Source organism: Streptomyces sp. NPDC088387, assembly GCF_044753385.1.
GTDB lineage: Bacteria > Actinomycetota > Actinomycetes > Streptomycetales > Streptomycetaceae > Streptomyces.
The window spans coordinates 913000-970670 of sequence record NZ_JBIVNC010000001.1 but is presented as its reverse complement, the minus strand read 5'-3'; the positions used below and the strand labels follow the sequence as shown (position 1 = coordinate 970670).

48 protein-coding genes, 2 tRNA genes and 2 pseudogenes (2 of these 52 only partly in view) are annotated in these 57671 nt (G+C 71.5%); 42 read left to right on the top strand and 10 right to left on the bottom strand.

Annotated elements, in window-relative coordinates; all coding sequences use genetic code 11:
- From proB to ACIQAC_RS04395, 5 genes and pseudogenes are all read left to right on the top strand, one after another.
- Positions 1-517, top strand: the final stretch of a protein-coding gene (proB, locus tag ACIQAC_RS04415; RefSeq protein ID WP_402186973.1) for a glutamate 5-kinase. It extends 590 nt beyond the left edge of the window; the window shows 517 of its 1107 coding nt (coding positions 591-1107); its start codon lies beyond the left edge, outside the window; its stop codon occupies positions 515-517.
- Between the two features lie 166 nt (positions 518-683).
- Entirely contained in the window at positions 684-1154 is a 471-nt protein-coding gene (locus tag ACIQAC_RS04410; protein WP_402186841.1) for a hypothetical protein, read from the top strand.
- 73 nt (positions 1155-1227) lie between these two features.
- A complete protein-coding gene (locus ACIQAC_RS04405) occupies positions 1228-2514 on the top strand; it encodes a glutamate-5-semialdehyde dehydrogenase (RefSeq protein WP_402186840.1) in 1287 nt (428 codons plus the stop codon).
- A 57-nt stretch (positions 2515-2571) separates the two neighbouring features.
- Positions 2572-3172, top strand: a pseudogene (locus tag ACIQAC_RS04400) (hypothetical protein).
- A gap of 156 nt (positions 3173-3328) precedes the next feature.
- On the top strand, positions 3329-4393 hold the full coding sequence (locus ACIQAC_RS04395) for a hypothetical protein (RefSeq protein WP_402186838.1): 1065 nt from the start codon (positions 3329-3331) through the stop codon (positions 4391-4393).
- Between the two features lie 406 nt (positions 4394-4799).
- On the opposite strand, the gene ACIQAC_RS04390 is transcribed toward ACIQAC_RS04395, so the two are convergent.
- The gene (locus ACIQAC_RS04390; RefSeq protein ID WP_402186837.1) at positions 4800-5930 is read right to left on the bottom strand and encodes a M48 family metallopeptidase; all 1131 of its coding nucleotides are present in this window, start codon (positions 5928-5930) and stop codon (positions 4800-4802) included.
- A 103-nt stretch (positions 5931-6033) separates the two neighbouring features.
- On the opposite strand from ACIQAC_RS04390, the gene ACIQAC_RS04385 reads away from it, so the two are divergent.
- The 10 genes from ACIQAC_RS04385 (at position 6034) to ACIQAC_RS04340 (ending at position 11416) form a co-directional block, all read left to right on the top strand.
- Positions 6034-6195, top strand: a complete 162-nt coding sequence (locus ACIQAC_RS04385; protein WP_402186835.1) for a hypothetical protein — start codon at positions 6034-6036, stop codon at positions 6193-6195.
- A 144-nt stretch (positions 6196-6339) separates the two neighbouring features.
- Positions 6340-6504, top strand: coding sequence for a hypothetical protein (locus ACIQAC_RS04380; RefSeq protein WP_402186834.1), 165 nt, complete (start codon positions 6340-6342; stop codon positions 6502-6504).
- Between the two features lie 106 nt (positions 6505-6610).
- The gene (gene nadD / locus ACIQAC_RS04375; protein ID WP_402186832.1) at positions 6611-7363 is read left to right on the top strand and encodes a nicotinate-nucleotide adenylyltransferase; all 753 of its coding nucleotides are present in this window, start codon (positions 6611-6613) and stop codon (positions 7361-7363) included.
- Positions 7364-7379: 16 nt separating this feature from the next.
- Positions 7380-9107, top strand: a complete 1728-nt coding sequence (locus tag ACIQAC_RS04370) for a LytR C-terminal domain-containing protein (protein WP_402186831.1) — start codon at positions 7380-7382, stop codon at positions 9105-9107.
- An 85-nt stretch (positions 9108-9192) separates the two neighbouring features.
- Positions 9193-9639, top strand: a complete 447-nt coding sequence (gene rsfS, locus ACIQAC_RS04365; protein ID WP_402186829.1) for a ribosome silencing factor — start codon at positions 9193-9195, stop codon at positions 9637-9639.
- A complete protein-coding gene (locus tag ACIQAC_RS04360; protein WP_402186971.1) occupies positions 9636-10307 on the top strand; it encodes a histidine phosphatase family protein in 672 nt (223 codons plus the stop codon). Before rsfS ends, ACIQAC_RS04360 begins: the two co-directional genes overlap by 4 nt.
- 92 nt (positions 10308-10399) lie before the next feature.
- Positions 10400-10472: transfer RNA gene (locus tag ACIQAC_RS04355), tRNA-Ala, on the top strand.
- Between the two features lie 338 nt (positions 10473-10810).
- Positions 10811-10984: a hypothetical protein gene (locus ACIQAC_RS04350; protein WP_402186828.1), complete on the top strand. Its 174-nt coding sequence runs from the start codon at positions 10811-10813 to the stop codon at positions 10982-10984.
- 3 nt (positions 10985-10987) lie between these two features.
- The gene (locus tag ACIQAC_RS04345; RefSeq protein ID WP_402186827.1) at positions 10988-11221 is read left to right on the top strand and encodes a hypothetical protein; all 234 of its coding nucleotides are present in this window, start codon (positions 10988-10990) and stop codon (positions 11219-11221) included.
- Between the two features lie 122 nt (positions 11222-11343).
- Positions 11344-11416, top strand: a tRNA-Ala gene (locus ACIQAC_RS04340).
- A 130-nt stretch (positions 11417-11546) separates the two neighbouring features.
- Here ACIQAC_RS04340 and ACIQAC_RS04335 read toward each other — a convergent pair.
- Positions 11547-13157 (bottom strand): NADH-ubiquinone oxidoreductase-F iron-sulfur binding region domain-containing protein, encoded by a 1611-nt coding sequence (locus ACIQAC_RS04335; protein ID WP_402186825.1) that lies wholly within the window; start codon positions 13155-13157, stop codon positions 11547-11549.
- Complete coding sequence (locus ACIQAC_RS04330) at positions 13154-14425, bottom strand: cytochrome b/b6 domain-containing protein (protein ID WP_402186824.1); 1272 nt, start codon at positions 14423-14425, stop codon at positions 13154-13156. Before ACIQAC_RS04330 ends, ACIQAC_RS04335 begins: the two co-directional genes overlap by 4 nt.
- Before the next feature lie 447 nt (positions 14426-14872).
- Between ACIQAC_RS04330 and leuS the strand changes: the two genes are divergently transcribed.
- The 3 genes from leuS (at position 14873) to ACIQAC_RS04315 (ending at position 19608) form a co-directional block, all read left to right on the top strand.
- Positions 14873-17755, top strand: a complete 2883-nt coding sequence (gene leuS, locus ACIQAC_RS04325) for a leucine--tRNA ligase (protein ID WP_402186823.1) — start codon at positions 14873-14875, stop codon at positions 17753-17755.
- A gap of 188 nt (positions 17756-17943) precedes the next feature.
- Entirely contained in the window at positions 17944-18690 is a 747-nt protein-coding gene (locus ACIQAC_RS04320; RefSeq protein ID WP_402186821.1) for a hypothetical protein, read from the top strand.
- 72 nt (positions 18691-18762) lie between these two features.
- Positions 18763-19608: a DegV family protein gene (locus ACIQAC_RS04315; RefSeq protein WP_402186819.1), complete on the top strand. Its 846-nt coding sequence runs from the start codon at positions 18763-18765 to the stop codon at positions 19606-19608.
- Between the two features lie 457 nt (positions 19609-20065).
- Here ACIQAC_RS04315 and ACIQAC_RS04310 read toward each other — a convergent pair whose 3' ends face one another.
- Positions 20066-20248, bottom strand: coding sequence for a hypothetical protein (locus tag ACIQAC_RS04310; RefSeq protein WP_402186817.1), 183 nt, complete (start codon positions 20246-20248; stop codon positions 20066-20068).
- On the opposite strand from ACIQAC_RS04310, the gene ACIQAC_RS04305 reads away from it, so the two are divergent.
- The 4 genes from ACIQAC_RS04305 to holA all read left to right on the top strand — a co-directional run bounded on the left by ACIQAC_RS04305 (position 20238) and on the right by holA (position 25094).
- Complete coding sequence (locus tag ACIQAC_RS04305; RefSeq protein WP_402186816.1) at positions 20238-20894, top strand: helix-hairpin-helix domain-containing protein; 657 nt, start codon at positions 20238-20240, stop codon at positions 20892-20894. The genes ACIQAC_RS04310 and ACIQAC_RS04305 overlap by 11 nt on opposite strands.
- Positions 20895-20962: 68 nt before the next feature.
- Positions 20963-23593, top strand: a complete 2631-nt coding sequence (locus tag ACIQAC_RS04300; protein ID WP_402186970.1) for a ComEC/Rec2 family competence protein — start codon at positions 20963-20965, stop codon at positions 23591-23593.
- A 192-nt stretch (positions 23594-23785) separates the two neighbouring features.
- Positions 23786-24031 (top strand): hypothetical protein, encoded by a 246-nt coding sequence (locus ACIQAC_RS04295; protein ID WP_402186814.1) that lies wholly within the window; start codon positions 23786-23788, stop codon positions 24029-24031.
- Between the two features lie 76 nt (positions 24032-24107).
- Complete coding sequence (gene holA / locus ACIQAC_RS04290; RefSeq protein WP_402186812.1) at positions 24108-25094, top strand: DNA polymerase III subunit delta; 987 nt, start codon at positions 24108-24110, stop codon at positions 25092-25094.
- A 239-nt stretch (positions 25095-25333) separates the two neighbouring features.
- Here the strand turns inward: holA and rpsT are convergent, their stop codons facing one another.
- Positions 25334-25600 carry a 30S ribosomal protein S20 gene (gene rpsT / locus ACIQAC_RS04285; protein ID WP_351927562.1) on the bottom strand — a complete coding sequence of 89 codons (267 nt, stop codon included), beginning with the start codon at positions 25598-25600 and terminating at the stop codon, positions 25334-25336.
- A 225-nt stretch (positions 25601-25825) separates the two neighbouring features.
- Between rpsT and lepA the strand changes: the two genes are divergently transcribed.
- Both lepA and ACIQAC_RS04275 read left to right on the top strand, forming a co-directional pair.
- Positions 25826-27694, top strand: coding sequence for a translation elongation factor 4 (lepA, locus tag ACIQAC_RS04280; protein WP_402186810.1), 1869 nt, complete (start codon positions 25826-25828; stop codon positions 27692-27694).
- Positions 27695-28025: 331 nt separating this feature from the next.
- Complete coding sequence (locus ACIQAC_RS04275) at positions 28026-29900, top strand: AMP-dependent synthetase/ligase (RefSeq protein WP_402186808.1); 1875 nt, start codon at positions 28026-28028, stop codon at positions 29898-29900.
- A 190-nt stretch (positions 29901-30090) separates the two neighbouring features.
- Here the strand turns inward: ACIQAC_RS04275 and ACIQAC_RS04270 are convergent, their stop codons facing one another.
- Together ACIQAC_RS04270 and ACIQAC_RS04265 are read right to left on the bottom strand one after the other, a co-directional pair.
- Entirely contained in the window at positions 30091-30603 is a 513-nt protein-coding gene (locus ACIQAC_RS04270) for a two-component system response regulator (RefSeq protein ID WP_402186806.1), read from the bottom strand.
- Positions 30600-34634 carry a HAMP domain-containing protein gene (locus ACIQAC_RS04265; protein ID WP_402186804.1) on the bottom strand — a complete coding sequence of 1345 codons (4035 nt, stop codon included), beginning with the start codon at positions 34632-34634 and terminating at the stop codon, positions 30600-30602. The genes ACIQAC_RS04270 and ACIQAC_RS04265 overlap by 4 nt, the downstream gene beginning before the upstream one ends.
- Before the next feature lie 180 nt (positions 34635-34814).
- Between ACIQAC_RS04265 and ACIQAC_RS04260 the strand changes: the two genes are divergently transcribed.
- Positions 34815-36764 (top strand): SpoIIE family protein phosphatase, encoded by a 1950-nt coding sequence (locus tag ACIQAC_RS04260; protein ID WP_402186802.1) that lies wholly within the window; start codon positions 34815-34817, stop codon positions 36762-36764.
- A gap of 31 nt (positions 36765-36795) precedes the next feature.
- Positions 36796-38028 carry a radical SAM family heme chaperone HemW gene (gene hemW, locus ACIQAC_RS04255; RefSeq protein WP_402186801.1) on the top strand — a complete coding sequence of 411 codons (1233 nt, stop codon included), beginning with the start codon at positions 36796-36798 and terminating at the stop codon, positions 38026-38028.
- A gap of 498 nt (positions 38029-38526) precedes the next feature.
- On the opposite strand, the gene ACIQAC_RS04250 is transcribed toward hemW, so the two are convergent.
- Both ACIQAC_RS04250 and ACIQAC_RS04245 read right to left on the bottom strand, forming a co-directional pair.
- Entirely contained in the window at positions 38527-39327 is an 801-nt protein-coding gene (locus tag ACIQAC_RS04250; protein WP_402186799.1) for a DUF3097 domain-containing protein, read from the bottom strand.
- A gap of 31 nt (positions 39328-39358) precedes the next feature.
- A complete protein-coding gene (locus ACIQAC_RS04245; protein ID WP_402186797.1) occupies positions 39359-40090 on the bottom strand; it encodes an MBL fold metallo-hydrolase in 732 nt (243 codons plus the stop codon).
- Between the two features lie 170 nt (positions 40091-40260).
- Here ACIQAC_RS04245 and hrcA point away from each other — a divergent pair, with 170 nt between their 5' ends.
- From hrcA to ACIQAC_RS04195, 10 genes are all read left to right on the top strand, one after another.
- Positions 40261-41277, top strand: coding sequence for a heat-inducible transcriptional repressor HrcA (gene hrcA, locus ACIQAC_RS04240; RefSeq protein WP_402186795.1), 1017 nt, complete (start codon positions 40261-40263; stop codon positions 41275-41277).
- Complete coding sequence (dnaJ, locus tag ACIQAC_RS04235; protein ID WP_402186793.1) at positions 41278-42414, top strand: molecular chaperone DnaJ; 1137 nt, start codon at positions 41278-41280, stop codon at positions 42412-42414.
- A gap of 217 nt (positions 42415-42631) precedes the next feature.
- The gene (locus tag ACIQAC_RS04230; RefSeq protein WP_402186791.1) at positions 42632-43708 is read left to right on the top strand and encodes a nitronate monooxygenase; all 1077 of its coding nucleotides are present in this window, start codon (positions 42632-42634) and stop codon (positions 43706-43708) included.
- Positions 43705-44445, top strand: coding sequence for a 16S rRNA (uracil(1498)-N(3))-methyltransferase (locus ACIQAC_RS04225; protein ID WP_402186789.1), 741 nt, complete (start codon positions 43705-43707; stop codon positions 44443-44445). Before ACIQAC_RS04230 ends, ACIQAC_RS04225 begins: the two co-directional genes overlap by 4 nt.
- A gap of 20 nt (positions 44446-44465) precedes the next feature.
- Positions 44466-44858 carry a VOC family protein gene (locus ACIQAC_RS04220; protein ID WP_402186787.1) on the top strand — a complete coding sequence of 131 codons (393 nt, stop codon included), beginning with the start codon at positions 44466-44468 and terminating at the stop codon, positions 44856-44858.
- A gap of 65 nt (positions 44859-44923) precedes the next feature.
- The gene (locus ACIQAC_RS04215) at positions 44924-45454 is read left to right on the top strand and encodes a hypothetical protein (protein ID WP_402186969.1); all 531 of its coding nucleotides are present in this window, start codon (positions 44924-44926) and stop codon (positions 45452-45454) included.
- Positions 45455-45553: 99 nt separating this feature from the next.
- A complete protein-coding gene (locus ACIQAC_RS04210) occupies positions 45554-48766 on the top strand; it encodes a S41 family peptidase (RefSeq protein WP_402186785.1) in 3213 nt (1070 codons plus the stop codon).
- Positions 48767-49075: 309 nt separating this feature from the next.
- Positions 49076-49429, top strand: a complete 354-nt coding sequence (locus ACIQAC_RS04205; RefSeq protein WP_402186783.1) for a histidine triad nucleotide-binding protein — start codon at positions 49076-49078, stop codon at positions 49427-49429.
- Positions 49430-49435: 6 nt separating this feature from the next.
- Positions 49436-50341, top strand: a complete 906-nt coding sequence (locus tag ACIQAC_RS04200; RefSeq protein ID WP_402186781.1) for a ribonuclease Z — start codon at positions 49436-49438, stop codon at positions 50339-50341.
- Between the two features lie 20 nt (positions 50342-50361).
- Entirely contained in the window at positions 50362-51354 is a 993-nt protein-coding gene (locus ACIQAC_RS04195; RefSeq protein ID WP_402186779.1) for an adenosine deaminase, read from the top strand.
- A gap of 81 nt (positions 51355-51435) precedes the next feature.
- Here the strand turns inward: ACIQAC_RS04195 and ACIQAC_RS04190 are convergent, their stop codons facing one another.
- Positions 51436-52755 carry an MFS transporter gene (locus ACIQAC_RS04190; protein WP_402186777.1) on the bottom strand — a complete coding sequence of 440 codons (1320 nt, stop codon included), beginning with the start codon at positions 52753-52755 and terminating at the stop codon, positions 51436-51438.
- Between the two features lie 320 nt (positions 52756-53075).
- Between ACIQAC_RS04190 and ACIQAC_RS04185 the strand changes: the two genes are divergently transcribed.
- The 6 genes and pseudogenes from ACIQAC_RS04185 to ACIQAC_RS04160 form a co-directional block, all read left to right on the top strand.
- Entirely contained in the window at positions 53076-54194 is a 1119-nt protein-coding gene (locus ACIQAC_RS04185; RefSeq protein WP_402186775.1) for a carbohydrate kinase family protein, read from the top strand.
- Between the two features lie 193 nt (positions 54195-54387).
- Positions 54388-55446, top strand: a complete 1059-nt coding sequence (locus ACIQAC_RS04180; RefSeq protein WP_402186773.1) for a PhoH family protein — start codon at positions 54388-54390, stop codon at positions 55444-55446.
- Between the two features lie 13 nt (positions 55447-55459).
- The gene (gene ybeY, locus ACIQAC_RS04175; RefSeq protein WP_402186771.1) at positions 55460-55957 is read left to right on the top strand and encodes an rRNA maturation RNase YbeY; all 498 of its coding nucleotides are present in this window, start codon (positions 55460-55462) and stop codon (positions 55955-55957) included.
- Entirely contained in the window at positions 55954-57255 is a 1302-nt protein-coding gene (locus tag ACIQAC_RS04170) for a hemolysin family protein (protein ID WP_402186769.1), read from the top strand. The genes ybeY and ACIQAC_RS04170 overlap by 4 nt, the downstream gene beginning before the upstream one ends.
- Positions 57252-57611 (top strand): annotated as a pseudogene (locus ACIQAC_RS04165) (MmcQ/YjbR family DNA-binding protein). Before ACIQAC_RS04170 ends, ACIQAC_RS04165 begins: the two are co-directional and overlap by 4 nt.
- 43 nt (positions 57612-57654) lie before the next feature.
- Positions 57655-57671, top strand: partial view of a cytidine deaminase gene (locus tag ACIQAC_RS04160; RefSeq protein WP_402186767.1) — the 5' portion only. Its footprint extends 337 nt past the window's final position; 17 of the gene's 354 nt are visible here — the first part of the coding sequence; it begins with the start codon at positions 57655-57657; its stop codon lies beyond the right edge, outside the window.

Below are 57671 nucleotides of genomic sequence, written 5' to 3'. Positions count from 1 at the left end.
GGCGCACGTCGACATCGGCAGCGCGGGCAAGGCCGGGGTCGGCACCGGCGGGATGGTCACCAAGATCGAGGCGGCCGGGATCGCCGCCGCCGCCGGTGTCCCCGTGGTGCTGACCAGCACGGTCCGCGCCGCCGACGGCCTCTCCGGCGCGGACACCGGCACGTACTTCCACCCCACCGGCAAGCGCTCCGCCGACCGGCTGCTCTGGCTTCAGCACGCCTCCACCCCGCAGGGCGCGCTGATCCTGGACGACGGTGCCGTACGGGCCGTGGTCGAGCGTCGTACCTCGCTGCTGCCCGCCGGGATCGCGGGCGTCGAGGGCGACTTCAGCGCCGGCGACCCGGTCGAGCTGCGGGACACCACGGGGCGGGCCGTGGCCCGGGGTCTGGTCAATTTCGACGCCAAGGAAATCCCGCAGCTGATCGGCCGCTCCACCCGTGAACTGGCCCGCGACCTGGGGCCCGCGTACGAACGTGAGGTCGTACACAGGGACGACCTGGTGATCCTGCATCCGTAAAACAGTTGATTCGTCCGCCCCCGGTGGGGGACGTTCCGTAAAACGGCCACGCGGAGCCTTGCGGCCTGCTCAACTTTGTCTCAGGGACATATTCCGCACGGGCACTGCGTGAGCCGCGCAGCCGCACTGCCGGGACGACAGGAACCGAGGGACTGAGGAGGCCGCCGTGAGACGAGTGCGCCCTGGGGCGGCGACGTCCCGCGGCGGCCCCGCCGGGGCCCCCTCGCGCCCGGCCGGTGAGGAGCGGGCCCTGACCAGCGTCGCCGCCGGCGACCGGTACGAGCAGCCGGGCGACCTGCCCCGCCTGTGGCACGTCACCCTCAGCGTCTCCGGCGAGGCCGCCCCGCTGAAGGAGGTCAGGCGGGCCCTGGAACAGCTGGCCCACGACCACCCCTTCCTGCTGACCAGCCGCTACGCCGACGACCACGCCGAGATCCGGTACTGGGAGGAGGCCCGCGACCTCCACGACGCCGCCGCCGTGGCGCTGCGGCTGTGGGGCGAGCACCGGCAGACGGCCGGGCTGCCGCCCTGGGAGATCGTCGGCCTGGAGGTCATCGACCGCGGGACCTATCACCAACGCCTCGCGGAGGGTTACGGCCCGGCGCCGGCCTCACCGGTCGGTGTACATCCCTTTTGAGCCCTGTTCACGCGGAGTCTCGCGGTTCGGGACAACCGCGGGCACGGTTCGGCGGGCGCACTACCCTTCCCTCATGACGACGCTCTCGCCGTACGACTCCATGTCCCCGGTCACCCAGGCCGCCTACCGCGCCAAGTCCGCCGCCGCCGACCTCGCCCCGCTGCCGCGGGCCGCGAAGGACGACGCGCTGGCGGCCATCGCGGACGCCCTGGAGGTCCGTACGGCCGAAATCGTCGAGGCCAACGCCAAGGACATCGCCAAGGCCCGCGAGGCCGGCACCAGCGAGGCCATCGTCGACCGGCTGACGCTCACCCCGGAGCGTGTACGGGCCATCGCCTCCGACGTGCGGGACGTCGTCGCGCTGCCCGACCCCGTCGGCGAGGTCGTCCGCGGCTCGACCCTGCCCAACGGCATCGACCTGCGCCAGGTCCGCGTCCCGCTCGGCGTCGTCGGCATCATCTACGAGGCCCGCCCGAACGTCACCGTGGACGCCGCCGCCCTCTGCCTGAAGTCCGGCAACGCGGTCCTGCTGCGCGGCTCGGCCTCCGCCTACGAGTCGAACACCGCCCTCGTCAGGGTGATCAGGGACGCCGTGGGCGGTGCCGGACTGCCCGCCGACGCCGTACAGCTGGTACCGGGCGAGAACCGGGAGAGCGTGCGCGAGCTGATGCGCGCCCGGGGCCTGGTCGACGTCCTCATCCCGCGCGGCGGCGCCTCCCTCATCCGGACGGTCGTCGCCGAGTCCACCGTCCCCGTCATCGAGACCGGCACCGGCAACTGCCACGTCTATGTCGACGCCCAGGCCGACCTCGACATGGCCGTCGAGATCCTGATCAACTCCAAGGCACAGCGGGTCAGCGTGTGCAACGCCGCCGAGACCCTGCTCGTCCACCAGGACATCGCCGCGGACTTCCTGCCGCGCGCGCTGGACGCCCTCGCGGAGGCCGGTGTGACCGTGCACGCCGACGAGCGGGTGATGGCCTACGCCAAGGACTCCCGGGCGACGGTCGTGGAGGCCACCGCCGAGGACTGGGAGACCGAGTACCTGTCGTACGACATCGCCGCCGCCGTCGTGGACTCCCTGGAGCGCGCGGTCGAGCACATCCGGCTGTGGACGTCCGGTCACACCGAGGCGATCGTCACCACCTCGCAGCAGGCCGCCCGCCGGTTCACCCAGTTGGTCGACTCCACCACGGTCGCCGTGAACGCCTCCACCCGCTTCACCGACGGCAGCCAGTTCGGTTTCGGCGCCGAGATCGGCATCTCCACGCAGAAGCTGCACGCCCGTGGCCCGATGGGCCTGCCGGAGCTGACCAGCACGAAGTACATCGTGACCGGGGACGGGCACGTACGGCGCTGAGCGGGCGCCCGCGGGCCGTCTCAGCAGGCGGATGAATTTCCATACCGTCTGCCCAAATTGACCCCCCAGGTCTACTCTGGATCCTGTGCCGGACGACGTGGGGGGCACGCCGTTCCCTGACGGCTGGATGCCCGACGACGACCACGACCGCGGAATGGCGGACGAAGAATTCGCCTCCGTGGTCTTCGACGAGGCCTTTGTGCGGGCGGCTGTGGTCCATGAGCCGACCGCCGTGGAGCGCCTCCTGTCCGCCGCCCAGGCGAGAGCCGAGGCCTCCGACGCGGAGGCCCGCCGCGCCCACGCCAGAGGCGAGCGCTACGACGACGGGTACGACCCCGACACGCGCCGCTTCGGCCATGATCCCGAGCTGGACGACCTGGACGACACCGACGTCCTCGACGACGGCTACGGCGCCCCGGGCACGTACGGCAAACAGGTCCGGTGGCATCGCGCCGTCGCCTGGATGCTGGCCATCGTGATGGGCATCGGCATGGTCGCGCTGGCCTTCGCGGCCGTCTACCGCGGCGCCTCCTCCAGCCGCCAGGACCCCGCCCCGCCACCGGCCACCACCGGTGTGGAGCAGGGTGACCGGGCGGCTCCCTCGGCCTCCGCCGACTACTCCCGGCCGGCGGTCTCGGCCGTCCCGCGTACCCCCTGAGCACGGCCCCCGGGCCGGTCGTGCACTGGCCATGGCGTCACTCCCGGGTGCCCTCGGTGGGCGTCGGGATGTCCTGGCGGTTTCTGGTGAGGACCTGTCAGAAGTTGTCGCGTAGCAGGGCGTTTACCAGAGCGTCAGGAGACCTACTCTGAAGATATGGGCGGACTTGGAGACCCACCTGAGGGGACACCCGGCGGCGCCCCCGGCGGTGCGGACGACGAATACCGATCGGTTGTCTTCGACGAGTCTTTCGTTCGCGCTGCCCGCCTCCAGGAGTTCTCCGCCCAGGAACGCATGGGTGACCACGCCCCCGCCGTCCGCCGCCGCCCACCCGTGCGCCGGGGACTGTCCCGGCAGGCCCTGATCCTGGTGGTGCTGATCGCCGTGGCCTTCGGCACCGCGATCTACATGGGGGTACGGAACCCCTACGCGACCTCGGCCTCGGGCAGCCGCCAGTCCCTCCAGCCGCTGCGCATGACGGTCGTCCCGCTCAGCCCGCAGTCCGAGGTCACCGGCGCCGTCGACACCGCGAAGCTGTACGCCGACAGTCCGGCGGCGCAGTTCCGGATCGGCGCCGAGGGCATACCGCTGCCGGCCTCGCGGAGCACCGCGAACTTCTCCGACAGCCAGGTCGTCACCGCGCTCACCACCGCCAAGGACTACATCGTCCGCTCCTCGCTCTACCCCGAGGTGCTGACCGGGGGTCAGGTCCGGCCCGTGCGCGTGATGCTCGACCCGGACCAACTCGACCAGTTCGACGAGAGTTTCGCGCACCCGGCGGCCGATGGGCGGCATGCGCCGACCGGTTGGCTGGTCCGGTTCGACCCCGAGGTCGCCGAACTCGCGGACCGTCAGATCCGCGTCCAGGGCACCCTTCAGGCCACCGAGACCAACTCCTCGACCCTTGAGGTCGTCGCGGACCATCTCTTCGTGTACGCGCTGCGGCCGGCGGGCGCCGCTGCCGGGGCCGAGGCGTCGCTGTTCACCGTCCGGCGCGAGCTGCACTTCAGCTTCGACCGCGACGATCTGCGGCTGCATCAGGCGCGGCTCCAGGTGTCCTACGTCCAGGCGGGGCCGCTGTCCTGCGCCGAGGACTCCGTCGACCAGCTGCGGCCGCTGCTCGCCGGCCAGACCGCCGCGGCGGGTGGCCCGGCCGGCACGGATCCGTATGCCACGGGGGATACGACGGCGCTGTGCGGAGCGCTGACCGCGAGCGGCTGACGCGCCTGTTCGGTCGGCCGCGGGCCGGTGGGGCTGACGCCCCCGGGTGGTCGGCCGCGGGCAGGTGGGGCTGGCGCCCCCGGGTGGTCGGCTGCGGGTCGGTGGGGGTTGGTCGCGCAGTTCCCCGCGCCCCTGGGGCGTTGCAGCGGGCGCGGACTCGTGCAGCCCCACTTGCGGTAGCCGCGGGCAGGCGTGCCGCTGGGCGGCACGGGTGGGCGCGGCGGCACCCCGTTGCGCCGGGTTGCGCGACGTCCCCCCACCCACGCCGGGGAGTGTTGTCGGGTGCGGGGCCGTGGGGGCTGGGCGCGCAGTTCCCCGCGCCCCTGGGAGGGAGGGGGTGGCCGTTGTCGGCCGCCTGCGGGCGGGGGGGGCACGGGGCCTCTTGGGGCCCCGCCCCCCCCGGGCGTCAGTTGTTGTTGGGGGTGTCGTCCTGGGGCGGGTCCTCCGTGCGGGTCGTGCCCGTGGACGGGTCGTCCTTCGGGGACGTGCTCGACGAGCCGGCGAAACCGCCGAAGCCGCGCCGCACCCGGCCCCCCAGATCCCCCGCCCCGCCGGCGATGTCGCTGACCAGCTTCATCAGCGGGTCCTTGGAGTCCTTCACCTGACTGGCGTAGCTCGCCGCGGACTCGCGGAAGGAGTCGGTGACCGAGGTGTCCTTGTCCTGGTCGCGGCGCGGGTAGTGACCGTCCATGATCCGCTGGTAGTCGCGGGACTCGGCCCACTTCTTCAGCTCGGCCGCGCGGACCGTGGTGAAGGGGTGGCTGCGCGGCAGCACGTTCAGGATCTTCAGGACCGAGTCGCGCAGGTCGCCACCCGCCTCGTACTCCTCGGCCTGCTCCAGGAACGCGTCCACGTTCATCTCGTGCAGGTGGTTGCCGCCCGCGATCTTCATCAGGCCGCGCATCGACGCCTGCACGTCCTGGCCGACGAGCAGCCCCGCGCGGTCGGCGGACAGCTCCGACTTGCGGAACCACTCGCGCAGCGCCGTCACGATCGCCATGATCGCGACATTGCCGAGCGGGATCCACGCCACCCGCAGCGCCAGGTTGGTGAGGAACAGCAGGATCGTGCGGTACACGGAGTGGCCGGACAGCGCGTGGCCGACCTCGTGGCCCACGACGGCCCGCATCTCCTCCTCGTCGAGCAGCTCGACGAGTCCGGTGGTGACCACGATGATCGGCTCGTCCAGACCGATGCACATCGCGTTGGGCTGCGGGTCCTGGTTGACGTACATCGGCGGGACCTTCTCCAGGTCCAGGATGTAACAGGCGTCCCGCAGCATGTCGTTGAGGTGGGCGAACTGCCGCTCGGAGACCCGCACCGAGTCGGAGAGGAACAGCAGCCGCAGGCTGCGCTCGGGCAGCAGGCCGCTGAGGGCCTTGAACACCGTGTCGAAACCGCTGAGCTTGCGCAGCGCGACCAGCGCCGAGCGGTCCGCCGGATGCTCGTACGCACGCGAGGAGATCCCCGGGAAGCGTGTGCGCTGCCTGCTCGGCACGCTCTCGTGCCCGTCCTGCTGGTGGCCGTCGTCGGACATGTCTTCCCCCATGCGTCTGAGTGCCGCTGGTGTGCCCCCGAAGCAGGGCCCAGCCTAGGCGGAGTTACCTTGGACGGGCACTACAGCGAAGGAGTCCCCCGTCATGGACCACGTCCCCGCGACCGTCTGGTACACCGAGGCCGCTCATGCCGCCGAGCAGCAGGGTGCGGGGAATCTGCTCCGGGTCGTACTGATCGTGATGGTGCTGGGCTGTGTGCTGACGGCGTGGTTCGTGCTGCGCGGCTACAAGCGGAAAGACGACTGAACCGACGCAAAGGTTCCCCGGTGCCGAGGAGCCGCCGGGCAACAGGTGTCTCCAACGGCGGAGTCGGCGTGATGGCCGCGGGGCCGCCCGCTTACCATGAGCCGACGTCTTTATCCCGCCCTCACCGGATAGGTTCTGCCGAAGATGAGCTTCCACAGCACCGCTGCCCAGTTGGTCACCCTCGCCGCGGAAGGCGAGGAGCACGGCGGCAACCACGAGAGCCTGGAGCCCCTGCTCACCGGTGGCGCCGCGCTGTTCATCCTGCTGCTCCTGCTGTGGATCACCACCCGCTTCAACCGCGACCGCTGAGCCCGGTCGGGCGCGGCGTCACCGCTCCGGCCCGGCACCGGGCCCGTACCGCGCGGAGGCGACTCCCGAACGGGCCCCACAGGCCGGGCCGGTAGGGTCTGCACGCATGGGAGAGCAGGACATGCCTACCGGTCCGGACGACACCGCCGGCGGCCGGGCGACCGGCGCCGCTCCGGCGCACGAGAGCGCGGCCCGCGAGGGATTCGGCGGCACACCGCGCGGGGCTCGGCCCGAAGGCGCCGAGGGCCCCTCGGTGGGCCCGGCGCACACCGGCAAACGCCGTCTCGGCGTCATGGGCGGCACGTTCGACCCGATCCACCACGGGCACCTCGTGGCGGCCAGTGAGGTCGCCGCCGCCTTCCACCTCGACCAGGTGGTGTTCGTCCCCACCGGTCAGCCGTGGCAGAAGACCCACCGCAAGGTCACCCCGGCCGAGGACCGCTATCTGATGACGGTCATCGCGACCGCCGAGAACCCGCAGTTCTCGGTCAGCCGTATCGACATGGACCGCGGGGGCCCCACCTACACTGCCGACACCCTGCGTGACCTGCGCTCACTCAACCCTGACACGGACCTGTTCTTCATCACGGGTGCAGACGCCCTCGGCCAGATCCTCACCTGGCGTGACACTGAGGAGCTCTTCTCCCTGGCACACTTCATCGGGGTCACCCGGCCCGGTCACCCCCTCGCCGACCCCGGCCTTCCTGAGGGTGGTGTCTCGCTGGTCGAGGTCCCCGCCCTTGCCATCTCGTCCACGGACTGCCGTGCGAGGGTCGCCAAGGGTGACCCGGTCTGGTACCTGGTGCCGGACGGGGTCGTGCGCTATATCGCGAAACGAGAGCTGTACCGCGGCGAGTGAGCCGAGAGGGGCACCGGTGAACGACCAGTACGACGCGGGGTACGAAGGCGGCCCGTACGAGCTCGTCGGCTACGACGAGTACGGCCGGCCCGTGTACCGGCAGGTCCCGCCGCCCCAGCCCCCGCAGCAGCAGACCTACGATCCCTACGGGCAGCAGGGCTACGGCTACGACCCGTACGCGACGGGAGCGCAGACCGACCAGCAGACCGGCCCCCAGCAGCCCGTGCCGCCGTACGACCCGTACGGGACCGGCCAGCAGCCGCCCGTCCCGCCGCAGGGCCAGTACGACACCGGCTCCTACCCGCAGCAGTACGACGGCTACGACCCCTACGGGCAGGCCGCGACCAGCGGCCAGCAGCCCCAGGTCGCCGAGCAGACCGCGTACATCCCGCAGCAGGCGGGCCCGGCGGAACCCGGCCCGGACCAGGAGCCCCAGGGTGGCGGGCCGGGCGCGCGCGAGGACCGGGACTACCGCACCGAGCAGTTCGCGTTCGTCGAGGACCCCGACGCCGAGTCCGAGGACGTCATCGACTGGCTGGCCTTCACGGAGAACCGCACCGAGCGCCGCGAGGAGGCCAAGCGCCGCGCGCGCGGGAGGCTGGTCGCCATCGTCGTCGCCCTGTCCCTGGTCGTCGCGGGAGGCGTGGGTTACCTCTGGTACGCGGGGAAGCTGCCCGGCGTGTCGTCCTCCGGCGACTCGGCCGGCGCCACCACGGCGTCGGGCGCCCAGAAGCGCAACGTGATCGTCGTCCACCTGCACGACACCAAGAAGACCGGCACGTCCACGGCGCTCCTGGTGGACAACACCACCACCAAGCAGGGCACCACCGTCCTGCTGCCCAACTCGCTCGCCCTGACCGGCGACGACGGCTCCACGACCACCCTCACCAAGTCCGTCGACGACGACGGGTCCTCCGGCACGCGCGAGGCCCTCGACACCGCCCTGGGCACCTCCATCCAGGGCACCTGGCGGCTGGACACGCCCTACCTCCAGAACCTCGTCGACCTCGTGGGCAACATCGAGGTCGACACCAACGCCGACGTGCCCGACCCGGACGCCAAGAAGGGCGAGACGCCCCTGGTGCGCAAGGGCGAGAACCAGACCCTCAGCGGCAAGGCAGCCGTCGCCTACGCCACGTACAAGGGATCCGGCGAGGAGCAGAACGCCCAGCTGGAGCGGTTCGGCCAGGTCATGCAGGGCGTGCTGCGCAAGATGTCGTCCGACGCGACGGCGGCCACCACCACCGTGCAGACGCTGGCGCAGATCCTCGACCCGCCGCTCACGGACAAGGACCTCGGCACCTTCCTGGCCGGTCTCTCCGACCTAGCCAAGAGCGGCGACTACAAGACGGCGATGCTGCCCGTGGAGGGCGACGGCACCCTGAACGCGCAGGCCACCGCCAGCGTCGTCAAGGACGTCCTCGGCGGCACCGCCAAGAGCCCCGACCAGGACGCCGCCGTCCGCGTGTCCGTGCAGAACGCCACCGGCGCGAAGGAACGCACCGAGGACGCGCGCGTGACACTGCTCAACGGCGGCTTCACCTTCCTGGAGGGCGGCACGGCGTCCGCGGCCGAGGCCACCTCGAAGGTCACGTACAAGGACGACACCGACAAGGAGAACGCCTCCGAGGTCGCCAAGACGCTCGGCCTGCCCGCCGGCGCGGTGGCCAAGGGCGACGTCTCGGCCAACGCGGACGTGACGGTGGTCCTGGGCCAGGACTACGAACCGGCCACGGCCGACTGACGCGGGCCGGGCCTTATTCCGTACGGGAGCGTCGGCGGACCGTGAGACCCTTGAGGTCAAGTGACCGCCGACGGAAAGCCTTGTAGTGACCGCTACTGACCGCTCCCTGGAGCTCATCAACACCGCCGCCCAGGCGGCCGCCGACAAGCTCGCGCACGACGTCATCGCGTACGACGTCAGCGACGTGCTGTCGATCACGGACGCCTTCCTGCTGGCCTCCGCGCCCAACGACCGCCAGGTCAAGTCGATCGTCGACGAGATCGAGGAACGGCTGTCGAAGGAGCTCGGCGCCAAGCCGGTGCGCCGCGAGGGCGACCGCGAGGCCCGCTGGATCCTGCTCGACTACGTCGACATCGTCGTGCACGTCCAGCACAGCGAGGAGCGCGTCTTCTACGCCCTGGAGCGGCTCTGGAAGGACTGCCCCGAGCTGGAGCTGCCCGCCGACGCCAAGGCGACCCGTGGCAAGAGCGCCGAGCACGCCAAGCTCCAGGCCGCCGAGGAGGCGGCCGAGACGGGCGGTGAGTGGCGTTGACCACCGGCGCCGAGGGGACCGCGGCCAGGCCGGGCCGCGGGCGCCGCGTCATCCTGTGGCGGCACGGCCAGACGTCCTGGAACGTGGAGCGCCGCTTCCAGGGCACCACGGACGTCGAGCTGACCGAGACGGGCGTCGCGCAGGCGCGCCGCGCGGCCCGGCTGCTCGCCTCCCTCAAGCCGGACGCGATCGTCGCCTCCGACCTCCGGCGGGCCTCGGACACGGCCGCCGAGCTTGCCGAGCTCACCGGCCTGGAGGTGAGCCGGGACGAGGGTCTGCGGGAGACCTACGCGGGCGTCTGGCAGGGCCTCACGCACACCGAGATCATCGCCCGGCACGGTGAGCAGTACGCCGCGTGGAAGCGCGGCGAGCCGGTGCGCAGGGGCGGCGGCGAGCTGGAGACCGAGGTCGCCGACCGGGCCGCCCCCGTGGTGCTCCGGCACGCCGAGAAGCTGCCCGACGACGGCACGCTCGTCGTGGTCAGCCACGGCGGCACGATCCGCACCACCATCGGCCGCCTGCTCGGCCTGGAGTCCCGGCACTGGGAGAGCCTCGGCGGCCTCTCCAACTGCTGCTGGTCCGTCCTGGGCGAGGGCGCGCGCGGCTGGCGCCTCCTTGAGCACAACGCCGGCACCCTCCCGGAGCCCGTCCTCGGCGACGACGACTGATCCTCCCGGGGGCCGCGACCCGGATTTCACTTTCCGGCAGGTCACAGGCTAAAGTTCTTCTTGTTCACCCCGCCGGGAGCGGAGTGGCGCAAGGGGCTATAGCTCAGTTGGTAGAGCGCCTGCATGGCATGCAGGAGGTCAGGAGTTCAATTCTCCTTAGCTCCACAGAGGATTCGTACGGGGAAGCCCTGCTACTCACACCGTGAGGGCGGGGCTTTTGCCGTTCGGTCCCGAAGACCACTGATGAGTAGTCACCTGACGGCGGCTCGTGAGCTTCCGACGAGTCGTCGCACAGAACTGATCCCCAACCGGCTTGAGTCACTTGGGGCCCTCGGGGCGTATACGTCTGTGGAGGCGCCGGGTCGCGCGCGTGCGTGCGGCTGCCGGGGCGGTCGCGGGTTGCCGTGGCCGGACTGGTACCCAGGCGTCGCTGACCGTATTGGCCCGGCCGTGGCAGAATCAGACGGCCGGAAGGGGGCGCGGCCCGACGGGAGGGAGTAGCGATGCCTTCGAGCATCCTCAGGGAGGTCGGCCACCTCCTCGACGCGGCGTTGATACGGGAGAAGGCCACCCGGCTCAGCTGCCCTTCCTGCGGTTCCGGGCATGTCGCCCAGGTTCTCGGCGACAACGGCGGGATCTCTTACGTGTGCACGGCCTGCGGCCACAGCTGGAGCTGATCGATGGGTGCACACAGGCGAAAGTGCGACTGGTGCGGGAACGGCACGCCGATCGTCCGGGACATGGAGCCGATCAACCCCGACTACCAGTACTGGTGCGAGGAATGCGCGCGGGCGCTGATCATAAAGGGCGACCCGATCGAGACGTATCGGGAGCTCGAGGGGGAGCCGATCTACGGCCGGCTCCTGGAGGAGCACTGCACGCTCAAACGGTTCTACTCGTTCGTCACGGCCTGACCGCCGCGCCGGTCAGGATCGGACACAGGTGCTGCTACCGGTGTGGAACGGAAACGATTTGGTGCTCCACCGGGTCGGCCGGTAATGTTGGCGTCGCCGCCGGGGACACCGGGTGGCCACGAGGGGCTATAGCTCAGTTGGTAGAGCGCCTGCATGGCATGCAGGAGGTCAGGAGTTCAATTCTCCTTAGCTCCACAGGACTTCGAGAGAAGTGAAGGCGGATCATCCCCACGGATGGTCCGCCTTTCGCATGGCGCGCACCAGGCGCACACCACACGTACGACGGCGGGGCACCCGGAAGCCGGGTGCCCCGCCGTTCGTCCGCTCAGCGGCCCAGGGCCCTGCGGTTGCGGCCCTGCGACAGGACCGGGAGGTTGCGGGCGGGCGCCTGGGAGCGGGTGTCCTCCTCGATGCGCAGCGCGAGCGCCGGGCAGCGGCGCACCGCGCGTAGAGCCTTGGCCTCGGCGAAGCGCGGCACCTGCGCCTGGGCGACCGTCGGGAAGCCGTCGGCGCCGAGTTCGAAGACCTCCGGGAGGATGTCCGCGCACAGTCCGTGGCCGCGGCACAGCGTCCAGTCGACGTAGATCTTCTGGCGGCTGGGGCCGTTCTCCTCGGACGGCGAGCCGCCGGGCAGGCCCGCCGGGCCCATCCCGCCCTCGAAGAGCGGCAGAACGCCCTCCACGGGCCTTCCGCAGCCGTTTCCGAGGACATGCGCGGCGAGGTCGTCGGTGAACGCCTTGAGGGTGGACTCCAGGAACATCGCCGAGCCGTCCGGGTGCGAGCACGCGCCGCGCCGCTTCACGTTCTTGGCGACCTGCTTCACGGCCTCCAGGGCCGCCGGGCCACCGCCGTTGAGGATGTCCGCCATGCCGCGCGCGGCGGCGGGCAGGCCGAGGTAGCAGGGGCCGCACTGGCCCGCGCTCTCCTCCGCCAGCCACTGCGCGACCCGCAGCGACTCGCCCAGCGGGCAGGTGTCCTGGGTGATCGGCAGGATCGCGCCGGCGCCCAGCGAACCGCCCACCGCGTCCAGCGAGTTGCGGGAGACGACCGCCTCGTTGACGGTCGCCGCGTCGATCCACTTGCCGTGGTAGCCGCCGGTCAGCACACCCTGCGGCACCGGCGGGGCGCCGGCGAGCTGAAGGACGTAGCGCAGCGGTACGCCGGTCGGGACCTCGATCACCATGGGGCGGGCGACGGCGCCGGAGACGGTGAGCATCACGGTGCCGGGCTCGTCGTACAGGCCGGTGTTGCCGTAGCGCTCCGGGCCGATGCGGGCCGCGATCGCCAGCTGGGCGAAGGTCTCGGCGTTGGACAGCAGGGTGGGCGCGCCGCCCACGCCGTTCTGCGAGGCGCTGACCTTGCGGCCGGGCGGGATCGCCGGGCCGCCGTCGATGGAACGGATCACCGATGCCGCGGCGCCGGTGACCATACGCACGGGATTGCGCTGCACGCGCGCACGGAGGGCGGACCGGCGTCCGTTGCTCAGGCCGCGCTCGGCGAGCGCGGCCTCCATGGAGCGCTGGGTCGACTCACGGGTCACGGCGATGACGAGCTGGCGGGCGCCCAGTGCTTCGGCGCACAGCAGCGCGCCGTCCAGGATGAGGTGCGGGGCACGGTTGATGAGCACCGTGTCCTTGCGGCAGGCCGGTTCGTCCTCACTGCCGTTGACGACGACGACCGGCCGGACACCACGCTTGATCGCCGCTTCGGCGACCGAGCGCAGCTTTTTGTGGAAGGGGAAGCCCGCGCCGCCGCGGCCCTTCAGATTGATGTTCTCGGCGAGCTTCGCGAGTTGCTCACCGCCCATCGGTTCGAGGGGACCGTGCACCTTGAGGTGCATGGGTAGATCGAGTCTTTCGACAAGGTCGAAGCCCGACGTGAGTTGGGGAAGACCGACTACGCGGACTTCTGGGACGTCGGGCAGGGCCTCGTTCACCTAAAGCCTCCGGAAGGCGTGTTCCAAGGTTCGCCCGAACCCGGCCCCTCGAAGTCGTAGGGGTCGGGGCGTGTTTCAGTGGCGGGACCGCTGTTGTACGTGTCATTCGGGTTGTACGTGCCGTAGAGGGGATTCGACTCACCGGTGTCGTACACATCACTTCCGCCGTATCCGGCGGTTCCTTGATCGCTGTAGGTCGGGATGTTGTAACCCGTGTCCTGGAGCGGGTCGTACGCCGACGGGGGAGCCTCGCCGACCGGCGGCGGCAGCGGGATCGGCCAGGAGCCCGAGGTGCTCGACACCGGGCCGCCGTCCATGCGCGGCATCGCTTCCGTGGGCTGGAAGTCCGGTACTTCCATCCGCGCGGTCTGCTCCGCCGCGAAGGACTGGTCCGCGCGTGCGGGCCGCGAGACGGCTCGGTAGGCCGCCGCGAAGCCGTTCGCGGGCTCCCCGGCACCGGCCCGCGCGGACGGGTCGTACGAGGGCGCCTGGCGGGGGGACGGGCGCTGCTGCTCGTAGCCCGGCAGGGCCGCGCCGGCCCGCGCGCGGCTCTCCTCCAGCTCCTCGCGGCCGGGCCGCTCCGTGGTCCCCAGCAGCGTGGCGATCGTGTCGGCGATACGGCGCTTGACGGGGCGGGGCGCCGCGCGGAGCGCCAGGGCGGCCATCACGCCGGCGAGGGAGAGGCCGTAGAGGAAGACGAAGACCGGCTTGGCGTCACGGCCCGCGTAGAGGCCGTGCACCAGGGCGGCGCACCAGGCCGGGTAGGCCAGCATGTGCATCGCCCGCCAGCGGGCCGCGACCGGTGCGGGGGACGCGAAGCGGCTGCGCAGAGCGCCGGTGATGCCCACGAAGATCATGAGCAGGCCGGCCAGGGAGCCGAGGCCGATGAGGCCCGCGGTGCTGGTGAAGCCGAGCGAGAACGGGACCAGCGCCGCGATCACGGTGGTGTGGTCCAGCACGATCTTGGTGGTGATGTGCAGCAGCAGGAACGCGATCGAGGCGACCGCCGTCGTCCGGTGCACCGCCTGGCCGACGATCCGCTGGCGTGCGTTCAGGAAGATCCGGTCCTGGGCGAACAGGCCCCAGATGACCGAACAGCTGAGGCACACGAGGGAGAGCACGCCCGCGCCGAAGTTGAGGAACTCCTGGAAGGCGTCACCTCCGACCAGCACGATCACGGGTATGAGGAGCAGGAAGACAGCCGACGCCACCCCATAGGCCGACCGGCCTGTTTTGGGGAGCGAGCTGTTACTACGTCGAGGGTTCATGGGGGCAACTCCGAGCAGTTCGGGAAAGCGGTCCCGCTGCCGCACTCTAAGTGGAGCCATACCGAGGGGTACGAGGTTTGAGTTATTGCGTCGTTATCAAAGGGCTACGAGGCTGCTGTGATGCCCCTTAGTGACTGTTACGCGAAGTAATCATTGACCCTTGTTCATCTTCTGCCGCGCGGGACAGGGATGAGGGGGCGGGTTCATGAGGATGGCACGCCGTGCCGGATGATGCCCACCATCGCGTTTCGGCGCTCTCGGGGCCTGCGGTACCCTAACGCCATGCGTGCCGTACGCCTTCTGCTTAGCGAGCCGCGCTGATCAGTCCCGACCACCGTTGAAGATCGTGGTCGGCATCGGCGCGGCGTCCCCTCCTGTGCGAGGGGATTTTTCGTTTCTTGAGTGTCACAGCCGCTGGCAGAGACGATCGATGGAGCTTTGAGGATCATGAGCGAGACGAACCCCGCTGCCACCGCCGAGGTGGTCGCGCCGCACCGCTACACGGCAGCTCTGGCCGCCGACATCGAGGCACGCTGGCAGGACTTCTGGGACGCCGAGGGCACCTACGAGGCGCCGAACCCGACCGGTGACCTGGCGGGCGACCCGCAGACGGTCGCCCGGCCCGAGAAGTTCTTCATGGACATGTTCCCGTACCCCTCCGGGGCCGGCCTGCACGTCGGCCACCCGCTGGGCTACATCGCCACCGACGTGTACGCGCGCTACCACCGCATGACCGGCAGCAACGTCCTGCACACCCTGGGCTTCGACGCCTTCGGCCTGCCCGCCGAGCAGTACGCGGTGCAGACCGGCACGCACCCGCGCGTGTCCACCGAGGCCAACATCGAGAACATGAAGATCCAGCTGCGCCGGCTGGGCCTGGGCCACGACAAGCGCCGGTCGTTCGCCACGATCGACCCGGACTACTACAAGTGGACCCAGTGGATCTTCCTCCAGATCTTCAACTCCTGGTACGACGGCGAGGCGGACAAGGCCCGTCCGATCGCCGACCTGATCGCCCAGTTCGAAAGCGGCGACCGCGCGGTGCCCGGTCACGAGGGCCGCTCCTGGAGCGAACTGACCGCCGCCGAGCGCGCCGACGTACTGGGTGAGTACCGCCTGGCGTACGCCTCCGACGCGCCCGTCAACTGGTCGCCCGGCCTGGGCACCGTCCTGGCCAACGAGGAAGTGACCGCCGACGGCCGCTCCGAGCGGGGCAACTTCCCCGTCTTCAAGGCCAAGCTGCGCCAGTGGAACATGCGGATCACCGCCTACGCGGACCGCCTGCTGGACGACCTGGACGAACTGGACTGGCCCGAGGCCATCAAGCTGCAACAGCGCAACTGGATCGGCCGCTCCGAGGGCGCCCGCGTCGACTTCCCGATCGACGGCGAGCACGTGACCATCTTCACCACGCGCCAGGACACCCTGTTCGGCGCCACCTACATGGTCCTGGCGCCCGAGCACCCGCTGGTCGAGAAGTTCACCCCGGACACCTGGCCCGAAGGCACGCACGACATCTGGACCGGCGGCCACGCCACGCCCGCCGAGGCCGTCGCCGCCTACCGCGCGCAGGCCGCCGCCAAGTCCGACGTCGAGCGGCAGGCCGAGGCCAAGGACAAGACCGGTGTCTTCACCGGCGCGTTCGCCACCAACCCGGTCAACGCCGAGCGGATCCCGGTCTTCATCGCCGACTACGTCCTGATGGGCTACGGCACCGGCGCGATCATGGCCGTCCCGGCCCACGACAGCCGCGACTTCGCCTTCGCGCGCGCCTTCGAACTGCCCGTGCGCTGTGTCGTCGAGCCGAGCGACGACCGGGGCACCGACACCACCACGTGGGACGACGCCTTCGTGTCGTACGACGCCAGGATCGTCAACTCCACCGGCGAGGGCGTCTCCCTGGACGGCCTGGGCGTCACCGACGCCAAGGCACGCATCACCGAGTGGCTGGCCCGCAAGGGCATCGGCGAGGGCACCGTCAACTTCCGCCTGCGCGACTGGCTGTTCAGCCGCCAGCGCTACTGGGGCGAGCCCTTCCCGATCGTCTACGACGAGGAGGGCACCGCCCACGCGCTGCCCGAGTCGATGCTGCCGCTGGAGCTGCCCGAGGTCGAGGACTACTCGCCGCGCACCTTCGACCCCGACGACGCCGACACCCAGCCCGAGACGCCCCTGTCGCGCAACGCGGACTGGGTCAACGTCACCCTGGACCTGGGCGACGGCCGGGGGCCGCAGAAGTACCGCCGTGAGACCAACACCATGCCCAACTGGGCCGGTTCCTGCTGGTACGAACTGCGCTACCTGGACCCGCACAACGCCGAGAAGCTGGTCGACCCGGAGATCGAGCGCTACTGGATGGGCCCGCGCGAGGGCCGTCCGCACGGCGGCGTCGACCTGTACATCGGCGGCCAGGAGCACGCCGTACTGCACCTGCTGTACGCGCGCTTCTGGTCCAAGGTGCTGCACGACCTGGGGCACGTGTCCTCGGTCGAGCCGTTCCACCGGCTGTACAACCAGGGCATGATCCAGGCCTTCGTCTACCGCGACAGCCGGGGCGTCGCGGTGCCGGCCGCCGAGGTCGAGGAGCGCGACGGCGCCTACTACTACCAGGGCGAGCAGGTCTCCCGGCTGCTGGGCAAGATGGGCAAGTCCCTGAAGAACGCGGTCACTCCGGACGAGATCTTCGCCGAGTACGGCGCCGACACCCTGCGCCTGTACGAGATGGCGATGGGCCCCCTGGACGTGTCCCGCCCGTGGGACACCCGCGCGGTGGTCGGTCAGTACCGGCTGCTCCAGCGGCTGTGGCGCAACATCGTCGACGAGGAGACCGGCGCGGTCACCGTCGTGGACACCGAGCCCGACGAGGCGACGCTGCGGGCGCTGCACAAGGCGATCGACGGCGTGCGCGCAGACCTGGAGGGCCTGCGGTTCAACACCGCCATCGCCAAGGTCACCGAACTGAACAACCACCTGACCAAGGCGGGCGGCGCCGTGTCGCGCCCGGTCGCCGAGGCGCTGGTGCTGCTGGTCGCCCCGCTGGCCCCGCACATCGCCGAGGAGCTGTGGCGCAAGCTGGGCCACACCGACTCGGTCGTGCACCACGACTTCCCGGTCGCCGACCCGGCGTACGTCGTGGACGAGACCGTGACCTGCGTGGTCCAGATCAAGGGCAAGGTCAAGGCGCGACTGGAGGTGTCGCCCGCCATCTCCGACGACGAGCTGGAGAAGGTGGCGCTGGCCGACGACAAGGTCGTCGCCGCGCTGGACGGGGCGGGGATCCGCAAGGTGATCGTGCGGGCGCCGAAGCTGGTGAACATCGTTCCGGCGTGATGTCCCTCCGACGGGCGAGGGTGCCCGCGTCGGCTTTGTGGCCGGTGCGGTGAGGGACGTCCCCTAGGGGCGGGCCGGGTTCGTGTGCGGGCAGGATCGGGGTTCTCCTGGAACTCCGCGCCTGCCCGCAGCGTTTACCGTGGAAGAGCGGCACGAGACGTGCCGCGGCCCGCCGGAGGAGGAGCGTCGTGGAAGCAGTGGTCGCAGTCTTCGTCCTGCTTTTTGTGCTCTTCCTGGCAGTCGGCGCCTGGGCCACGGTCAAGGCGGTCGGTGCCGCCAAGCGCGGCGTGGACCGCACGGTCGCGCAGGCCCGCCGCACCGTCGAGGACCACACCCTCAGAGCGAAGTCCCTCGCCCAGCCGGGCCCCGCCGGCGAGCTCGCCCAGCTCCGGCTGAAGCTGCGCACCTCCATGCGCGCCACCCAGGACGCGCTGCACGCGGGCGTGAGCGAGGACGAGTCCCTCAAGGAGTCCCTCGCCCTCTTCCAGCGACTGAGCGCCCACGGCCACGAACTCGACGCCGAACTGCGCCGCCTGGAGTCCGAGCCCGACCGGCGGACCCTCTCCGAGCGGCTGCCGGCCCTGCGTGAGCGCACCGAGCGGATCACCGGCGCCGCGGACTCGCTGCGCTGGGCCGCCCGCGACCGCGCCCGGCGCTTCGCCGACGACGACCTCGACTCGCTCAGCACCCAGATCGACGTGGAGGCCGGCGCACTGCGCCACTGGGACACGACCCCGGAGACATCCGCCACCACGCCACCCCCGTGGCCGGATGCCCCCGCGCCGGCGGCCGGGTCGACCAGCGGCCAGACCTGGCCCGAGGACGCCCGCTCGGGCACCTCGACCGAGGAGTCGGCGCGCCCCGCCATCACGCCGCCCACTCCGCGCCCGACATACTCGTGGGAGAAGACCACCCGCCCCGAGAGCACCACCTGATCACGCCATCCCCGCCAGGGGTCCACAGGGCCGGGCTGCCGTCCGGACGCTACGCCAGGTAACCTCCAGCTCATGTCCCGCCATGTCGCGATCGTCACCGATTCAACGGCCTACCTGCCGCCACGGACGATGGATCGCCACGGCATCACCGCGGTTCCCCTCACCGTGGTCCTCGGTGACCGGGCACTGGAAGAGGGCACCGAGATCTCGACCCGCTCACTGGCCCAGGCGCTCCAGAAGCGACGCTCCGTCACCACGTCCCGGCCCAGCCCGCAGCTCTTCGCGGAGACCTACCGCCGGGTCGCCGAGTCCGGCGCCACCGGCATCGTCTCCCTCCACCTCTCCGCCGAGCTCTCCGGCACCTACGACGCGGCCGTCCTCGCGGCCCGCGAAGCGCCGGTGCCCGTACGGGTGGTGGACACCGGCATGATCGCCATGGCCCTCGGCTTCTGCGCGCTCGCGGCGGCCGAGACGGCGGAGGCGGGCGGCACGATCGACGAGGCGGTGAGCGCGGCGGAGAAACGGGCGGCCGGTACCTCCGCCTACTTCTACGTCGACACCCTCGACTATCTCCGCCGCGGCGGACGGATCGGGGCGGCACAGGCCCTGCTGGGCTCCGCGCTCGCCGTGAAGCCGCTCCTGCAACTGGAGGGCGGCCGTATCGAGATGCTGGAGAAGGTCCGCACGGCGTCGAAGGCGATCGCCCGCCTCGAAGAGCTCGCCGCCGAACACGCGGGCGCGGCACAGGTCGACATCGCCGTCCACCATCTCTCCGCCCCCGACCGGGCGTCGGCCCTCGCGGACCGGCTGCGGGTACGGGTGCCGGGCCTGGTGGACCTCCATGTGAGCGAGGTCGGGGCGGTCATCGGGGCGCATACGGGGCCGGGGTTGCTGGGGGCTGTGGTTTCGCCTCGGTGAGGGGCGGGCCGGCGGCCTGGGGGTTGGGGGCCTGAGAACTGGGCCGGCGGAGAGTCGGGCGGTCCGGTAGGTGGGCGGCCTGGGGGTGTGGGTCACTCGTGTGGGTGGCGGAGTTATCCACAATCGGTGGGTGATCCCCGGGAATTGAGCAAGATCATCGCCGCTGGGCCGGGCTGATCCATCCTCGCCGTATGGCACTTCGATCACGTTCACGCGCAACGTCCGCCACCAGTGGTCCGGGCCGTCGGCCGGGCTCCGACGGCCGTACCCGGCACCGCCGTTCACCCGCCCCGGGCAGCACCCGGCAGCGCCATGCCCCGGCGCAGGAGCTCCGACGGCGGGCGGAGCTGATCTTCGGGGCTTCGGGGGTGGTCGATGAGTTGGGGGTGGGGCCGCCGCCGGAGCAGGAGATGGGCGGGCGTTCTGCGGCTGAGCGGGGCGAGCGGGGTGATGTCTCTCACGGTTCCGCTGGGCTGGAGGAGCCGAGGGGGCGCGACGGGTCGGGGGACGGTGCGGCGGCGGCGCCGTCGTCCTCGGCCGGGCGGGGGTCGGGGCGGGTCGCGTCGACGGTCCGGGAGCGGATGCCGGTGTGGTTGCAGGCCAGGTTGGGGCTGGAGCGCAGGAGTGTGGTGGCGCTCACCGTGGTGCTCGTACTGGCGGCGGGGTTCGCCGTGCACCACTTCTGGACCGGGCGACCACAGGACGTGCGGGCGCCGGAGGTGGTGGAGGCGGCCGGTTCTTTCGGGGAGCCGGAGCCGGAGCCTGAGGCGGAGGCCGTGCCGAGCACGGCGGCGGAGCCGGGGGCCACCGGCCCGGGGGTGCCGGGTACGGCCGGGGCCGTCGTTGTGGTCGACGTCAGCGGCAAGGTCCGGGAGCCCGGTGTACTGCGGCTGCCTGCGGGCTCACGGGTTGGCGACGCCTTACGCGCCGCCGGTGGCGTGCGTCCCGGGACGGCTCTCGACGGGCTCAACCGTGCCCGGGTGTTGGTGGACGGCGAGCAGGTGGTCGTTGGGGGCCCGGCTGGTGCGGGACCCGGACCCGGCGTGGTGCCGGGTGGCGGGACCGTGGCCGGTCCGCCCGGTGCGGCTCCCGCGGCCCCCGTCTCCCTCAACACCGCCACGGTGGAACAGCTCGACACACTGCCCGGGGTCGGCCCGGTGCTGGCGCGGCACATCATCGACTACCGCACCCAGCACGGCGGTTTCCGTTCGGTGGACGAACTGCGTGACGTCAACGGCATCGGCGACCGCCGCTTCGCCGACCTGCGGAATCTGGTACGGCCATGAGGGCGGGCGCTTCGGCGGACACGCGGGCGGACCGACGGACTGTGGTATCCGCTCGACCGCGGCAGTTCGTGCACGCGGCCTCGGGAAACCGGCTCGGTGATCCTCATCCACGGCAGGAGGGGCCGACCGATCTACGGCTTGTGCCGCCGGCGCTCGCGGCCTGGCTGACGGCGGCCCTCGCACTCGGCGCAGGACCGGGACGGATCGTCGGGGTGACGGTGGTGTGCCTGGTGGGCGGGGGTCTGCTGCTCCTGCCGTGGCGAGGGCTGCGCCGGTCGCGCCGAAGACTGCGTCAGTCGCGCCGAAGACTGCGTCAGTCGCGCCGAGGACTGCGTCAGTCGCAGGAAAGGGGGCCGCTGCCGTGGGGAGGACGGGGCCGGTCCCAGCAGAGGGAGCCGTGGCGAGGATCGCTCCCGTCCTGGCCCGGCGGGCTGCGGATTTCGGCTGCCGCTGTGCTGCTGTGCGTCGCCGCGGCCGCCGCGTCGGCCGGGCTGCACGGGGCGGATCTGCGGCGGGGGCCGGTACCGGAGCTGGCGGAGCGGTTCGCCACCGTGACCGCGGAGGTGAGGGTGACCGCGGATCCCCGGTTGTCCCGGCCGCGGGTCAGTGGTGCTCACGCCCTGCCGGTCTCCGTGCTGGTCGAAGCCGAGGTGACCCGGGTGGAAGCGGCTCGTGGGAGAGCGGTGGAGACGCGGACGCCGGTGCTGATGACCGTGGACTCGGGTGTGCGCGGCGACGGGCCGGCGGCCGAGGGCGCGGCGCGATCTCCGTGGCTGGCGTTGCTGCCGTCGACGCGGGTGCGGGTGGACGGGCGGCTGGCCCCGGTGACGGCAGGGGGCGGACGGATCGCGGCCGTGCTGCGGGTGCGGGACCGTGCCGTGCCCCGGGTCGTGGGGGAGCCGTCGGCGACGCAGCGGTTCGCAGGGCGGCTGCGCTCGGGGCTGCGCGAGGCGACACACGGGCTGCCGGCGGATGCCCGCGCGCTGTTGCCGGGGCTGGTCGTGGGGGACACCGCGCGGATCACTCCGGAACTGGACGAGGCGTTCAAGGAGACGGACCTGGCGCATCTGCTGGCGGTCTCCGGCAGCAACCTCACCATCATCCTCGCCCTGCTGCTCGGCCCGCCCGCCCTCGCCCAGCGGGCGGAGCGCCGCGGAGCCGCACCCCGGTTCGGGATCTCCCTGCGGACGACGGCACTGCTCGGCGGAGCACTCACGCTCGCCTTCGTGGTGGTGTGCAGACCGGACCCGAGTGTGCTGCGCGCCGCGGCCTGCGGTTCCGTGGCGCTGCTCGCCCTGGCGACCGGCCGCCGTAGGTCGCTGATCCCGGCACTCGCCACGGCCGTGCTGCTGCTGGTGCTGTACGACCCCTGGCTGGCGCGGAGTTATGGGTTCCTGCTGTCCGTGCTGGCCACCGGGGCCCTGCTCACTCTCGCTCCGCGCTGGAGCGTGGCGCTGCGCCGGAGGGGCGTGCCGCCGCGGCTCGCCGAGGCACTGGCCGCCGCCGGTGCGGCGCAGGCATTGTGCTCGCCGGTTGTGGCCGTGCTGTCGGCGCGGGTGAGTCTGGTGGCGGTGCCGTGCAATCTGCTGGCGGAGTTCGCGGTGGCGCCGGCCACGGTGCTGGGTTTCGCGGCGCTGGCGACGGCGCCCGTGGCGATGCCGGTGGCCGAGGTGCTGGCGTGGTGCGCGGGTTGGCCGGCCGGCTGGATCGCGGATGTCGCGCGGACCGGGGCGGCGCTGCCGGGCGCGGGGGTGGACTGGCCGGGCAGTTGGAGCGGGGCGGTGCTGCTGGCGCTGGCGACGGTTGTGGTGCTGTTCGTCGGGCGGCGGCTGGTGGCCCGGCCCTGGATGTGCGGGGCGTGTGCGGTGCTGATCGCGCTGGTCGTGGTCCAGCCGCCACCGCTGACCAGGGTGATCACGGGGTGGCCGCCGCCGGGCTGGCGGCTGGCGATGTGCGACGTGGGCCAGGGCGACGCGACCGTCCTTGCGGCGGGGGACGGCAGCGGGGTCGTGGTGGACGCCGGACCGGATCCGCGGTTGGTCGATCGCTGTCTGCGCACACTCGGCATCACCCGCGTTCCCCTGGTCGTCCTCACCCACTTCCACGCCGACCACGTGGCGGGACTGCCCGGGGTGCTGCGGGGAAGGGCGGTGGGCGCGATCGAGACGACGGGGTTCCAGGAGCCGCCGGAGCAGGCGGAGTTCGTACGGAGGGAGGCGGCGGCCCGGGGCATCCCGGTGACGCGGGCGGTCGCGGGGGAGGAGCGCAGAAGCACGGGTGGGCTCAGCTGGCGGGTGTTGTGGCCGCCGGGATCGCCGGCCGCGGAGCCGGAGGGCGCGAACGACGCCAGCGTCACGATGCTGGTCCGCTCCGGAGGGCTGCGGATGCTGCTGCTCGGGGACCTCGAACCCCCGGCGCAGCAGGCGTTGTTGAGAACCCCGGCCGCAGGGCTGCTGGGCGGTGTGGACGTCCTGAAGGTGGCCCATCACGGCTCGGCCTATCAGGATCCACGGCTGATACGCGCGGCGGCACCACGACTGGCGTTGATCTCCTGCGGCCGGGACAACTCGTACGGTCACCCGGCGCCCGGCACGGTCGCCGCGCTGCGGGCGGTGGGCGCCCTGGTGATGCGGACGGACCGGGACGGGGCGCTGGCCGTGACGGGCACGGGCGGCAAGCTCCGAGTGGCGCGAGGGTGAGGTCGCCGGGAGGGTGGAGCGCCAGGAGGGTGAGCGCGCGGCGAGGGTGCTGGTGCCGCGAGGGCGACGGTGCCGCACCTTCCTCGGCAGCCCGGCAGCCCGGCAGCCCGGCGGCCCGGCAGCCCGGCCCGGGGTCCGGACGGCTTGCCCCCCGAGGCGCTGAGGGCGTCGTCGGTGTCCGAAAATGGGGGCGTGAGTGATGTGAGACATGTGCTGGTGCTGCCCGACCGCGATGCGGCGGAGGAGGCATTGGAGGCGCTCGGGGAGCGGTTCGGGCTCGACGAGGAGCCCCAGTTGGTACGGGACGCCCTGGCCGGTGAGGACGATGCCGAGGACGCGCAGTGGCTTGTGGTGCTGCGGGACGAGAAGGGGCGGCTGGACCCGGCCGAGCTGGACGAGTTCGCGGGGGAGTGGGAGGGGTGGCGGGAGGAGCCGTAGCGGAGGGCGCTTCGGGGCGGCCTCGGGATGCCGGGCGGGCCGGTCGTTGTCAGTGGTGCGTGACATGCTGGTCGCGATGGCCAGGAAGACTGCGAACGACGACCCTCTCGCCCCCGTGACGCTTGCCGTGGGCCAGGAGGACCTTCTGCTCGACCGTGCGGTGCAGGAGGTGGTGGCCGCTGCCCGGGCCGCCGACGCCGACACGGACGTACGGGATCTGAGCCCGGACCAGTTGCAGCCCGGCACGCTCGCCGAGTTGACCAGTCCCTCGCTCTTCGCGGAGCGCAAGGTCGTGGTGGTGCGCAACGCACAGGACCTCTCGGCCGACACGATCAAGGACGTGAAGGCGTATCTCGGGGCCCCCGCCGAGGAGATCACGCTGGTGCTGCTGCACGCGGGTGCCGCCAAGGGCAAGGGGCTGCTGGACGCCGCGCGCAAGGCGGGGGCGCGGGAGGTGGCGTGCCCCAGGATGACCAAGCCCGCGGATCGACTGGCGTTTGTGCGGGGGGAGTTCCGTGCGCTGGGGCGGGCCGCCACTCCGGAGGCCTGCCAGGCGCTGGTCGACGCGATCGGGAGTGATCTCCGGGAGCTGGCGTCGGCGGTTTCGCAGCTGGTCGCCGACGTCGAGGGGACCATCGACGAGGCGATCGTGGGGCGGTACTACACCGGGCGGGCCGAGGCCTCCAGCTTCACGGTCGCCGATCGGGCGGTCGAGGGGCGGACGGCGGAGGCGCTGGAGGCGCTGCGGTGGTCGTTGTCGACGGGGGTGGCGCCGGTGTTGATCACCAGCGCGCTGGCCCAGGGGGTGCGGGCCATCGGCAAGCTGTCGTCCGCTCGCGGTGGCCGGCCGGCCGACCTGGCCCGGGAGCTGGGGATGCCGCCCTGGAAGATCGATCGGGTGCGGCAGCAGATGCGCGGATGGACTCCGGACGGGGTGTCCGTGGCGTTGCGGGCGGTCGCGGAGGCGGACGCGGGGGTCAAGGGGGGCGGGGACGATCCGGAGTACGCGCTGGAGAAGGCCGTGGTGACGGTGGCCCGGGCTGCGCGCTCGCGCGGCCGCTAGGCCTACCGGGGAGCCCCATCCGATGTCATACCAAAGGCCCCGGTCATCACCCTGGGGAAGGGTGGCAGCCGGGGCCTTCGGTTGCTGCGATGTTCACAATCCTGGTGCCACGCCCGCGTGGCGAACGCAGTCGCGCGTGGCTCCTTGGTGCCGGTCGGGAGCGGGTGAGAGGGACCGCTCAGACCCCTTCCGGCGGGGTGACCCAGTCGGATCAGGAATTCAGATCAGAGGAGAGAGTCTCAGCCCTTGAGGGAAGCGACCTTGGAAGCCAGCGCCGACTTCTTGTTCGCGGCCTGGTTCTTGTGGATGACGCCCTTGGAGACGGCCTTGTCGAGCTGACGCGCGGCAGCGCGCTGGTACTCGGTGGCCTTCTCGGTGTCACCCGCGGCCGCGGCCTCGCGGGCCTTGCGGATCGCGGTCTTGAGGGAGGACTTCACGGCCTTGTTGCGCAGCCGGGCCTTCTCGTTGGTCTTGATCCGCTTGATCTGGGACTTGATGTTCGCCACGAATGAGCCTTCTCAGGTTCTGGCGAGCAGGACAGCACGTCTCACTCACCGTTTGATTTTCTTGGGGTGCGCCTCCTGCGGACAAAGGCATGAGGCACAGCGACCCAGGGTACCAGCGGCCCCGCGAGCGGCCCAAACCGGTCTCCGGTTCCCGCCCATGGGACCATGGTGGCTACGTATCGATCCGACCCGAGGCATAAGGCGCCTCAAGAGACAGGACCCTGCGTGCCCGCGACCCCTAACCATGTGCCCGAGCCGAGCCGTACCGACCCGGCTCTGATCCGCAATTTCTGCATCATCGCGCACATCGACCACGGCAAGTCCACTCTCGCCGACCGGATGCTCCAGCTGACCGGTGTGGTCGAGCAGCGGCAGATGCGTGCTCAGTACCTCGACCGGATGGACATCGAGCGCGAGCGCGGCATCACGATCAAGTCCCAGGCCGTGCGCCTGCCCTGGGCTCCCTCCCACGACCCGGGCAGCACGCACATCCTCAACATGATCGACACCCCGGGGCACGTCGACTTCACCTACGAGGTCTCGCGGTCGCTCGCCGCGTGCGAGGGCACGATCCTCCTCGTCGACGCCGCCCAGGGCATCGAAGCCCAGACCCTCGCCAACCTGTACCTGGCGATGGAGAACGACCTCACGATCATCCCCGTACTGAACAAGATCGATCTGCCGGCCGCGCAGCCCGAGAAGTTCGCGGAGGAACTGGCCAACCTCGTCGGGTGCGAGCCGGACGACGTGCTCAGGGTGTCCGCCAAGACCGGGCTCGGAGTCGAGGCGCTGCTGGACAAGGCCGTCGCCGAGATCCCGCCGCCCGTCGGTGTCCAGAACGCCCCCGCGCGGGCCATGATCTTCGACTCGGTCTACGACTCCTACCGCGGTGTCGTGACGTACGTCCGTGTCATCGACGGCCAGCTCAACAAGCGCGAGCGGATCCGGATGATGTCGACCGGCGCCACGCACGAGCTGCTGGAGATCGGTACGAACTCGCCGGAGATGCTGTCCGCCGACGGGCTGGGGGTCGGCGAGGTCGGCTATCTGATCACCGGTGTGAAGGACGTCCGCCAGTCCAAGGTCGGTGACACGATCACCACCCTGCACAAGGGCGCCACCGAGGCTCTCGGCGGGTACAAGGACCCGAAGCCGATGGTGTTCTCCGGTCTGTATCCGCTCGACGGCTCGGACTACCCGGAGCTGCGCGAGGCCCTCGACAAGCTCCAGCTCAACGACGCGGCCCTGGTCTACGAGCCGGAGACCTCCGCGGCCCTCGGCTTCGGCTTCCGCGTCGGTTTCCTGGGCCTGCTGCACCTGGACGTGATCCGGGAGCGGCTGGAGCGGGAGTTCGGGCTCGACCTCATCGCGACCGCGCCGAACGTGGTCTACCGGGTCGTCATGGAGGACGGCACCGAGCATGTCGTCACCAACCCGAGCGAGTTCCCCGAGGGGAAGATCAACGAGGTGTACGAGCCGGTCGTCCGGGCGACGGTGCTCGCGCCGACCGAGTTCATCGGCGCGATCATGGAGCTGTGCCAGACCCGGCGCGGCACCCTGCTCGGCATGGACTACCTCTCCGAGGACCGCGTCGAGATCAGGTACACCCTGCCGCTCGCCGAGATCGTCTTCGACTTCTTCGACCAGCTGAAGTCCAAGACCCGCGGCTACGCCTCGCTGGACTACGAGCCCACCGGCGAGCAGACCTCCAGCCTCGTCAAGGTCGACATCCTGCTGCACGGCGACAAGGTGGACGCGTTCTCCGCGATCACGCACAAGGACGCCGCGTACGCGTACGGGGTGCGGCTCGTCGCCAAGCTGCGCGAGCTGATCCCGCGGCAGGCGTTCGAGGTGCCGATCCAGGCCGCCATCGGTTCCCGGGTGATCGCCCGGGAGACGATTCGCGCCATCCGCAAGGACGTACTCGCCAAGTGCTACGGCGGTGACATCTCCCGTAAGCGGAAGCTGCTGGAGAAGCAGAAGGAAGGCAAGAAGCGGATGAAGATGGTGGGTTCCGTGGAGGTTCCCCAGGAGGCCTTCATCGCGGTGCTCTCCAGCGACGACGCCGCCGGGTCGGGCAAGGGCAAGAAGTAGCCACTCCGGATGGCTTCGGTTACCCGCGAGTAAAGCGACGTAGTCGGATGAACCAGACACGCAAGGGCCTGTCGTACGAAAGTGCGGCGGGCCCTTGTGCATGTTCGGCGGGGTGTTCGTGCAGGCTTCAGGTGGCAGTCGTGCGAAGTGACGGGGCCGGGAGGCTTACGTACCGGCCGGTCGGGCTCTACTCTGTCCCTGCTCGATAGTTACTCACGAGTTAATTAACGGTTCGTGAGTGAAAACAGCCGCAGTGATGGCGTTTGCAGCCGTAGTGATGGCGCATGCCGCACCTGAGCCAGCCGCATCGTCGCGGGCCCCGGAGGATGTCGTGAGCGACACACAGACCCTGATCGAGAACCGTCCGCCGTCCGTCGCGGGCCTCTTCCTGGAGCGAGTTTCGGCCACGCCGGACTCCGAGGCGTACCGCTACCCCGTCCCGCCCGCCGCGGGCGAGGGACCGGACGACTGGAAGTCGCTGAGCTGGGCGCAGGCCGCCGAGCGGGTGTACGCGGTGGCGGCGGGGCTGATCGAGCTGGGTGTCGAGCCGGAGCAGCGGGTCGCGCTGGCCGCCGCCACCCGGATCGAGTGGATCCTCGCCGACCTGGGCATCATGTGCGCCGGCGCGGCCACCACCACGATCTATCCGCAGACCAACGCCGACGAGTCGGCGTTCATCCTCGCCGACTCCGGCAGCCGGGTGCTGATCGCGGAGAACGCCGAGCAACTGGCCAAGGCCGTCGAGCGGCGCGCCGAACTGCCCGAGCTGACGCATGTCGTCGTCATCGACGCGGAGGGCGTCGAGACGAGCGACTGGGTGCTCAGCCTCGCCGACCTGGAGGCCCGCGGCGCGGCCCGGCTGGAGAAGGACCCCGACCTGGTCACCAAGCGGGTCGGCGCGATCACCGGGGACCAACTGGCCACCCTCATCTACACGTCCGGCACCACCGGCCGGCCCAAGGGCGTCCGCCTCCCGCACGACAACTGGTCGTACATGGCGAAGGCGATCGCCGCGACCGGGCTGATCAGCGGTGACGACGTGCAGTACCTGTGGCTGCCGCTCGCGCACGTCTTCGGCAAGGTGCTCACCTCGGGGCAGATCGAGGTCGGGCACGTCACCGCCGTCGACGGCCGGGTCGACAAGATCATCGAGAATCTGCCGGTCGTGCGGCCGACGTACATGGCGGCCGTGCCGCGGATCTTCGAGAAGGTCTACAACGGGGTCGTCGCGAAGGCCCGTGCCGGTGGCCCGGCCAAGTACAAGATCTTCCAGTGGGCGGCCGGGGTCGCCCGCGAGTACGCCAAGGTCTCGCAGGACAACTTCCGGCACACCGGGTCGGCGAGTGTGCCGTTCGGACTCGGCGCCAAGCACAAGGTCGCCGACACCCTCGTCTACTCCAAGCTGCGTGAGGCGTTCGGCGGGCAGCTGCGGGCGTGTGTGTCCGGGTCGGTCGCGCTCGCGCCGGAGATCGGGTTCTTCTTCGCCGGCGCCGGTATCCACGTGCTGGAGGGGTACGGCCTCACCGAGTCCTCCGCCGCGTCGTTCGTGAACCCCGGTGAGGCGTACCGCACCGGCACGGTCGGCAAGCCGCTGCCCGGGACGGAGGTCAGGATCGCCGAGGACGGGGAGATCCTGCTGCGCGGGCCCGGGATCATGGAGGGGTACCACGGGCTGCCCGAGAAGACCGCCGAGGTGCTGGAGGCCGACGGGTGGTTCCACACCGGGGACATCGGTGAGCTGTCGCCCGACGGGTATCTGCGGATCACCGACCGCAAGAAGGACCTCTTCAAGACCTCGGGCGGGAAGTACGTGGCGCCCAGTGAGGTCGAGGGGGCGTTCAAGTCGGTGTGCCCGTACGTGTCCAACATCCTGGTGCACGGGGCCGACCGGAACTACTGCACCGCGTTGATCTCGCTCGACGAGCCGTCTCTTGTGCCGTGGGCGAAGGAGAACGGGCTGGAGGGGGCCTCCTATGCGGAGGTGGTGGCCGCGCCGGTGACCGTGGCGATGGTGGAGGGGTATGTGGAGCAGCTCAATGCCGGGTTGCAGAGGTGGCAGACGATCAAGAAGTTCCGGTTGCTTCCCCGGGATCTTGATATTGAGCATGGGGAGATCACGCCCAGCCTGAAGCTGAAGCGGCCGGTGGTTGAGCGGGAGTATCGGGGGTTGTTGGAGGAGATGTACGAGGGGGCTCGGGAGAAGTAGGGGCGTTGGGGGTGCGGGGTCGGGTGCGGGGTGCGGGTGCGTGGGGGCTGGTCGCGCAGTTCCCCGCGCCCCTGAGAGACGCGCAGTTCCCCGCGCCCCTGAAAGATGCGGAGTTCCCCGCGCCCCTGGATGGTGCCGCAAGTCCTCGCGCCGAAAAGATCGCGCAGTTCCCCGCGCCCCTGGGGGGGGATCACCGGCCCTTGCCCAATAGGTCCCGTAGGTCTCTCAGCTCTTCCTCCATTGCCGCGAAGCGGGTTTTGAGGCGGGCGTAGTCGTCGCGTTCGCGTTCCAGTTGGCGGGTTTTTCGGTGGAGGTCGAGGAAGACGTTGACCTTGGCTCTGAGGACCCAGGGGTCGAAGGGCTTGGTCAGGTAGTCCGCGGCGCCGGTGGCATAGCCGCGGAACGCGTACCCCGTGTCGTCGTCCGCGCCCGTCAGGAAGATGATCGGGACGTCCTTGGTCTGGTCGAGGCGTTTGATGTTCGCGGCCGTCTCGAAGCCGTCCATGCCGGGCATCCGGACGTCCAGGAGCACCAGGGCGAAGCGGCGGCGGAGCAGTGCCTTCATCGCCTCCTCGCCCGAACGGGCCCGGACGAGCGGCTCGTTGAGGGAGCCGAGGACCGCCTCCAGGGCGATCAGGTTGTCCTCCATGTCGTCGACGAGGAGGATGCCCGCGTGCTCGTCGCCCGCCGCGCCGGCGCTCATGACGCGGCCTCCTCGTCCGGCACCGGCGCCGGCGCCGGCGCCGGCGCCCCCTCCGCTCCCTCCGGGTCGAGGAGCGCGCAGACGACGGTCAGCAGCCGGTCGACGTCCACCGGCTTCGGTACGTAGTGGTTGGCGCCCTGCGCGATGGACTTCTCCCGGTCGCCGGGCATCGCCTTCGCGGTGAGCGCGACGATCGGCAGGTCGGTCCAGCGGGGCGTGCGGCGGATGGCGGCGATGGTCTCGTAGCCGTCCATCTCCGGCATCATGATGTCCATCAGGACGAGTTCGACGTCGGGATTGCGCTCCAGGGTCTCGATGCCCTCGCGGCCGTTCTCCGCGTACAGCACCGGCATACCGACCCGCCCGAGGACATGGGTGAGCGCGAAGACGTTGCGGATGTCGTCGTCCACGATCAGCACCCGGCGCCCGTGCAGGACCTGCCCGGCGCGGCCCGACTGCCACTCCTCCAGCTTGGTGGGCGCGGGCCAGCTGTCGTCCGGCTCGGTGGCCGGCGGTTCCGGCGCGGCCGGCCGGGCGCTCTCCGAGGCCGCCGCGTGGCCGGGGCTGACGACCGGGACGTACAGCGTGAAGGTGGAGCCCTTGCCCGGCTCGCTCTCGGCGACGATCCGGCCGCCGAGCAGCCCCGCGATCTCCCGGCTGATGGACAGACCGAGGCCCGTGCCGCCGTACTTGCGGTTGGTGGTGCCGTCGGCCTGCTGGAACGCCTCGAAGATGACCGGGAGTTTCTCCCGCGCGATCCCTATGCCGGTGTCCGACACCGCGAACGCGATCACGTCGTCGCCGTCACGGACGTAGTGGTGCTCGGGGTCCTTGAGCCGGTCGACCCGCAGCTCGACACGGCCGTTCGCGGTGAACTTGATCGCGTTGGAGAGCAGGTTGCGCAGGATCTGCTGGAGCCGCTGCTCGTCGGAGAACATCTCGCGCGGTACGTCCTCCCCGACCGCGACGTCGAAGGCGAGCCCCCGGTCCAGGGTGAGCGGGCGGAACGTGGCGTGGACGTAGTCGAGGAGCTTGATCAGCGGCAGCCGCTTCGGCCGTACGTCCATCCGGCCCGCCTCGATCTTCGACAGGTCCAGGATGTCGTTGATCAGCTGGAGAAGGTCGGAGCCGGAGCGGTGGATCGTCGTCGCGAACTGCACCTCCTGGTCGGTGAGATGGCCGTCCGGGTTGTCGGAAAGCAGCCGCGCCAGGATCAGCAGGGAGTTCAGCGGGGTGCGCAGCTCGTGCGACATGTTCGCCAGGAACTCCGACTTGTACTGCGAGGACGTCGCCAGGAGGGCGGCCTTGTCCTCCAGTTCGGCGTTGGAGCGCCGCAACTCCGCCTGCTGCTTCTGGAGTTCGTCCGAGCGCTCCTGGAGCTGCATCGCGAGCCGCTGGGACTCGCCGAGCAGCGACTCGGTGCGGGAGTTGGCGATGATCGTGTTGATGGCGACACCGATGGTGTTCACGAACTGGTCGAAGAAGGCCAGGTGGACGTCCGAGAAGCGGGAGAACGAGGCCAGTTCGATCACACCGAGGAGGTTGTCCTCGAAGAGGATCGGGATGATGACGATCGTGGAGGGCGCCGCCTCGCCCAGGCCGCTGTTGATCTTGATGTAGTGGGGTGGGGCGTCCTCGACCAGGATGCGCTTCTTCTCGCGGGCCGCCTGCGCCACCAGGCCGTGCACCGGAAGACCGCCGGTCTCCACGGTGGCGCCCTGGGCCGCCCCGTACCCGGCGATGAACGCGAGCCCCTTCGTAGGCTCCGTCAGCGCCGCGCCGTCCTCGGCCGGATCGGCCAGGTAGAAGGCGCCGTACTGGGCGTTCACCAGCGGGGTCAGCTCGCGCAGGATCAGGTCGGCGACCTCCATCAGATCGCGGTGGCCCTGCATCAGCGCGGCGAGCCGGGCCAGATTCGACTCCAGCCAGTCCTTCGCGCGGGTCGTCTCGCGCAGGTTGGCCACCATCAGGTTGATGTTGTCCTTCAGCTCGGCGACCTCGCCGCGCGTCGCCACCGTGATCGACCGTGACATGTCGCCCTGCGCGACGGCCGAGGCGACCTCGGCGATCGCCCGGACCTGGGTGGTGAGGTTGGAGGCCAGCTCGTTGACGTTGGTCGTCAGCCGCTTCCAGGTGCCGTACACACCCTCCACCCGGGCCTGGCCGCCGAGCTGGCCCTCGCTGCCGACCTCGCGGGCCACCCGCGTCACCTCCGAGGAGAAGGAGGACAGCGTGTCGACCATGGTGTTGATGGTGGTCTTCAGTTCGAGGATCTCGCCGCGCGCGTCCACGTCGATCTTCTTCGACAGATCGCCCTGCGCGACCGCGGTGGCGACCTGGGCGATGTTCCGCACCTGCGAAGTGAGGTTGTCCGCCATGTAGTTGACGTTGTCCGTGAGGTCCCGCCAGACCCCGGACACACCCAGCACCCGGGCCCGCCCGCCGAGCCGGCCGTCGGTGCCGACCTCGCGGGCCACCCGCGTCACCTCGTCGGCGAAGGCCCGCAGCTGCTCCACCATCGTGTTGACGGTGTCCTTCAGCTCCAGGATCTCGCCGCGCGCGTCGACCGTGATCTTCTTCGACAGATTGCCGTTGGCGACGGCCGTGGTGACCTGCGCGATGTTCCGCACCTGCGAAGTCAGGTTCAGCGCCATGAAGTTGACGTTGTCCGTCAGCTCCTTCCACACCCCGGAGACGCCCCGCACCTGCGCCTGACCGCCGAGGTTGCCCTCGGTGCCGACCTCTCGGGCGACGCGGGTGACCTCGTCGGCGAAGGCGGAGAGCTGGTCGACCATCGTGTTGATCGTCGACTTGAGCTCCAGGATCTCGCCCTTCGCCTCCACGGTGATCTTCTTGCCGAGATCGCCCTGGGCGACGGCGGTCGACACCAGGGCGATGTTGCGGACCTGCGAAGTGAGGTTGTCCGCCATGAAGTTGACGTTGTCCGTGAGGTCCTTCCACACCCCCGACACGCCCCGCACCTGAGCCCGGCCGCCGAGGTTGCCCTCGGTGCCGACCTCTCGGGCGACGCGGGTGACCTCGTCGGCGAAGGCGGAGAGCTGGTCGACCATCGTGTTGATCGTCGACTTCAGCTCCAGGATCTCGCCCTGCGCGTCGACCGTGATCTTCTGGCTCAGATCGCCGTTGGCGACGGCGGTCGTCACCTGCGCGATGTTGCGGACCTGGGAGGTCAGGTTCGAGGCCATGAAGTTCACGTTGTCGGTGAGGTCCTTCCAGACCCCCGACACCCCCCGCACCTGGGCGCGACCGCCCAACTGCCCCTCCGTGCCCACCTCTCGGGCGACGCGGGTGACCTCGTCCGCGAACGCCGAGAGCTGCTCCACCATCGTGTTCACGGTGAGCTTCAGCTCCAGCAGCTCACCGGTGGCCTCGACGGTGACCGTCCGCGTCAGATCGCCCCGCGCCACCGCCGTCGTCACCAGCGCGATGTCCCGCACCTGGGCCGTCAGCCGGGACGCCATCGTGTTGACCGCCTCGGTCACGTCCCGCCAACTGCCCGACAGGCCCTGCACCTTGGCCCGCCCGCCGAGCCGCCCCTCGGTGCCGACCTCCCGGGCCACCCGCGTCACCTCACCGGTGAACAGCGAGAGCTGGTCGACCATCGTGTTCACCGCACGGCCCAGCCGGCGCAGATCCCCGCGCAACTGGCGGCTGCCGTCGTGCAGATCGACCCGCTGGGTCAGATCGCCGCCCGCCACCGCGTCCAGCACCCGGGTGGCGTTGGCCGCCGGAGCGACCAGGGCGTCCAGGATCTGGTTCACGTCGTTCACCCGCGAAGTCCAGCCACCCTGACCGGGGCTGGCGGACAGCCGCTCGTCCAGCCGCCCGTGCCGCACCAGTTCGCGCTTGACCCGGCGCGTCTCCCCGTTGAAGTGCGTACTGCGGTCCATGATCTGGTTGAAGACGGCGGTCAGTTCGGCGACGATGCCGTGACCGCTCGCCGTCTCGGTCTCCGACACCGACTCCGACTCCGCGAGCTTCGAGAAGTCGCCGTCACGTGCCGCGGTCATCGCCGCGAGCAGAGGACGCAGCTCCGACGGTCGAATCTGTCCGCTTTCGAGCACACGCGTAGCACGGATCTCACTCATGGCGGCCCACTTCGGTAACTCGGCGCTTATGGGCGTGGCCAGTCTGTCACCCTGTCGGCATCGATCGAGGGCTAATCGTCCGAACTGTTCGGGGAGCTGTCCATGGGGGCCATTCCGGCGCAACGGGAGACCATCTCCCTTGCCACCGATGCGCCCGCGCACGCTTCCGGCGGCGCGGACGCACTGGCGCAGGCCATGAGCGCCGTCAGCGGCCACGCGCTGCTGCGCACCACCCTCGCCGGCAGCCCGCTCGCCCCCGGCGCCGCCCGCGGCCTGGTCCGCGCAGCCCTCACCGAATGGGCCGCCCGCGACCTCCCCGGCAGCCGGCACCTCACCGACCGGCAGACCGACGACACCCTCGTGGTGCTCAGCGAACTGGTCACCAACGCCGTCGTCCACGCCGGCACCGACGTCGAACTGTCCTGCCGGGTGGAACCCGACTGCGGCTCCCTCGTCGTCGAGGTCACCGACCACCACCCCTCCCGCGCCCCACGCGAGAACAGCACCCAACCCCCCACCGAAACACCCGAGTTCGGCCGCGGACTGCGGATCGTCGCCGCCCTATCCCAGGAGTGGGGCGTCAGCTACCGCCGAGGCGGCAAGACCGTCTGGGCCCGCGTCCCCGCCGACGAGATCGAGCCCTACGACGAACCCGGCGCCCCCGGTCTCGCCGAACTCCTCGCCCCCGAACCGCAGCGCGCCGCCGGCGACCGCGACTGGCTCGGCCGCGGTGCCCTGACCTTCCTCGCCGAGGCCTCCGACCTGCTCGCCGGGCAGCTCGACGAGGACCTGGTGGCCGCCCTCACCGGCCAGCTCCTCGTCCCCCGGCTCGCCGACTGGTGCGCGATCTGGCTGGAGGACGAGGCCATGGGACGCGGCTGGGGCGACGCCGCACCCGGCGCCCGGCTCGCCCGCGTCTGGCACGGCAGCGAGGACCGCATCGAGGAGCTGCGCCGGGTGCTGGAGAAGGAGCCGCCGCACCGCGCGGACGGCATGGCGTCCGGCCCGGAACCGTACCCCTGGCCCGGCCAGAGCCTCGGCGGGCGGGGCGCGCACGGCTCGGCACTGGCGTACCGGCTGGTCGCGGGCGGCCGCCCGCTCGGCACGCTGGTGATCGGACGCTCCGGGGTCCAGCGCTTCCCCGACGAGGTCGGCGGGCTCGTCGAGGACCTCAGCCGCCGGGTCGCCCTCGCGATCGGCGCCGCCCGCCAGTACACCCGGCAGGCCACCATCAGCGCCGTACTCCAGCGCGGGCTGCTGCCCGGCGCGGTCGCCGAGATCCCCGGCGTGCGCAGCGCCCTCGTCTACGAGCCGTGCGACAAGGGCGGCCCCAGCGGCGACTTCTACGACGTGTTCCCGGCCGGCGACGGCCGCTGGTGCTTCGCGGTCGGCGACGTCCAGGGCAAGGGCCCCGAGGCGGCCGTGGTGATCGGTCTCGCCCGGCCCTGGCTGCGGCTGCTGGCCCGCGAGGGCTACCGCGTCGCCGACGTCCTCGACCGCCTCAACCAGCTCCTCCTCGACGACGCCACCGAGGTGGCCGACGCGGCGGCACGCGCCCTGGCCGGCCCGGCGGCCCCCGGCGACGGCCCGCAGACCCGCTTCCTCTCCCTGCTCTACGGCGAGCTGGTCCCCTTCGACGGCGGCGTCCGCTGCACCCTCGCCTCCGCCGGACACCCGCTCCCGCTGCTCCTCGGCGCCGACGGGGACGTCCGTACGGTCGCGCGCCCGCAGACGCTGCTCGGGGTCGTCGAGGACGAGACGTACACCAGCGAGAGCTTCGAGCTGCGGCCCGGCGACACCCTGCTGTGCGTCACCGACGGGGTGACCGAGCGGCGGGACGGCTCACGCCAGTTCGACGACGGCGACGGCCTCGCGACGGCCCTCGCGGGCTGTACGGGGCTCAGTGCGGAGCTGATCGCCGAGCGGATCAAACGGCTGGTGCACGAGTTCGGCGGCGGCCTGCCGGAGGACGACCTGGCGCTGCTGGTGCTCCAGGCGGACCAGGAGCTGGGGGAGGCGGAGGCGCGGGGGGAGCGCTTCCACGCGCCCTGAGGCACTCCGTCCATGCGGGACAATGGAAGACATGCCTTCCGCCCTCCCCGACGGCGAGCCCGTCCCCGCCGACGGCGCGCTGCCCGCAGCCGCGCTCTCCGGGGCCGCGGACCGTCCCCTCGGTTTCTATCTGCACGTCCCGTACTGCGCGACCCGCTGCGGCTACTGCGACTTCAACACCTACACGGCGACCGAGCTGCGCGGCACCGGCGGTGTCCTGGCCTCCCGCGACAACTACGCCGACACCCTGATCGACGAGATCCGGCTCGCCCGCAAGGTCCTCGGCGACGATCCGCGCGAGGTCCGCACGGTCTTCGTCGGCGGCGGTACGCCCACGCTGCTGGCGGCCGGTGATCTCGTACGGATGCTGGCGGCCGTGCGCGAGGAGTTCGGCCTGGCGGCGGACGCGGAGATCACCACGGAGGCGAACCCGGAGTCGGTCGACCCGGCGTATCTGGCGGCCCTGCGCGAGGGCGGCTTCAACCGGGTCTCCTTCGGGATGCAGAGCGCGAAGCAGCACGTCCTGAAGGTGCTGGACCGCACCCACACCCCCGGGCGCCCCGAGGCGTGTGTCGCGGAGGCCCGCGCGGCCGGTTTCGACCACGTCAACCTGGACCTGATCTACGGCACCCCCGGTGAGTCGGACGACGACTGGCGGGCGTCCCTCGACGCGGCGGTCGCGGCGGGTCCCGACCATGTCTCGGCGTACGCGCTCATCGTCGAGGAGGGCACGCAGCTGGCCCGCCGGATCCGGCGCGGGGAGGTGCCGATGACGGACGGCGACGAGCACGCGGACCGGTATCTGATCGCGGAGTCCGCGCTGTCCGAGGCCGGGTTCGACTGGTACGAGGTGTCGAACTGGGCGACCTCGGCGGCCGGGCGGTGCCTGCACAACGAGCTGTACTGGCGGGGGGCCGACTGGTGGGGTGCCGGGCCCGGGGCGCATTCCCACGTCGGGGGTGTGCGGTGGTGGAACGTCAAGCATCCGGGCGCGTATGCGGCGGCGCTGGGGGAGGGGCGGTCGCCGGGGGCGGGGCGGGAGCTGCTGTCCGACGAGGACCGGCGCGTGGAGCGCATCCTGCTGGAGCTGCGGTTGCGGGAGGGTGTGCCGCTGTCCCTGCTGCGGGAGGAGGGGCTTGCGGCGTCCCGCCGTGCCCTTGCGGAAGGCCTGCTCGACGCCGGCCCGTACGCCGCGGGCCACGCGGTACTGACCCTGCGGGGCCGCCTGCTCGCCGACGCGGTCGTCCGGGACCTGGTGGACTAGCACCCGGCGTGGGGGTGCGGGTAGGGGGCGTTGCGCAGCCCGGCGCTCACGGGGTGCCGCCGCGCCCACCCGTGCCGCCCCAGGCGGCACGCATGCCCGCGGCTACGGCAGAGGAGTCGGCTTCAGTACGGCGTCACGCATGCCCGCGGCTGCGGCGAGAGGGGTTGGGCTCCGCGGGGCCGCACGTTTCAGCGAGCGCAAGCCATGAGGCTTTTAGGGGCGCGGGGAACTGCGCGAGAACCCCCACCGGCCCGCGCTCGAACGACGGTTTTCAGGGGCGCGGGGAACTGCGCGAGAACCCCCACCGGCCCGCGCTCGAACGACGGTTTTCAGGGGCGCGGGGAACTGCGCGAGTACCCCCCACCGGCCCGCGCTCGAACGACGGTTTTCAGGGGCGCGGGGAACTGCGCGAGAACCCCCACCGGCCCGCGCTCGAACGACGGTTTTCAGGGGCGCGGGGAACTGCGCGAACGCCCCCACCGGGCCGCAGGCGAATGGCTACCCCGTGACGAAGTCGATCAGTTCCTCCACGCGGCCCAGAAGCTCCGGCTCCAGGTCCTTGTACGACCGCACCCGCCCCAAAATCCTCCGCTGCCACACCTCACCGGTGCTTTCCGGCCACCCCAGCGCCTCGCAGACCCCCGTCTTCCAGTCCCGCCCCCGCGGCACCCGCGGCCACGCCTCGATGCCGACCGAGGCCGGCTTCACCGCCTCCCAGATGTCGATGTACGGATGACCGACGACCAGGGCATGCTCACTGGTCACCGCCTCCGCGATCCGCGACTCCTTGCTGCCGGGCACCAGATGGTCCACCAGGACCCCGAGCCGCGCGTCCGCCCCCGGCGCGAACTCGTCCACGATCGACGGCAGATCGTCGACGCCCTCCAGGTACTCCACCACCACGCCCTCGATCCGCAGGTCGTCGCCCCAGACCCGCTCGACGAGTTCGGCGTCGTGCCGCCCCTCCACGTAGATCCGCCCGGCACGGGCCACCCGCGCGCGTGCACCGGGCACGGCGACCGAACCGGAGGCGGTCCGGGAGGGCCGTAGCGGCGCGCCCGAAGGCCGTACGAGGGTCACCACACGGCCCTCCAGGAGGAACCCGCGCGGCTCCAGCGGGAACACCCGGTGCTTGCCGAAGCGGTCCTCCAGCGTCACCGTGCCCGCCTCGCAGCGGATCACCGCGCCGCAGAAACCGGTGCCGGGCTCCTCGACCACCAGACCGGGGTCCGCCGGGACCTCGGGCACGGGCTTGGGCTTCTTCCACGGAGGCGTGAGATCCGGAGAGTACGGGCGCATTCGGATGACGATAGGAGAACCGGCGGGACGATCACGTCGACACGCCGAAACGCACCGCCAGCGCGTCCCGCTGTTCCCGTACGAAGGCCGCGCCCACGACCGCTCCGTGACCGGGCACGTACAGCGCGTCCTCGCCGCCGAGCGACAGCAGCCGGTCCAGGGCGTGCGGCCACCGCGCGGGTACGGCGTCGGGGCCCGCCTGCGGCACCCCGGACTCCTCCACGAGGTCACCGCAGAAGACCACCTCGGGCCCGCCCGGCACCAGTACGGCGAGATCGTGGGCGGTGTGACCGGGGCCGACGTTCGCGAGCAGCACCTGACGGCCGCCGCCGAGGTCGAGGGTCCACTCGCCGCCGACGTGGTGCCGGGGCGCCACGAGGGCGTCCACCGCCTCCGTGGCGTCGGCCTCGGCGAGCCCGTTGCCGACCGCGTCCGAACGCAGCTCCTCGCGCGCGTGCCGTCCGCTCAGCGCCGCCTCCGCCCCGACCGCGCCGAACACCTCCGCGCCCGCGAACGCCGCCGCGCCGAAGACGTGGTCGAAGTGCGGGTGGGTGAGCGCGAGATGAGTCACACGGTGACCGGCGAGCGCCTCCGCCTGGGCCCGCAGCAGGGCACCCTCCCGCAGGCTCGACCCGGCGTCGATCAGCAGCACGGAACCCTCCCCGACCACCAGCCCCACGGTGCAGTCCCACCCCGGCAGCCGGCGGCGTCCGACCCCGGCCCCCAGCCGCTCCCACCCCAGCTCTTCCCAAGTCACCGTCATACGGCGACGCTAGCGGTACGCCCTGCACCGCACGACCTCGTGCGAACCTCGCAGGCCCGGCCTTGCCCGGGGCGTACCCGACGGCCGTACACTGGGCCGGACAGGGCTGGCACTCGCATGCGCAGAGTGCCAGGCAGTCGCCGAGAGACCGACCGCTGGAGGTGTGCGCGATGCTCAGCGAGCGAAGGTTGCAGGTGTTGCGCGCCATCGTCCAGGACTACGTGGGCACGGAGGAGCCGGTCGGCTCCAAGGCCCTCACCGAGCGGCACAACCTCGGTGTCTCCCCGGCCACCGTGCGCAACGACATGTCGGCCCTGGAGGACGAGGGCTTCATCGCGCAGCCGCACACGTCGGCCGGGCGGATCCCGACGGACAAGGGCTACCGGCTGTTCGTCGACAAGCTGGCCGAGGTCAAGCCGCTGACCGCCCCCGAGCGGCGCGCGATCCAGAGCTTCCTCGACAGCGCCCTCGACCTCGACGACGTGGTGGCCCGTACGGTACGGCTGCTCGCGCAGCTCACCCGGCAGGTCGCCGTCGTGCAGTACCCGTCGCTGACCCGGTCCACCGTGCGCCACGTCGAGCTGCTGTCGATGGCACCCGCGCGCGTGATGCTGGTCCTGATCACCGACACCGGCCGGGTCGAGCAGCGCATGGTCGACTGCCCGGCGCCCTTCGGCGAATCGTCCCTCGCCGACCTGCGGGCGCGGCTGAACAGCCGGGTCGCGGGCAGGCGTTTCGCGGACGTGCCGACGCTGGTGCAGGATCTGGCCGAGAGCTTCGAAGCCGAGGACCGGGGCGCCGTCCAGACGGTACTCTCCACACTCCTGGAGACGCTCGTCGAGCAGACCGAGGAGCGGCTGATGATCGGCGGCACCGCCAATCTCACACGCTTCGGACATGATTTCCCCCTCACCATCCGGCCCGTCCTGGAGGCGCTGGAGGAGCAGGTCGTGCTTCTCAAGTTGCTTGGCGAGGCGACGGATTCGGGCATGACCGTGCGGATCGGTCACGAGAACGCCCATGAGGGACTCAACTCCACGTCCGTGGTGTCGGTGGGCTACGGTTCGGGCGGCGAGGCGGTTGCCAAGCTCGGCGTGGTCGGACCGACCCGCATGGATTACCCGGGAACGATGGGAGCGGTACGCGCAGTGGCACGGTACGTCGGACAGATCCTGGCGGAGTCGTAAGTGGCCACGGACTACTACGCCGTTCTCGGCGTGCGCCGAGACGCGTCGCAGGAAGAGATCAAGAAGGCCTTCCGGCGGCTCGCCCGCGAGCTGCACCCGGACGTCAACCCCGATCCGAAGACCCAGGAGCGGTTCAAGGAGATCAACGCCGCCTACGAGGTGTTGTCGGACCCGCAGAAGAAGCAGGTCTACGACCTCGGCGGCGACCCGCTCTCGCAGGCCGGCGGAGCCGGTGCGGGTGGCTTCGGCGCGGGTGGCTTCGGGAACTTCTCGGACATCATGGACGCCTTCTTCGGTACGGCGTCGCAGCGCGGGCCGCGCTCGCGCACCCGCCGCGGCCAGGACGCCATGATCCGGATCGAGGTCGAGCTCAACGAGGCCGCCTTCGGCACGACGAAGGACATCCAGGTCGACACGGCCATCGTCTGCACCACGTGCAGCGGTGAGGGTGCCGCGCCGGGGACCACCGCGCAGACGTGCGACATGTGCCGCGGACGCGGTGAGGTGTCGCAGGTCACCCGGTCCTTCCTGGGCCAGGTCATGACCTCGCGCCCGTGCCCCCAGTGCCAGGGCTTCGGCACCGTGGTGCCGACCCCGTGCCCGGAGTGCGCGGGCGACGGCCGGGTGCGGTCGCGCCGGACCCTCACGGTCAAGATCCCGGCCGGTGTGGACAACGGCACGCGGATCCAGCTGGCCGGCGAGGGCGAGGTCGGCCCCGGTGGCGGCCCCGCGGGCGATCTGTACGTCGAGATCCACGAGCTGCCGCACTCGACGTTCCAGCGGCGCGGTGACGACCTGCACTGCACGGTCACGATCCCGATGACGGCGGCGGCCCTCGGCACGAAGGTGCCGCTGGAGACGCTGGACGGCATGGAGGAGGTCGACATCCGGCCCGGCACCCAGTCCGGGCAGTCGATCCCGCTGCACACCCGCGGTGTCACGCATCTGCGGGGCGGCGGCCGGGGTGACCTGATCGTCCATGTCGAGGTCCAGACCCCGACCAAGCTGGATCCCGAGCAGGAGCGGTTGCTGCGGGAGATGGCGAAGCTGCGCGGGGAGGAACGGCCCACGGGCCAGTTTCAGCCGGGGCAGCAGGGACTCTTCTCCCGACTGAAGGACGCGTTCAACGGGCGTTAGGGCACGGGGGCTGCCGCCCCCGGCCCCGCTTCGGCCAGAACGGCCTCGTCCTCAAGCGCCGGACGGGCTGGATTCTCCGGCCGTAGCCGCTGGGGTGCGGCCCCGGACCGGGGGAGTTTCCGGCCGTGGTCGCCCGGAAGCGGCCCGTATGCCCCCGGCCTATGCCAACGGTCAGGCCGGATTCGGACTTGTTCGGAGGACGTGACAACATGCCGTCATGTCCTCCGCACTGACCGATCTCTTTCCCTACCCGATCGTGCAGGCCCCCATGGCGGGCGGCGTCTCCGTTCCGCATCTGGCCCTCGCCGTGTCCGAAGCCGGTGGGCTCGGGTTCCTCGCCGCCGGGTACAAAACGGCCGACGGGATGTACCAGGAGATCAAGCAGCTGCGGGGGCTCACCAACCGCCCCTTCGGTGTGAACCTCTTTATGCCCCAGCCCGACTCCGCGGACCCCGCGGCCGTCGACGTGTACGCCCACCAGCTGGCCGGCGAGGCCTCCTGGTACGAGGCCGAGCTGGGCGACCCCGACAGCGGCCGGGACGACGGCTACGACGCCAAGCTCGCGGTGCTGCTCGACAACCCGGTGCCGGTGGTCTCCTTCCACTTCGGCGTCCCCACCCGCGAGGTCCTGGAGTCGCTGCGCAAGGCCGGCACCGTCACGCTGGTCGGCGCGACCACCCCGGACGAGGCGCTCGCCGTGGAGCGGGCCGGCGCGGACGCCGTGATCGTGCAGGGCGTCGAGGCCGGCGGCCACCAGGGCACCCACCGCGACCTCCCCGAGAGCGACGGCTCCGGCCTCGGGCTGCTGTCGCTGATCGCCCAGGTCCGCGAGACCGTGAGCCTGCCGATCGTCGCCGCCGGCGGCATCATGCGCGGCTCCCAGATCGCCGCCGTGCTCTCGGCCGGCGCGCAGGCCGCGCAGCTCGGCACCGCGTTCCTCGCCACCCCCGAGTCCGGCGCCAACGCCCTGCACAAGCAGGCCCTCACGGACCCGCTGTTCACCCGCACCCAGCTGACCCGGGCCTTCTCCGGCCGCCCGGCCCGCGGCCTCGTGAACCGCTTTATGCGCGAGCACGGCCCGTACGCGCCCGCCGCCTACCCGGAGATCCACCACCTCACCTCGCCGCTGCGCAAGGCCGCCGCCAAGGCCGGTGACGCGCAGGGCATGGCGCTGTGGGCGGGACAGGGCCACCGGATGGCCCGCGAGATGCCCGCCGCGCAGCTCGTGGAGGTGCTCGCGGCCGAACTCGCCGCCGCCGGGACAGCGTTGTCCTCCGGAGGCGGTGCGGGATGACCGCCCCCGTTTTCGTTGTCGACCACTTCGACGCCGGAGCGGGCGGACGGTACGTCCTCGACGGCCCCGAGGGGCGGCACGCGGTCTCCGTGAAGCGGCTGCGGCCCGGCGAGGACGTCACCCTCACCGACGGGGCCGGACGCTGGGCGGACTGTGTGGTGCTGGACGCCGAGGGCAAGGACCGGCTGGTCGTCAGGATGGACGGTGTCTCCGAGGAACCGGCGCCGGAGCCGCGGATCACCGTGGTGCAGGCCCTCCCCAAGGGCGACCGCGGTGAACTCGCCGTGGAGACCATGACCGAGGTCGGCGTCGACGCGATCGTGCCCTGGTCCGCCGCCCGCTGCATCACCCAGTGGAAGGGCGACCGGGGCGCCAAGGCGCTCGCGAAGTGGCGGGCCACCGCCCGCGAGGCCGGAAAACAGTCCCGCCGGGTGCGCTTCCCCGAGGTCGCGGACGCGGCGACCGGGAAACAGGTCGCGGCACTCCTTGCCAAGGCCGACTTCGCCGCCGTACTCCATGAGAGCGGGACACAGCCGCTGGCCGTCGCCGAACTGCCCACCGAGGGCGAGATCGTGCTGGTCGTCGGCCCCGAAGGGGGCGTGTCCCCCGAAGAGCTGACGCTGTTCGAAGAGGCCGGAGCGCGGGCGTACCGCCTCGGGCCCACTGTGCTGCGCACATCGACGGCCGGTACCGCCGCGGCCGCGCTGCTGCTCGGCCGTACCGGACGCTGGTCCTGATCCCCGTGCGGGAGGACGTCATGGAACTCGCCCAAGTCAGACTGCTGGTCACCGACTTCGCCGCCTGCTACCGCTTCTACGCCGACGTGCTCGGCCTCAAACCGCAGTCCGGGGCCGAGAACGGGCCGTACGAGAAGTTCAGCCCGACCGTCGGGTCCGCGGGCATCGCCCTCCAGGACCGGGTCGCGATGGCCGGACTCCTCGGCGAACTGGGCGACTCGGTCGCCGGGCACCGCTCCCTGGTGGTGCTGCGCGTGGACGACCTGGACGCCTACTGCGCACAGCTCACCGAGCGCGGCGCGACCCTGCTGCACGGTCCCGCGCCGATGACCGAGCGGATGCGCGTCGCCCATCTCAAGGATCCCGAGGGCAACCTGGTGGAGATCCAGGAGTGGCAACTGCTGCTCACCTGAGGGCGGGCGGACAGTGGCCGCATGCGCCCTACCGCGACGGCCCGGACGGTGGCAGGCTGCCGTCCATGGGGGTACTGCGGCGGAGTGTGAGTACGCGACGGGCGCGGCGCACGGCCGGTGTCGTGGCGGGCGTGGTCGTCGGCGTGGGCGCGATGGTGGCCTGCGAACCGGGCACGCTGAGCGCCGCCACCGTGTCGTACACCACCGACCAGCTCGTCACGAAGGAGCTGGAGCGGCAGAGGGCCCAGGTCCAATGGCTCAGCTGCGTCGCCGACTTCGGCGACCGCGGCACCCCCAGCCCCTCCGCGAGCGAGAACACCGTGGCCGACGTCGACTGCGAGGGCCAGACCGACGACGGCCGGGACATCGAGGTCACCGGGAAGGTCACCCGGGCTGTCAGCGGGGCCTGCGTTCGCGGTGACCTCACCGCGAAGATCGACGGCAGGCAGCTGTTCCACGTCACCGGGCTCGGCGACTGCGACGCCACCAGCGCGCCGCCCGCCGACCTGCCCGGCGGCGGCCCGACCACCACCGTGACCGTGACGAAGACCGTCTACTGCCAGAGCGACCCGCAGTGCTGGCCCGACGGCAAGTGACGGCACATGACCGCACGTGACGGCGGAAGACGTGCTGAAGTGCGCGGCAAGTGATCCAAACCCCTGTGCGCGGGCGTCGCGCCTGCGTAGGGTGACCGGGTGATTCAGTCCCCAGTGCCTGCCTACCTCCGGTTTCCGCACGTCCAGGGCGAGTTGGTCGCCTTCGTCGCCGAGGACGACGTCTGGATCGCCCCGCTCGCGGGCGGGCGCGCCTGGCGGGTCAGCGCCGACAACACCCCCGTGACCCTGCCGCGCATCTCGCCCGACGGGACCACCGTGGCGTGGACGTCCACCCGCGACGGCGCCCCCGAGGTACATGTCGCGCCGGTCGACGGCGGCCCCTCCAGACGGCTCACCTACTGGGGCAGTGCCAAGACCCAGGTCCGCGGCTGGACCCCGGACGGCCGGGTGCTCGCGATCAGCACCCAGGGCCAGGCCAGCCTGCGCCGCACCTGGGCCCGCGCGATCCCGCTCGACGGCGGCCCCGCCGAGACCCTGCCGTTCGGCCCGGTCGGCGACCTCGCGTACGGCCCGTCCACCGTGCTGCTCTCCGCGCCCATGGGCCGCGAGGCCGCCTGGTGGAAGCGGTACCGGGGCGGTACGGCGGGCAAGCTGTGGATCGACAGCGCCGCCGAAGGTGAAGAAGGTGCCGGCGAGTTCGTACGGCTGCACGAGGACCTCGACGGCAACCTGGAGTTCCCGGTCTGGACCGGCGACCGGCTCGCCTTCCTCTCCGACCACGAGGGCACCGGCGCGCTCTACTCGTCCCTGGCCGACGGCACCGACCTGCGCCGGCACACCCCGATCGACGGCTTCTACGCCCGCCACGCCGCCGGCGACGGCACACGTGTCGCGTACGTCTCCGCCGGGGAACTCTGGCTGCTCGACGACCTCGACGGGGCCGAGCCGCGCCGGCTCGACATCCTGCTCGGCGGCCAGCGCACCGACCGGCAGCCCCACCCGCTGAACGCCTCGCGCTGGTTCGGCGAGGCAGCGCCCGACCACACCGCGCGCGGCAGCGCCGTCGCCGTCCGCGGCGCCGTGCACTGGGTCACCCACCGCTCGGGACCCGCCCGCGCACTCGCCGCCGAACCCGGCGTACGCGCCCGGCTGCCGCGCGCCTTCCGCGCCGACGGCGAGGAGTGGGTGGTGTGGGTGACGGACGCCGAGGGCGAGGACGCCCTGGAGTTCACGCCCGCCACCGGCACCGCACCCGGTGCCACCCCCCGCCGGATCGGCGCGGGCCGCCTCGGCCGAGTCCTCGAACTCGCCATGGCACCCGACGGCAGCCGCGCCGCCGTCGCCGCGCACGACGGACGGCTGCTGCTCGTCGAGCGGGAGACCGGCGAGATCCGCGAGGTCGACAGCAGCGACCAGGGCGACGTCTCCGACCTCGCCTTCTCGCCCGACTCCGGCTGGCTGGCCTGGTGCCACCCCGGCCCCCGCCCGCTCAGCCAGCTCCGCCTCGCCAACACCACCGACCTGACGGTCACCGAGGCCACCCCGCTGCGCTTCCAGGACTACGCGCCCGCCTTCACCGCCGACGGCAAGCACCTGGTCTTCCTCTCCAACCGCTCCTTCGACCCGGTCTACGACGAACACGTCTTCGACCTGGCCTTCGTGGTCGGCGACCGGCCGCACCTGATCACCCTCGCCGCGACCACCCCGTCCCCGTTCGGGCCGCAGCGCCACGGGCGCGCCTTCGAGGCGCCGGACAAGGACGAGACCCCCGACAGCGAGGGCACCCCGGCCACCCGGATCGACCTCGACGGGCTCGGCGAGCGGATCGTGCCGTTCCCCGTGGAGGCCGGGCGCTACTCCAACCTCCGGGCCGCCAAGGACGGCGTCCTGTGGCTGCGCCACCCGGTCCGCGGAGTCCTCGGCTCCTCCCGGGCCACCCCGGACGACCCGGACCCCAAGACCGAGCTGGAGCGCTACGACCTCGTCCAGCAGCGCATCGAGCATCTCGCCGCCGACGCCGACCACTTCGAGGTCAGCGGCGACGGCAAGCGGGTCCTGCTGTGGACCGACGGCCGGCTGAAGGTCGTCCCCAGCGACCGGCGCGCCTCCGGCGACGACGACAGCGACTCCAACATCAGCGTGGACCTCGGCCGGGTACGGCAGCTCGTCGACCCCGGCGCCGAGTGGCGGCAGATGTACGAGGAGACCGGCCGCGTCATGCGGGACCACTTCTGGCGGCCCGACATGAACGGCGTCGACTGGGACGGCGTACTGGACCGCTACCGGCCCGTCGTCGACCGGGTCGCCACCCACGACGACCTGGTCGACCTCCTCTGGGAGGTGCAGGGCGAACTGGGCACCTCGCACGCCTACGTCGTCCCCTCCGCCGGACACGGGCACGGCGCCCGGCAGGGGCTGCTCGGCGCGGACATCTCCCGGCACGAGGACGGCAGTTGGCGCATCGACCGGATCCTGCCCTCGGAGACCTCCGACCCCGACGCCCGCTCGCCGCTCGCCGCGCCCGGCGTGGCGGTGCGCGCCGGGGACGCGATCGTCGCGGTCGGCGGGCAGGCCGTGGACCCCGTCGCCGGGCCGGGCCCGCTGCTGATCGGTACGGCGGGCAGGGCGGTCGAGCTGACCATCTCGCCGGCCGGCGGCGGTGACCCGCGGTACGCGGTGGTGGTACCGGTCGCCGACGAGGAGCCGCTGCGGTACCACGCGTGGGTCGCGGACCGGCGGGCGTATGTGCACGAGCGGTCCGGCGGGCGGCTCGGGTATCTGCACGTGCCGGACATGCAGGCGCCCGGGTGGGCGCAGATCCACCGTGATCTGCGGGTCGAGGTCGCGCGGGAGGGCCTGGTCGTGGACGTCCGGGAGAACCGGGGCGGGCACACGTCCCAGCTGGTCGTCGAGAAGCTCGCCCGGCGGATCGTGGGGTGGGCGGTGCCGCGCGGTATGCAGCCGTACAGCTATCCGCGCGACGCGCCCCGGGGGCCGGTGGTCGCCGTCGCGAACGAGTTCTCCGGGTCCGACGGGGACATCGTGAACGCGGCGATCCGGGCGTTGGGGATCGGGCCCGTGGTGGGGACGCGGACGTGGGGCGGGGTGATTGGGATCGACAGCCGGTACCGGCTGGTGGACGGGACGTTGATCACTCAGCCGAAGTACGCGTTCTGGCTGGAGGGGTATGAGTGGGGCGTGGAGAACCACGGCGTCGATCCTGACGTGGAGGTGGTGCAGCGTCCTCAGGACTACGCGGCGGGGCGGGACGTCCAGCTGGACGAGGCGATCCGCATAGCGCTGGCCGCGCTGGAGGACACCCCGGCGAAACTCCCGCCGTCCTTGCCGTAACCGGCGCGGGGGCTGAGGCACGGGGCGTTGCGCAACCCGGCGCTGACGGGGTGCCGCCGCGCCCACCCGTGCCGCCCTGCGGCACGATTGCCCGCGGCTACGCGGCTACGCGGCTACGCGGGGAGGCGGGGGAAGCGGCGAGGGCTTTTGCTTTTCAGGGGCGCGGGGAACTGCGCGATCAGCCCCCGCCGGGCCGCGGCCGAACGGCCACCCCTCAGGGGCGCGGGGAACTGCGCGACGAGCCCCCGCCGGGCCGCGGAAGGCGACGATACGATGACCGTTGTAAAGCGTCTAACCCCCGGAGGGACCATGGCAGGGGAGCCGCAGGACGACTGTCTGTTCTGCAAGATCGTCGGGGGCCAGATCCCGGCGACGATCATCCGCGAGACAGACACGACCGTCGCGTTCCGGGACATCAACCCCCAGGCGCCCACCCACATCCTCGTGATCCCGAAGGCCCACTACGCGAACGCCGCCGAACTCGCCGCCGCGGAACCGCAGATCGCCGCGGACGTCCTGCGCGAGTCCCAGGCCGTCGCCGACGAGGAACACCTGGACAGCTACCGCATCGTCTTCAACACCGGCGCCGGCGCCGGCCAGACCGTCTTCCACGCGCACGCCCACATCCTCGGCGGCCGCGGCCTCCAGTGGCCCCCGGGATAGCTCCCCGTGTCCGTACGTGAACTGGTGGTCCTCGGCACCGCGAGCCAGGTCCCGACCCGGCACCGCAACCACAACGGCTATCTGCTGCGCTGGGACAGCGAGGGCATCCTCTTCGACCCCGGCGAGGGCACACAGCGGCAGATGCTGCGCGCCGGGGTCGCCGCGCACGACCTGAACCGGATCTGCGTCACCCACTTCCACGGCGACCACTCCCTCGGCCTCGCCGGCGTGATCCAGCGGATCAACCTCGACCGGGTGCCGCACGAGATCACCGCCCACTACCCGCGTTCCGGGCAGCACTTCTTCGAACGCCTGCGGTACTCCACGGCGTACCGCGAGACCGTCGCGCTCACCGAGGCCCCCGTCGACTCCGACGGCGACCTCGCGACGACCGCCACGTACACCCTCCAGGCCCGCCGCCTCTCGCACCCCGTCGAGTCCTACGGCTACCGGCTCGTCGAACCCGACGGCCGCCGGATGCTCCCCGACCGGCTCGTCGCGCACGGGATCAGCGGCCCCGACATCGGCCGCATCCAACGCGAGGGCGCGCTCGACGGCGTGGGTCTGGACGAGGTCAGCGAGGTGCGGCGCGGACAGCGGTTCGCGTTCGTCATGGACACCCGGCTCTGCGACGGTGTGCACGCGCTCGCCGAGGGCGCCGACATGCTCGTCATCGAGTCCACGTTCCTCGACGAGGACGAGCAACTCGCCGTCGATCACGGCCATCTGACCGCCGGCCAGGCCGCCCGCGTCGCCCGCGAACACGCCGTACGGCATCTGGTGCTCACGCACTTCAGCCAGCGCTACACCGAACCGGAGGAGTTCGAGCGGCAGGCGCGGGCCGCCGGGTTCGAGGGCGAGCTGACCGTGGCGCACGATCTCCAGCGGGTGCCGCTTCCGAAACGTTGGTAAAACACCCGTACGATAATTTGATGCCCCTCCCGAAAGCCGAACTGCACCTCCACATCGAAGGCACGCTGGAGCCGGACCTCGCGTTCGAGCTGGCCGCGCGCAACGGTGTGACGCTCCCGTACGCGGACACCGACGCGCTGCGCGAGGCCTATCTCTTCGCCGACCTCCAGTCGTTCCTGGACCTGTACTACGCGCTGATGGCCGTCCTGCGCACCGAGCGCGACTTCGAGGACCTCGCCAGCGCCTATCTCGCCCGCGCCGCCGCGCAGGGTGTCCGGCACGCCGAGATCTTCTTCGACCCGCAGGCCCACATCGCGCGCGGAGTGCCGATGGAGACGGTGGTCGAAGGGCTGTGGCGCGCGCTCGGGCCCAGTGCGGAGAACCACGGTGTCTCCACCCGGCTGATCATGTGCTTCCTGCGCGACGAGTCCGCCGAGTCGGCGCTGGCCACGCTGGACGCGGCCAAGCCCTTCCTCGACCGGATCACCGCTGTCGGACTCGACTCCGCCGAGGTGGGGCATCCGCCGGCGAAGTTCCGCGAGGTCTACGAGGCCGCCGCCGCGCTGGGGCTGCGCCGGGTCGCCCACGCGGGCGAGGAGGGGCCACCGGCGTACATCACCGAAGCCCTCGACGTGCTCGGCGTCGAGCGGATCGACCACGGGCTGCGGTGCATGGAGGATCCCGCGCTGGTGGAGCGGCTGGTGCGTGAGCGGGTTCCGCTGACGGTGTGCCCGTTGTCCAACGTCCGGCTGCGGGCCGTGGCGAACCTGGCCGACCATCCGCTGGCCGCGATGCTCGACGCCGGGCTGATGTGCACGGTCAACTCCGACGACCCGGCGTACTTCGGCGGGTACGCGGGGGACAACCTCGACGCGGTGGGGTTGGCCCTTGGGCTGGGGGAGGGGCGGTTGCGGGAGCTTGCCCGGAACTCCTTCCTCGCCTCCTTCCTGGAGGACGACGAGGGGCTCCGGGCGCGGTACCTCGCCGAGGTGGAGGCGTACGAGTTCGGGTGAGGGCGGGTGGGGCGCCGCTGTATCGGCCCCGAAGGGGCCTCGTCCTCAGGCGCCGGACGGGCTGGAATGCGCCCCGGCACCTCAGTCCGTCGTGTCGTACGCCTGCTGCTCCAGCGCCGGAGTGTCCACCGCGATCTCGACGATCTCGGTGACCTCCGTGATCCCTGCGACCTCCGTGATTCCCGTGATCCCTGTGACCTCCGTGATCCCTGTGACCTCCGTGATCCCCATGCCCCCTGTGACCGCTGTGACCGCCGTGACCTCCGGAGTCCGCGACCGTCCCGCCCGTACCGCCACCGTCGTCATCGGTACCGCCACCACCAGCAGGCCGGCCGCGAGGAACAGGCCCATGGCCGGGAAGCCCGCCCAGGTCGACAGGAGGCTGCCGGCCAGGGGGCCCGCCGCCGTGCCCAGGGAGGATGCCGAGCCGACCAGGACCGCCCAGCGGCCGCGTGGGTCCAGGGACGCGGCGAGGCCGATGACGTAGGACAGGACGACCGGGTAGACGGCGTTCCAGGCGATCTCGCCGACGGCGAACGTGGTCAGGTCCGTCGCCGAGGCGCTGAGCGCGATGCATACGGCGATCAGGGCCGTGCCCGCGCCGATCGGCAGGGCGAGTCCGAAGCGTGGGCCGAGCGCGCCGGCGGCCACGACGCCGAAGAGGCCCGCACCCAGCCCGACGGCGAAGACGATGCCGACGGTGGCCTCGTCGAGGTGGGCCTGGGTGAGGCCGATCCGGCCGCTGACACCCCAGAGGGAGTTCTGGGCCATCGACCAGCAGGGGAGCGCGGCGGCGAGCAGTAGTCCCGAGCGGAGGTGGGGGAGGGGTTCGCGCCGGGGGCTCACGTGCCGTTCCGGCAGCGGGATCCGGGTCGGGACGCGGGCGGTGAGCGGCCAGACCGCCAGCGCGGTGAGCGCGATCGCGGCCAGCGGGAGGCCGTGGCCGGGGCCGAGGTGCGGGACCGTCAGATAGACGGTGCCGGCGAGCGCGGAGACCGACAGCAGGCCGAGGGTCGTCACGCGGTGCGGTTCGCGCTGGGCGGCGATACCGGTGGCCGCGACCGCCGTGGCCGTACCCGAGCCGAAGCCGCCGAGCACCGCGCCGACGACCACGGCCGGGACGGTGGTGGTCAGGGCGGCGCCGCCGAAGCCGAGGACGGCGAGGGTGAGGCCCGCGCGGGCGAGGGTGCGGGCGCCGATCCGGTCGACACGCGAGGCGAGCAGAAAGCCCGCCGACGCCGAACTCAGCAGCAGCGCACTGCCGATGGCGCCCGCCTGTGTGGCGGAGACGGGCAGTCCGGAGTCGAGTCTGCCGACGACGGTCGGGAGGAGGTAGGGGGCGAGGTACCCGGCCGTGAAGAGGGCGACGAGGGGCCAGGGCGTGGTGGTGCGGGCGAACACGGGCGTTCCCAGGGCATGCGAAAGGAGCGGCACAAGAGGGGGATTGGGCGACGACCGTCGACGGACAGGAACGCGCGGGCAATTTGTATCAAGCGGGGGGAGCGCCACGGGAGGCCGGGTCGTGTGATCTGGGCCATATTCCGTTTGGGGTAGGGAAGCCCGGGTAAACATGCGGCCCACAGAGGGCCAACGGTGAGGGCGCCCGTCAGGTGCCGTACGCCTCCGCGCGCGGCACGCGCCCTCCGTTTTCGCAGGTCATCGTCTGTTGTCGGTGGTGTGGTGCAGACTGGCGAGAACCGCACCACGTCAGGGAGCGCACCGTGACCGCCTCCAACGCCATCGCCGGAAAGGCGCCGCCGCACTGCCAGGTCGATCCACTGGTCGACCTGCGTGGACCCGAGGATCCGCCGTGGGACGTCTATCTCACGGGCACGGTCTTCCTCGACATCATCTTCACCGGCCTGGACACGGCTCCGGTGCGCGGGACCGAGTCCTGGGCGCGCGGCATGGGGTCGAGCCCGGGCGGCGTCGCCAACATGGCGACCGCACTCGCCCGCCTCGGCATGCGTACGTCCCTCGCGGCCGCGTTCGGCGACGACCACTACGGAGAGTACTGCTGGGACGCCCTGGAGCAGGGCGAGGGCATCGATCTCTCGCCGTCCCGCACGGTCCCCGGCTGGCACTCCCCGGTCACCGTCTCCATGGCCTACGAGGGCGAGCGCACGATGGTCTCGCACGGCCACGAGCCGCCCCCCGAGGAGCCCGCCCCGGACTGCCCGCCCCGCGCGCGTGCCGCCATCGCGTCGCTCACCCCGGGCAAGCGCGCCCCCTGGATCGAGCAGGCCGTCCGCAAGGGGGCCAGGATCTTCGCCGACGTCGGCTGGGACGACACCGGCGCCTGGGACCTGGAGGGCCTGCCCGACCTCAAGCACTGCGAGGCCTTCCTCCCGAACGCGCAGGAGGCGATGCTCTACACGGGCGCCGACTGCCCCCGCAAGGCCGCCCACGCCCTCACCCGGCACGTACCGCTCGCGGTCGTCACCCTGGGCGCCGAGGGCGCGTACGCGGTCGACGGACGGACCGGCGAGACGGCCTCGGTGCCCGCGATCGAAGTGGAGGCCCTGGACCCGACCGGCGCCGGTGACGTCTTCGTGGCCGGCTTCGTCACCGGGACCCTCGCCGACTGGCCGCTCGCCGACCGGCTCGCCTTCGCGGGTCTGACCGCCGCGCTCTCGGTCCAGGAGTTCGGCGGCTCCCTGTCCGCCCCCGGCTGGTCCGAGATCGGCGCCTGGTGGCGCCAGGTCCACTCCGTGGAGGGCCAGGACAAGGCCGCCCTGAAGCGGTACGCGTTCCTGGACGGTCTCGTCCCGGGGGAGCGGGCCAGACCCTGGCCGCTGCGTCGGGCGGTCCCCACGATCGGCTTCGGCCGCTCGACCTGAACGGGCCGCGCCCGGGTGCCGTGCGCCTGTGCGCCGCGCCCCTGTGCCGTGCCCGGTGTGAACGGAGGTGTCGAAGTGCCGTACGAAAAGCCCTACGGCGATGTCAGTCCTGCGTCGTACTCTTGGAATCGCGAGGCCGCCCTCAGCGACGCGGCCGTATCGAGGAGGAAAAGCAGGCCTTAAGCGCCGGCCCATGACTCAGACACCCACAGCTCACACCCCCGTGCAGAAGCAGGCGAGAGCAGAGATCTCGGTCCCCGCCCAGCACCCCATGGTCACTCTGCTGGGGTCCGGCGACTCCCTTCTGCGCGTGATCGAGAAGGCCTTCCCGGCGGCCGACATCCACGTCCGGGGCAATGAGATCAGCGCGGTCGGCGACCCGGCGGAAGTCGCCCTGATCCAGCGTGTTTTCGACGAGATGATGCTGGTCCTCCGCACGGGACAGCCGATGACGGAGGACGCCGTGGAACGCTCGATCGCCATGCTCAAGGCGAGCGAGAACGGGGAGAGCGACGGGGTGGAGACCCCGGCGCAGGTGCTGACGCAGAACATCCTGTCCTCGCGTGGCCGCACGATCCGCCCCAAGACGCTCAACCAGAAGCGGTACGTCGACGCCATCGACACCCACACCATCGTCTTCGGCATCGGCCCCGCCGGTACCGGAAAGACGTATCTGGCGATGGCCAAGGCGGTCCAGGCCCTTCAGTCCAAGCAGGTCAACCGCATCATCCTGACCCGCCCCGCGGTCGAGGCCGGCGAGCGGCTCGGCTTCCTGCCGGGCACGCTCTACGAGAAGATCGACCCCTATCTGCGCCCGCTGTACGACGCGCTGCACGACATGCTCGACCCGGACTCGATCCCCCGGCTGATGGCGGCCGGCACGATCGAGGTCGCGCCGCTCGCGTACATGCGCGGCCGTACCCTGAACGACGCCTTCATCATCCTGGACGAGGCCCAGAACACGAGCCCCGAGCAGATGAAGATGTTCCTCACCCGCCTCGGCTTCGAGTCGAAGATCGTGATCACGGGTGACGTGACCCAGGTGGACCTGCCGAGCGGGACCAAGTCGGGACTGCGCCAGGTGCAGGACATCCTGGAGGGCCTGGACGACGTCCACTTCTCCCGGCTGACGTCCCACGACGTCGTACGGCACAAGCTGGTGGGCCGTATCGTCGACGCGTACGAGCAGTACGACAGCGAGAACGGTACGGAGAACGGCACCCACAAGGGCAGCCGCACAAAACGGAAGTAGACAAGCCAGCACCATGTCGATCGACGTCAACAACGAGTCCGGAACCGAGGTCGACGAGCAGGCGATCCTCGACATCGCCCGCTACGCGCTCGCGCGGATGCGCATCCACCCGCTCTCCGAGCTCTCGGTGATCGTCGTGGACGAGGACGCCATGGAGCAGCTCCACATCCAGTGGATGGACCTGCCGGGGCCTACGGACGTCATGTCCTTCCCGATGGACGAGCTGCGCCCGCCGGCCAAGGACGACGAGGAGACCCCCCAGGGCCTCCTCGGTGACATCGTGCTCTGCCCTGAGGTCGCCGCCAAGCAGGGCACGGAGGCGTCGACGCAGCACTCCATGGACGAGGAGCTCCAGCTGCTCACCGTCCACGGAGTGCTGCACCTGCTGGGGTACGACCACGAGGAGCCGGACGAGAAGGCCGAGATGTTCGGCCTCCAGGCGGCCATCGTGGACGGCTGGCGCGCGGAGAAGGGCCTGACCGGCCCGTCCCCGGCCCCGACCGTGTCATGAGCCTTCCCCTCGTCACGGGCGCGGTCGCCCTGGTCGTCGTCGCCTGGCTCGCCGCCTGCGCGGAGGCGGGCCTCGCGCGCGTCTCCAGCTTCCGCGCCGAGGAGGCCGTCCGCTCCGGCCGCCGCGGCAGCGCCAAGCTCGCCCAGGTCGCCGCCGACCCCACCCGCTATCTCAACGTGGCGCTGCTGGTCCGCGTGGCCTGCGAGATGGCCGCCGCCGCGCTGGTCACCCACGCCTGTCTGCGGGAGTTCAGCAGCACCACCGAGGCGCTGCTGATCGCCATCGCCGTGATGGTCCTGGTGTCGTACGTCGCGGTCGGGGTCTCCCCGCGGACCATCGGCCGCCAGCACCCGCTGAACACGGCCACGGCGGCGGCGTACGTCCTGCTGCCGCTGGCCCGGATCATGGGCCCGATCCCGCCCCTGCTGATCCTCATCGGCAACGCGCTCACCCCCGGCAAGGGCTTCCGCCGCGGCCCGTTCGCCTCCGAGGCCGAGCTGCGCGCGCTGGTCGACCTCGCCGAGAAGGAGTCGCTCATCGAGGACGAGGAGCGCCGGATGGTGCACTCGGTCTTCGAGCTCGGCGACACGCTGGTGCGCGAGGTCATGGTGCCGCGCACCGACCTGATCGTCATCGAGCGCTACAAGACCATCCGCCAGGCCCTCACCCTCGCCCTGCGCTCCGGTTTCTCCCGTATCCCGGTCACCGGGGAGAACGAGGACGACATCGTCGGGATCGTCTATCTCAAGGACCTGGTCCGCAAGACGCACATCAGCCGGGACGCCGAGTCCGAGCTGGTGTCGACGGCGATGCGCCCGGCGTTCTTCGTGCCCGACACCAAGAACGCCGGCGATCTGCTCCGCGAGATGCAGAAGGAGCGCAACCACGTCGCCGTCGTCATCGACGAGTACGGCGGCACGGCCGGCATCGTCACCATCGAGGACATCCTGGAGGAGATCGTCGGTGAGATCACCGACGAGTACGACCGCGAACTGCCGCCGGTGGAGAACCTCGGCGACGACCGCTTCCGGGTGACGGCCCGCCTCGACATCGGCGACCTGGGCGAGCTGTACGGACTCGACGAGTACGACGACGAGGACGTGGAGACCGTCGGCGGACTGCTCGCCAAGGCCCTGGGCCGGGTCCCCATCGCCGGCGCCTCCTCGGTGGTCGAACTGCCCGACGGACGCTCCCTGCGACTGACCGCGGAGGCCGCCGCCGGCCGCCGCAACAAGATCGTGACGGTGCTGGTGGAGCCGCTGGGCCCGGCCGGACCACCGGCGGAGGAGACCGAGTGACCCCTCAGGAGCTGCGCGCGTTCTGTCTGTCGTTCAACGCGTCGGTGGAGGACTTCCCGTTCGGCCCGGAGACCTCGGTCTTCCGGGTCCTCGGCAAGCTCTTCGCGCTGACGCATCTCGACGCGCGGCCCCTGAAGGTCAACCTCAAGTGCGACCCGGAGCACGCGATCCGGCTGCGCGCCGACCACCCGGAACTGGTCATCCCGGGCTGACACATGAACAAGAGGCACTGGAACACGGTGACGGTCGAAGGGGACCTCCCGGACCGCCTGGTCAGGGAGCTGATCGAGGACTCGTACGACCTGGTCGTGGCGGGTCTGCCGAGGGCCGAGCGGCTCCGGCTCGACCGCCCCTGACGCCGGTGGGCGGTCGCCCGGAACGCCTTCGTATGCTCGGACCATGACCGACAGCAGCGC

What these genes read in the sequence shown, in the direction of transcription:
- ACIQAC_RS04170 (WP_402186769.1), top strand. Translation starts at nt 55,954, where the DNA reads ATGAGCCTTCCCCTCGTCACGGGCGCGGTCGCCCTGGTCGTCGTCGCC.
- ACIQAC_RS04330 (WP_402186824.1), bottom strand. Translation starts at nt 14,425, where the DNA reads ATGAACCCTCGACGTAGTAACAGCTCGCTCCCCAAAACAGGCCGGTCG.
- hemW (WP_402186801.1), top strand. Translation starts at nt 36,796, where the DNA reads ATGCCTTCCGCCCTCCCCGACGGCGAGCCCGTCCCCGCCGACGGCGCG.
- hrcA (WP_402186795.1), top strand. Translation starts at nt 40,261, where the DNA reads ATGCTCAGCGAGCGAAGGTTGCAGGTGTTGCGCGCCATCGTCCAGGAC.
- ACIQAC_RS04315 (WP_402186819.1), top strand. Translation starts at nt 18,763, where the DNA reads ATGTCCCGCCATGTCGCGATCGTCACCGATTCAACGGCCTACCTGCCG.
- holA (WP_402186812.1), top strand. Translation starts at nt 24,108, where the DNA reads ATGGCCAGGAAGACTGCGAACGACGACCCTCTCGCCCCCGTGACGCTT.
- ACIQAC_RS04260 (WP_402186802.1), top strand. Translation starts at nt 34,815, where the DNA reads ATGGGGGCCATTCCGGCGCAACGGGAGACCATCTCCCTTGCCACCGAT.
- ACIQAC_RS04390 (WP_402186837.1), bottom strand. Translation starts at nt 5,930, where the DNA reads ATGTCCGACGACGGCCACCAGCAGGACGGGCACGAGAGCGTGCCGAGC.
- ACIQAC_RS04215 (WP_402186969.1), top strand. Translation starts at nt 44,924, where the DNA reads ATGGGGGTACTGCGGCGGAGTGTGAGTACGCGACGGGCGCGGCGCACG.
- ACIQAC_RS04385 (WP_402186835.1), top strand. Translation starts at nt 6,034, where the DNA reads ATGGACCACGTCCCCGCGACCGTCTGGTACACCGAGGCCGCTCATGCC.
- leuS (WP_402186823.1), top strand. Translation starts at nt 14,873, where the DNA reads ATGAGCGAGACGAACCCCGCTGCCACCGCCGAGGTGGTCGCGCCGCAC.
- ACIQAC_RS04250 (WP_402186799.1), bottom strand. Translation starts at nt 39,327, where the DNA reads ATGCGCCCGTACTCTCCGGATCTCACGCCTCCGTGGAAGAAGCCCAAG.
- ybeY (WP_402186771.1), top strand. Translation starts at nt 55,460, where the DNA reads ATGTCGATCGACGTCAACAACGAGTCCGGAACCGAGGTCGACGAGCAG.
- ACIQAC_RS04195 (WP_402186779.1), top strand. Translation starts at nt 50,362, where the DNA reads ATGCCCCTCCCGAAAGCCGAACTGCACCTCCACATCGAAGGCACGCTG.
- ACIQAC_RS04205 (WP_402186783.1), top strand. Translation starts at nt 49,076, where the DNA reads ATGGCAGGGGAGCCGCAGGACGACTGTCTGTTCTGCAAGATCGTCGGG.
- ACIQAC_RS04395 (WP_402186838.1), top strand. Translation starts at nt 3,329, where the DNA reads ATGGGCGGACTTGGAGACCCACCTGAGGGGACACCCGGCGGCGCCCCC.
- ACIQAC_RS04405 (WP_402186840.1), top strand. Translation starts at nt 1,228, where the DNA reads ATGACGACGCTCTCGCCGTACGACTCCATGTCCCCGGTCACCCAGGCC.
- ACIQAC_RS04180 (WP_402186773.1), top strand. Translation starts at nt 54,388, where the DNA reads ATGACTCAGACACCCACAGCTCACACCCCCGTGCAGAAGCAGGCGAGA.
- ACIQAC_RS04270 (WP_402186806.1), bottom strand. Translation starts at nt 30,603, where the DNA reads ATGAGCGCCGGCGCGGCGGGCGACGAGCACGCGGGCATCCTCCTCGTC.
- ACIQAC_RS04345 (WP_402186827.1), top strand. Translation starts at nt 10,988, where the DNA reads ATGGGTGCACACAGGCGAAAGTGCGACTGGTGCGGGAACGGCACGCCG.
- ACIQAC_RS04225 (WP_402186789.1), top strand. Translation starts at nt 43,705, where the DNA reads ATGACCGCCCCCGTTTTCGTTGTCGACCACTTCGACGCCGGAGCGGGC.
- ACIQAC_RS04380 (WP_402186834.1), top strand. Translation starts at nt 6,340, where the DNA reads ATGAGCTTCCACAGCACCGCTGCCCAGTTGGTCACCCTCGCCGCGGAA.
- ACIQAC_RS04245 (WP_402186797.1), bottom strand. Translation starts at nt 40,090, where the DNA reads ATGACGGTGACTTGGGAAGAGCTGGGGTGGGAGCGGCTGGGGGCCGGG.
- ACIQAC_RS04230 (WP_402186791.1), top strand. Translation starts at nt 42,632, where the DNA reads ATGTCCTCCGCACTGACCGATCTCTTTCCCTACCCGATCGTGCAGGCC.
- nadD (WP_402186832.1), top strand. Translation starts at nt 6,611, where the DNA reads ATGGGAGAGCAGGACATGCCTACCGGTCCGGACGACACCGCCGGCGGC.
- ACIQAC_RS04220 (WP_402186787.1), top strand. Translation starts at nt 44,466, where the DNA reads ATGGAACTCGCCCAAGTCAGACTGCTGGTCACCGACTTCGCCGCCTGC.
- ACIQAC_RS04350 (WP_402186828.1), top strand. Translation starts at nt 10,811, where the DNA reads ATGCCTTCGAGCATCCTCAGGGAGGTCGGCCACCTCCTCGACGCGGCG.
- ACIQAC_RS04265 (WP_402186804.1), bottom strand. Translation starts at nt 34,634, where the DNA reads ATGACCGCGGCACGTGACGGCGACTTCTCGAAGCTCGCGGAGTCGGAG.